This window comes from Peptococcaceae bacterium (assembly GCA_024655825.1).
GTDB lineage: Bacteria > Bacillota > Peptococcia > DRI-13 > PHAD01 > JANLFJ01.
In genome coordinates this window covers 1-57671 of record JANLFJ010000007.1, presented here as the reverse complement: position 1 = coordinate 57671, position 57671 = coordinate 1, and the positions used below count along the sequence as shown (strand labels likewise).

53 protein-coding genes (1 of these 53 running past the window's edge) are annotated in these 57671 nt (G+C 54.0%); 6 read left to right on the top strand and 47 right to left on the bottom strand.

The genetic code is table 11. From position 1 onward, the window contains the following. From wbaP to NUV48_04245, 12 genes are all read right to left on the bottom strand, one after another. Positions 1-299: the 5' end (the start) of an undecaprenyl-phosphate galactose phosphotransferase WbaP gene (gene wbaP, locus NUV48_04300; GenBank protein ID MCR4441359.1), read on the bottom strand. It extends 1096 nt beyond the left edge of the window; the window shows 299 of its 1395 coding nt (coding positions 1-299); the start codon lies at positions 297-299; its stop codon lies off the left edge, out of view. 154 nt (positions 300-453) lie between these two features. Next, on the bottom strand, positions 454-1104 hold the full coding sequence (locus NUV48_04295; protein MCR4441358.1) for a hypothetical protein: 651 nt from the start codon (positions 1102-1104) through the stop codon (positions 454-456). Next, positions 1101-1799, bottom strand: a complete 699-nt coding sequence (locus tag NUV48_04290) for a CpsD/CapB family tyrosine-protein kinase (protein MCR4441357.1) — start codon at positions 1797-1799, stop codon at positions 1101-1103. Before NUV48_04290 ends, NUV48_04295 begins: the two co-directional genes overlap by 4 nt. Next, positions 1768-3102 (bottom strand): Wzz/FepE/Etk N-terminal domain-containing protein, encoded by a 1335-nt coding sequence (locus tag NUV48_04285; GenBank protein MCR4441356.1) that lies wholly within the window; start codon positions 3100-3102, stop codon positions 1768-1770. Before NUV48_04285 ends, NUV48_04290 begins: the two co-directional genes overlap by 32 nt. Then, the gene (locus NUV48_04280) at positions 3099-5399 is read right to left on the bottom strand and encodes an O-antigen ligase family protein (protein MCR4441355.1); all 2301 of its coding nucleotides are present in this window, start codon (positions 5397-5399) and stop codon (positions 3099-3101) included. The genes NUV48_04285 and NUV48_04280 overlap by 4 nt, the downstream gene beginning before the upstream one ends. Continuing rightward, positions 5400-6521 carry a copper amine oxidase N-terminal domain-containing protein gene (locus tag NUV48_04275; protein MCR4441354.1) on the bottom strand — a complete coding sequence of 374 codons (1122 nt, stop codon included), beginning with the start codon at positions 6519-6521 and terminating at the stop codon, positions 5400-5402. A gap of 42 nt (positions 6522-6563) precedes the next feature. Next, a complete protein-coding gene (gene galU, locus NUV48_04270) occupies positions 6564-7481 on the bottom strand; it encodes a UTP--glucose-1-phosphate uridylyltransferase GalU (GenBank protein MCR4441353.1) in 918 nt (305 codons plus the stop codon). Between the two features lie 142 nt (positions 7482-7623). Further along, entirely contained in the window at positions 7624-7806 is a 183-nt protein-coding gene (locus NUV48_04265) for a hypothetical protein (GenBank protein ID MCR4441352.1), read from the bottom strand. Positions 7807-7983: 177 nt separating this feature from the next. Beyond that, the gene (locus NUV48_04260; GenBank protein MCR4441351.1) at positions 7984-8316 is read right to left on the bottom strand and encodes a DNA-binding protein; all 333 of its coding nucleotides are present in this window, start codon (positions 8314-8316) and stop codon (positions 7984-7986) included. Positions 8317-8602: 286 nt separating this feature from the next. After that, positions 8603-8998 (bottom strand): hypothetical protein, encoded by a 396-nt coding sequence (locus NUV48_04255; protein MCR4441350.1) that lies wholly within the window; start codon positions 8996-8998, stop codon positions 8603-8605. Positions 8999-9043: 45 nt separating this feature from the next. Beyond that, complete coding sequence (gene floA / locus NUV48_04250; protein ID MCR4441349.1) at positions 9044-10042, bottom strand: flotillin-like protein FloA; 999 nt, start codon at positions 10040-10042, stop codon at positions 9044-9046. Between the two features lie 104 nt (positions 10043-10146). After that, positions 10147-11460 (bottom strand): ATP-dependent Clp protease proteolytic subunit, encoded by a 1314-nt coding sequence (locus NUV48_04245; GenBank protein MCR4441348.1) that lies wholly within the window; start codon positions 11458-11460, stop codon positions 10147-10149. A 210-nt stretch (positions 11461-11670) separates the two neighbouring features. On the opposite strand from NUV48_04245, the gene NUV48_04240 reads away from it, so the two are divergent. Together NUV48_04240 and NUV48_04235 are read left to right on the top strand one after the other, a co-directional pair. Then, positions 11671-12255 (top strand): transglycosylase SLT domain-containing protein, encoded by a 585-nt coding sequence (locus tag NUV48_04240; protein MCR4441347.1) that lies wholly within the window; start codon positions 11671-11673, stop codon positions 12253-12255. 188 nt (positions 12256-12443) lie between these two features. Continuing rightward, positions 12444-14288: an LTA synthase family protein gene (locus NUV48_04235; protein MCR4441346.1), complete on the top strand. Its 1845-nt coding sequence runs from the start codon at positions 12444-12446 to the stop codon at positions 14286-14288. Between the two features lie 55 nt (positions 14289-14343). Here NUV48_04235 and NUV48_04230 read toward each other — a convergent pair whose 3' ends face one another. The 17 genes from NUV48_04230 to NUV48_04150 all read right to left on the bottom strand — a co-directional run bounded on the left by NUV48_04230 (position 14344) and on the right by NUV48_04150 (position 31406). Continuing rightward, positions 14344-14802 carry a GatB/YqeY domain-containing protein gene (locus NUV48_04230; protein MCR4441345.1) on the bottom strand — a complete coding sequence of 153 codons (459 nt, stop codon included), beginning with the start codon at positions 14800-14802 and terminating at the stop codon, positions 14344-14346. Positions 14803-14814: 12 nt separating this feature from the next. Further along, positions 14815-14991 carry a 30S ribosomal protein S21 gene (gene rpsU / locus NUV48_04225; GenBank protein MCR4441344.1) on the bottom strand — a complete coding sequence of 59 codons (177 nt, stop codon included), beginning with the start codon at positions 14989-14991 and terminating at the stop codon, positions 14815-14817. A 135-nt stretch (positions 14992-15126) separates the two neighbouring features. Next, positions 15127-15468, bottom strand: coding sequence for a histidine triad nucleotide-binding protein (locus NUV48_04220; GenBank protein ID MCR4441343.1), 342 nt, complete (start codon positions 15466-15468; stop codon positions 15127-15129). A gap of 40 nt (positions 15469-15508) precedes the next feature. After that, complete coding sequence (gene mtaB / locus NUV48_04215; GenBank protein MCR4441342.1) at positions 15509-16822, bottom strand: tRNA (N(6)-L-threonylcarbamoyladenosine(37)-C(2))-methylthiotransferase MtaB; 1314 nt, start codon at positions 16820-16822, stop codon at positions 15509-15511. Then, the gene (locus NUV48_04210) at positions 16819-17568 is read right to left on the bottom strand and encodes a 16S rRNA (uracil(1498)-N(3))-methyltransferase (GenBank protein MCR4441341.1); all 750 of its coding nucleotides are present in this window, start codon (positions 17566-17568) and stop codon (positions 16819-16821) included. Before NUV48_04210 ends, mtaB begins: the two co-directional genes overlap by 4 nt. 1 nt (position 17569) lies before the next feature. Next, positions 17570-18508 carry a 50S ribosomal protein L11 methyltransferase gene (gene prmA / locus NUV48_04205; protein ID MCR4441340.1) on the bottom strand — a complete coding sequence of 313 codons (939 nt, stop codon included), beginning with the start codon at positions 18506-18508 and terminating at the stop codon, positions 17570-17572. A gap of 12 nt (positions 18509-18520) precedes the next feature. After that, complete coding sequence (gene dnaJ, locus NUV48_04200) at positions 18521-19669, bottom strand: molecular chaperone DnaJ (protein MCR4441339.1); 1149 nt, start codon at positions 19667-19669, stop codon at positions 18521-18523. A 37-nt stretch (positions 19670-19706) separates the two neighbouring features. Then, positions 19707-21536, bottom strand: coding sequence for a molecular chaperone DnaK (gene dnaK, locus NUV48_04195; GenBank protein ID MCR4441338.1), 1830 nt, complete (start codon positions 21534-21536; stop codon positions 19707-19709). A gap of 30 nt (positions 21537-21566) precedes the next feature. Continuing rightward, positions 21567-22151: a nucleotide exchange factor GrpE gene (gene grpE / locus NUV48_04190; protein ID MCR4441337.1), complete on the bottom strand. Its 585-nt coding sequence runs from the start codon at positions 22149-22151 to the stop codon at positions 21567-21569. A gap of 48 nt (positions 22152-22199) precedes the next feature. Next, positions 22200-23765: a TCP-1/cpn60 chaperonin family protein gene (locus tag NUV48_04185; protein ID MCR4441336.1), complete on the bottom strand. Its 1566-nt coding sequence runs from the start codon at positions 23763-23765 to the stop codon at positions 22200-22202. 12 nt (positions 23766-23777) lie between these two features. Beyond that, on the bottom strand, positions 23778-24803 hold the full coding sequence (hrcA, locus tag NUV48_04180) for a heat-inducible transcriptional repressor HrcA (protein MCR4441335.1): 1026 nt from the start codon (positions 24801-24803) through the stop codon (positions 23778-23780). Between the two features lie 135 nt (positions 24804-24938). After that, positions 24939-26096, bottom strand: coding sequence for a radical SAM family heme chaperone HemW (hemW, locus tag NUV48_04175; protein MCR4441334.1), 1158 nt, complete (start codon positions 26094-26096; stop codon positions 24939-24941). A gap of 13 nt (positions 26097-26109) precedes the next feature. Then, positions 26110-27912: a translation elongation factor 4 gene (lepA, locus tag NUV48_04170; protein MCR4441333.1), complete on the bottom strand. Its 1803-nt coding sequence runs from the start codon at positions 27910-27912 to the stop codon at positions 26110-26112. 51 nt (positions 27913-27963) lie between these two features. Continuing rightward, positions 27964-29532 (bottom strand): murein biosynthesis integral membrane protein MurJ, encoded by a 1569-nt coding sequence (gene murJ, locus NUV48_04165; protein MCR4441332.1) that lies wholly within the window; start codon positions 29530-29532, stop codon positions 27964-27966. An 89-nt stretch (positions 29533-29621) separates the two neighbouring features. Further along, positions 29622-29876, bottom strand: a complete 255-nt coding sequence (locus NUV48_04160) for a hypothetical protein (protein ID MCR4441331.1) — start codon at positions 29874-29876, stop codon at positions 29622-29624. A 60-nt stretch (positions 29877-29936) separates the two neighbouring features. Continuing rightward, positions 29937-30887 (bottom strand): stage II sporulation protein P, encoded by a 951-nt coding sequence (locus NUV48_04155; GenBank protein MCR4441330.1) that lies wholly within the window; start codon positions 30885-30887, stop codon positions 29937-29939. Between the two features lie 186 nt (positions 30888-31073). Further along, complete coding sequence (locus NUV48_04150; GenBank protein ID MCR4441329.1) at positions 31074-31406, bottom strand: phage holin family protein; 333 nt, start codon at positions 31404-31406, stop codon at positions 31074-31076. 171 nt (positions 31407-31577) lie between these two features. On the opposite strand from NUV48_04150, the gene rpsT reads away from it, so the two are divergent. Next, on the top strand, positions 31578-31844 hold the full coding sequence (gene rpsT / locus NUV48_04145) for a 30S ribosomal protein S20 (GenBank protein MCR4441328.1): 267 nt from the start codon (positions 31578-31580) through the stop codon (positions 31842-31844). 64 nt (positions 31845-31908) lie between these two features. Here the strand turns inward: rpsT and NUV48_04140 are convergent, their stop codons facing one another. The 11 genes from NUV48_04140 to NUV48_04090 form a co-directional block, all read right to left on the bottom strand. Further along, positions 31909-32391 carry a hypothetical protein gene (locus NUV48_04140; protein MCR4441327.1) on the bottom strand — a complete coding sequence of 161 codons (483 nt, stop codon included), beginning with the start codon at positions 32389-32391 and terminating at the stop codon, positions 31909-31911. A 109-nt stretch (positions 32392-32500) separates the two neighbouring features. After that, positions 32501-32983, bottom strand: coding sequence for an NADH-quinone oxidoreductase subunit NuoE (gene nuoE / locus NUV48_04135; GenBank protein MCR4441326.1), 483 nt, complete (start codon positions 32981-32983; stop codon positions 32501-32503). Then, on the bottom strand, positions 32980-35673 hold the full coding sequence (gene fdhF / locus NUV48_04130; protein ID MCR4441325.1) for a formate dehydrogenase subunit alpha: 2694 nt from the start codon (positions 35671-35673) through the stop codon (positions 32980-32982). The genes nuoE and fdhF overlap by 4 nt, the downstream gene beginning before the upstream one ends. A gap of 5 nt (positions 35674-35678) precedes the next feature. Continuing rightward, positions 35679-37310 carry an NADH-quinone oxidoreductase subunit NuoF gene (gene nuoF / locus NUV48_04125; protein ID MCR4441324.1) on the bottom strand — a complete coding sequence of 544 codons (1632 nt, stop codon included), beginning with the start codon at positions 37308-37310 and terminating at the stop codon, positions 35679-35681. A gap of 164 nt (positions 37311-37474) precedes the next feature. Further along, positions 37475-38335, bottom strand: coding sequence for a lipoyl synthase (gene lipA / locus NUV48_04120; protein ID MCR4441323.1), 861 nt, complete (start codon positions 38333-38335; stop codon positions 37475-37477). After that, positions 38335-39024 carry a lipoyl(octanoyl) transferase LipB gene (gene lipB / locus NUV48_04115; GenBank protein ID MCR4441322.1) on the bottom strand — a complete coding sequence of 230 codons (690 nt, stop codon included), beginning with the start codon at positions 39022-39024 and terminating at the stop codon, positions 38335-38337. The genes lipA and lipB overlap by 1 nt, the downstream gene beginning before the upstream one ends. 69 nt (positions 39025-39093) lie before the next feature. Then, positions 39094-40122 carry a DNA polymerase III subunit delta gene (gene holA / locus NUV48_04110; protein MCR4441321.1) on the bottom strand — a complete coding sequence of 343 codons (1029 nt, stop codon included), beginning with the start codon at positions 40120-40122 and terminating at the stop codon, positions 39094-39096. Positions 40123-40250: 128 nt separating this feature from the next. Beyond that, positions 40251-42596 (bottom strand): DNA internalization-related competence protein ComEC/Rec2, encoded by a 2346-nt coding sequence (locus NUV48_04105; protein MCR4441320.1) that lies wholly within the window; start codon positions 42594-42596, stop codon positions 40251-40253. Further along, a complete protein-coding gene (locus tag NUV48_04100) occupies positions 42589-43200 on the bottom strand; it encodes a helix-hairpin-helix domain-containing protein (protein ID MCR4441319.1) in 612 nt (203 codons plus the stop codon). Before NUV48_04100 ends, NUV48_04105 begins: the two co-directional genes overlap by 8 nt. A gap of 97 nt (positions 43201-43297) precedes the next feature. Next, positions 43298-44605 carry a hexokinase gene (locus NUV48_04095; protein MCR4441318.1) on the bottom strand — a complete coding sequence of 436 codons (1308 nt, stop codon included), beginning with the start codon at positions 44603-44605 and terminating at the stop codon, positions 43298-43300. Positions 44606-44614: 9 nt separating this feature from the next. Then, positions 44615-46606: an NAD(+) synthase gene (locus NUV48_04090; protein MCR4441317.1), complete on the bottom strand. Its 1992-nt coding sequence runs from the start codon at positions 46604-46606 to the stop codon at positions 44615-44617. Positions 46607-46840: 234 nt separating this feature from the next. Here NUV48_04090 and NUV48_04085 point away from each other — a divergent pair, with 234 nt between their 5' ends. After that, positions 46841-48442 carry an FAD-binding protein gene (locus tag NUV48_04085; GenBank protein MCR4441316.1) on the top strand — a complete coding sequence of 534 codons (1602 nt, stop codon included), beginning with the start codon at positions 46841-46843 and terminating at the stop codon, positions 48440-48442. A 15-nt stretch (positions 48443-48457) separates the two neighbouring features. Here NUV48_04085 and NUV48_04080 read toward each other — a convergent pair whose 3' ends face one another. The 3 genes from NUV48_04080 to leuS are packed head-to-tail and all read right to left on the bottom strand — an operon-like array spanning position 48458 to position 53307. Beyond that, complete coding sequence (locus NUV48_04080) at positions 48458-49036, bottom strand: indolepyruvate oxidoreductase subunit beta (GenBank protein ID MCR4441315.1); 579 nt, start codon at positions 49034-49036, stop codon at positions 48458-48460. A 1-nt stretch (position 49037) separates the two neighbouring features. Continuing rightward, positions 49038-50798 (bottom strand): indolepyruvate ferredoxin oxidoreductase subunit alpha, encoded by a 1761-nt coding sequence (iorA, locus tag NUV48_04075; protein MCR4441314.1) that lies wholly within the window; start codon positions 50796-50798, stop codon positions 49038-49040. A 34-nt stretch (positions 50799-50832) separates the two neighbouring features. Then, complete coding sequence (gene leuS / locus NUV48_04070) at positions 50833-53307, bottom strand: leucine--tRNA ligase (GenBank protein MCR4441313.1); 2475 nt, start codon at positions 53305-53307, stop codon at positions 50833-50835. Between the two features lie 259 nt (positions 53308-53566). Here leuS and NUV48_04065 point away from each other — a divergent pair, with 259 nt between their 5' ends. After that, positions 53567-54325: a Uma2 family endonuclease gene (locus tag NUV48_04065; GenBank protein ID MCR4441312.1), complete on the top strand. Its 759-nt coding sequence runs from the start codon at positions 53567-53569 to the stop codon at positions 54323-54325. 150 nt (positions 54326-54475) lie between these two features. On the opposite strand, the gene NUV48_04060 is transcribed toward NUV48_04065, so the two are convergent. Continuing rightward, the gene (locus NUV48_04060) at positions 54476-54697 is read right to left on the bottom strand and encodes a hypothetical protein (GenBank protein ID MCR4441311.1); all 222 of its coding nucleotides are present in this window, start codon (positions 54695-54697) and stop codon (positions 54476-54478) included. A 299-nt stretch (positions 54698-54996) separates the two neighbouring features. On the opposite strand from NUV48_04060, the gene NUV48_04055 reads away from it, so the two are divergent. Further along, entirely contained in the window at positions 54997-55368 is a 372-nt protein-coding gene (locus tag NUV48_04055) for a helix-turn-helix domain-containing protein (protein MCR4441310.1), read from the top strand. A 108-nt stretch (positions 55369-55476) separates the two neighbouring features. Here NUV48_04055 and NUV48_04050 read toward each other — a convergent pair whose 3' ends face one another. The 3 genes from NUV48_04050 to NUV48_04040 all read right to left on the bottom strand — a co-directional run bounded on the left by NUV48_04050 (position 55477) and on the right by NUV48_04040 (position 57623). Then, entirely contained in the window at positions 55477-55617 is a 141-nt protein-coding gene (locus NUV48_04050) for a cyclic lactone autoinducer peptide (protein MCR4441309.1), read from the bottom strand. Positions 55618-55623: 6 nt separating this feature from the next. Beyond that, the gene (locus tag NUV48_04045) at positions 55624-56496 is read right to left on the bottom strand and encodes a hypothetical protein (protein ID MCR4441308.1); all 873 of its coding nucleotides are present in this window, start codon (positions 56494-56496) and stop codon (positions 55624-55626) included. Positions 56497-56927: 431 nt separating this feature from the next. Next, the gene (locus tag NUV48_04040; protein MCR4441307.1) at positions 56928-57623 is read right to left on the bottom strand and encodes a transposase; all 696 of its coding nucleotides are present in this window, start codon (positions 57621-57623) and stop codon (positions 56928-56930) included. Positions 57624-57671: the final 48 nt, after the last annotated feature.

Here is a 57671-nt window from a genome sequence, read left to right as displayed (position 1 = left end):
AGAATTATAAGTTTGGCTGCATTACCGCCGCCGTTGAAGATAAACAGGAATATCATTGTTAGAAACATCGCCAGAGTAACAGCTTTTACAATCAGTTTCACTTCATGCCAGTATGAACAGCGTTTATAGTACAATCCTTCATAGGCCATGACAACCATGCAGAGTAACGGTATCCACCACAAGTTCTGCATCAATGTTAATCCCGCTTTGCTTTCCACTCGTAAAAAATGGGGCAGTATATTAACGCAGATGGAATAAGCAGCCATTAATGCAGCATAAAGAACAAAAAGGTCATTCATCGCTATAACCAAAGTGCCAACTATAACAGAAAAACTGCTGTTAGTAAACTTACTCGTTCCTATTACCATTTGGGCTTCTAATACTCTATGTTCAAAGAATTCATTTTCCCGTTTGGTTAGAACAGACACATTAACACCTTCCTAACATATGCCTTCATAAAGGCTCATAACGATATGCCATTTTTAATACCTCATACCCGATTTCCGAATGGGCGTCGCTGCCCCACTGAACCACGTATCCTTTTTCCTTAAATGTTTTGGTAAATGCCGCGGCCCGGTTTCCATACTTGCCCACTAAACTACCGGCATTGAACTGAAAGTGAATCCCTTGTTTATAAAGCGCGGCCAGCTTATCCTCGTTCATCCAGCCGTACCTTTCCGGGTGAGCCAGCACCGGGACCAGCCCCTGTTCCTTTATCTCCGCCAGGACATGCTCCGCCCACAGCGGGCATTGCGACAGGGGCAACTCGACCAGCACATGGATTCCCCTGTCCATGACCGTCATGAGCCGGCCTTCCCTGAGAAGCACCGCTATATCGGGGCTGAGCATTATCTCCGAGCCGGGATGCACCTCGACAGGAATCCCGACATCTCGCAGGGCATCGTTCAGGGATTTCACTCCCATCAAAACGGTCTCGCGGCAGTTTTCATATACCCCCGCCTCAAAGTGCGGCGTGGCTACAATCTTCGTGAATCCCAGCTGCGCGGCGGCCCTGGCCATGCCCAAAGATTCATCCAGGCTCCGGGGGCCATCATCCACCCCCGGCAGGATATGGCAGTGCCAGTCGGTATCTCCCCAGATCACTTGCGCTCTCCGTAGTAATAATAGTAATACTGGTCGTCCTTGGACCTTTCCACGCTGTTGAGGACAACTCCCAGGATCCTCGCGCCGGCGCGAACCAGGTGCTCCTTGGCCTCTTTGGCCCGGTCTATCCTTGTCCTGCCGGCGACGGCCACCAGGATAACACCGTCCACCTTGCGCGAAAGAAGCACGGCGTCCGTAACCGCCAAAACCGGCGGCGCGTCGACAAGAACGCAATCAAACCTTTCCGCAAGCTTCTTTACAAGGCAGTTCATCCTTTCGGAATCCAGCAGCTCTGCCGGGTTGGGAGGAATGGGGCCGGCGGAAAGGAGGTACACGTCTTCGCTGTTTGTTTTTCTAACACACTCCTCCAGGTCAGCGTTTTCCACCAGAACATTGGTTAAACCGACAGCATTGAGCCGGGTAAAGATCTTGTGCTGGACCGGGAGCCTGAGGTCGGCATCTACCACTAGGACCCTTTTGCCTGTTTGAGCCAGAGTCACCGCCAGGTTGGCAAGCACGGTCGACTTCCCCTCGTCCGGCCCGGCGCTGGTGAAAGCGATGGACCTTATTGGCTTATCCATGCCTATAAACTGGAGGTTGGTCCGCAAGACCTTAAAGGCTTCCGCTTCCAAAGATTTGGGATAATGGTGGGCGATTAAAACATTATTTTGCGCTGGTTGCGCTTCCCTGTGCATAGGCCGTATCCTTTCCTGCGCGATTATTGTCTTTGCCGTTTTCCCTAAACCTGGGGATCATGCCCAGCACGGGCAGTTCCAGGTGCCTCTCCGCGTCTTCGCCGGTGTGGATTTTGTTGTCGAGCAGCTCCAAGACAAAGGCGAAAACCACGGACATCATGAGCCCAAGAACGCCGGCCAGCGCCAGGTTCAACTTTTTGTTGGGCTTAACGGGATCGACTTTAATTGTTGAGGGTGAAACAACTTGAATGTTCGTTTCTCCAAGATTAATGGACTTGGTTATCTGCGTCTGCGTTATCTTTTCGGACAGCAGCGCGTAAGTTTTTTCCAGCTCTTCGACTTTTCTTCGCACCAGTTCAGTCTCGTTTTTCTTTTCCGTTAATTCGACCTGGAGCCTGTCGAGCTGGGCCTGCAGCTCTTTCATCTTGCTGGAGAGGGCCTCCATCTGCGCCCGCTCCTCGGTCAAGGCAATGTTCTTGCCGGCCACCTGCTCTTTAAGCGAGACATAAAGCGGATTATTCTGGTTTTGCTCCTCAGGCGGGATCTCCTTCAGCCTCTTTTCCAGTTCCTTCAAGCCCGCCTGGATCTGCTGGTAAGCAACCTGGCTGCCCAGGTACAGGCTCCTGAATTTATTCAAATCATTGCCGGTGCTGGATCTCTCCTGCTCCAAAAAAGCTATGCTGCGCGGCCTCGCTTCCAGGTCCTTCAACTTTGCCCGTTCTGCTTCCAGGTCTTTTTTCACGACCGCAAACTGTTCCTGGAGGAAAGCGACGGACTTGGTCAACTGCTGCTGGGTGTTCCTGGAGATGGATTCCAGGAAGAGCTCGGTTAAAACGCTGCCGATGGCGACCGCCAGTTTCGGGTCGGTGTTCCGCACCTTGACTTCGATTAAATTCGTGTCCTTAATCGCCGTGACCCTGATGATGTTGCTTAAACTTTCCACGGTGTAGCCGTCCTTGGCCATATCCAGCCTGGCGATGACCTCGCTCAGGAGAACGGGGTCCTTTATTTGCTCCACATAGGTCTTGATGGTCATTTCCGGCAAGCGGGAAATCGCGCTGATCATGGATTCCAGATCATTGGACTCTGTCCGGACAGCCTTCTTTTCATCGCCCTGCACCACAAGAAGGGTGGTCTGGGCCTCGTAAACCGGGGGAAGTATGAAAAATGAAAGTACGGCCGCCGTCATCAAGGCGGAAAGGGTAAAAATGACGATAAACCATTTCCTCCTGTCCAGGACAGTTAACACCTGCCGGACATCTATTTCCTGTTGAACATGCCGGCTGTCCGTTTCTGCGTTCATGTTTTCCCTCCGTTTACGAGATTTAGCAGGCTGCGGTTTTTTTCAAAAAAAGGCCTGTTTTCCTGGTTGTTTTTAACGTACTGATTATAGAATTTGGCGCAGTTTGCAGGGTCCACGTCTTCGTAGGCAAGAGCCAGCAGTGAGCCGGCCTGGTTCTTGGTGTCTTTGTGGTGGAGCGCCTTGGAAAGCGCTTCCACCGCCGCTTCTTTGTCCGCCAAAAGGAGCGAAGCCTGCCCCGACAGGAGATAAACCTGCGCTGATGGCCTCATGTTGGGGCGTTTTTCAGACATGAGATAGTTCTCCTCTATTTTTGGGGTCAAGCTCACGCAGCGGCTGAAATACAACCTGGCGCCGGCGGAGTTCCCTCTTTCCAGGAAGGCCATGCCTTGCTCGAAATATGTTTTGGCCAGCGTTCCAAGGGTGTAAGGATCTTTCGGCAAAAGCCCCGCCAGGCGCTCTCTTTCTTTTAACAGGGCCTCTTCGTCGCCCACAAGACCGTAAGCCGCATCCAGCGACCACCTGGTTTTGATATTATAGGGGGCCAATTCCACAGCCCTGTTGGCGTAATAGTAAACCCGCTGTTTATACACATCCAGCGGCAGCGACTTGTAGCGGCGAGCATAAAGCTCGGCCAGCGCCGCAGCCAGGTCAGGGGACAGGGGCGAAAGACGATAGGCCTGTTCGAATTTATCGATGGCCCGTGGATAGTAACCGAGCCGTTTTTCTTCCGCTCCCGCTTTGCCGAGCAAAATCGCCCGGTATTCCCGGACCGGGAGGATAATTAATATCACCCCTACCAGCAAGCACCCGGCGATATAACCCGGCTTAGGCACGGCCAGGGTTTTTCTCCTGCGGCGGCCGTGCCCGTTGACCTCGCTCTTGACCACCGCCGCCAGCGACCAGAAGACCAGGGCCACGGCCGGCATGGAAAGTTCCATGTCTATCCCGCTGTGGACCAGGAGCGCCAGAAAGGCCAGGAGGACAGCCCAGGTGTAAGGCCAGCGCGAGTCCCCTTTTGGGCGCAGCAAAAATCTGATAATGCGCCACAGCAGCGAGAGCCACACGGCCAGGTAGGCAGCAAGCCCGACGGTCCCTGACTCCACCCAGGTCTGAAAATAGTGGTTGTGAACCTCGCTGGACCAGTACAGTCTGTCCTGGTACAGGTGGTAAAGGGCGTTCCACCCCCCCGCCCCTGTTCCCAGCACGGGATGATCCCCGACTATCTGCAGGGCAACCCGGTTATAGTCCATCCGGTCCATGTAGCTGCCGTCTTCCCCGCCTATTGTGCCGAACCTCTGGATCACCTCCGTGTCCAAAAGCTGGCTGGCGGGGGTTGGCAGGACCTGGGAAGCATAGGAAAAATAGAATAATATGCAGCAAAGAATCTCCAGGGTGAAGGCCCAAAGCAGCACTTTTTTATGTCTGCGCAGGAACCGCTTGCGCCGGGCGACGGCCGGCAAAACATGAATCGCCGCCAGCCCTGCAGCAATAAACGCTCCTCCCAGAACCAGCCATTCCAAGGCGTTCGTGTAATTCTGCCGGTATACCCCGCCGAGAAATCCCTTGCTGCTTATACATCCGATGAGGGTAATAACCATGATCTGGTAGAGGCTGGGCCAAAAAAAGCGCTTGCCGCTTCCCAGCAGGTATACAAGGAATACCAGGCCCAGGACAAGCCAGGTCCCGCGGGAAAGGCTTCCCAGCAGGGCGATAAAATCAAGGTAAATCCCTGTACCAACCAGTATTTTTGCATATGCGGCGCTGCTGGTCATTAGAAAGCCTAATCCCGTGATGATGCCCACTGCCGAGTAAATAGCCAGGGCATTGGGATACTGGAAGGTGGACATGATTCGTTTGCCGGCATAGGCCTCAGGAAAGCTTACCATCTCCATGGCCGCCAGGATGCCTATTACCGAAACAAGCACGGTGCTGAAGAAAATGAACCGGGTAAACTTTTCTCGCTCTTTCGCTTCCCTGGTAAGGCTGGACACCAGGAAAAAAATCAGTATATAATCTATTGCACGGTATACCCCCAAAACAGCCTCGTGGAGATGGACTGCGACAAAGAGGGTTAAAACATTGGCCAGCAAATAAGCAAGGACCGCGCAGTCGATGGAGCCGAATTTAAGCTCAACCCGCTTGTCGGAAAGGCGGGAGATTGCATACAACAGCCAGGCGACGCCCAAATAGACCTGCGCTAAAACCAGTTCTTCCGGGTAAAAGAGCCCTTTCAGCAAGGGCGCCGCAGCCAGTCCGGCCCCTGTCGCCCAATAAGCCAAGGCCTTAAGCCGAAACATTTATCTCACTACTTCCACCCTGTAAGTGGACGGGAACCATTTCACGCTGGCGCCGAACGACTCGGAGACATAGCGCAGGGGAACCATGGTCCGGCTGTTGATGATCTTGGCGGGAACGTCAAGCCCAGGTATGGTTTGATCGATCACCAGGCTGAGTTCTTTGCCGTCCAGCTTCATCTTTACGGTCCTGGTGGCCCCGATCCAGTCCACCTTAACGCCGAGGCTTTCTGCCACAAACCTCAAGGGGACCATCGTGCGGTTATTGACCAGGGTGGCCGGCGAATCAAGGGTTTTTGTATTGCCGTTCAGCACAGCGGTGGAATTGTTGAGGGTTAAGACGATCTTTACCAGCTTTGTGTTCTTCATCACGGTATAATAGCTGAACCTGTCGGTATAGAAGGTAAAAGTCTTCTTTACCGGGTCATAGGTGCCGCCGAGGGAGACCGCAACGATGTTGCCGGCGGCGTCTTTCTCCAAACGCACGCCGGTGAGCTGGTTGATCTCTTCCTGGGTAAGAGTGCCGAGACTGGAAAGGTCTACGGTCACCGCCACGGGTTCAGGAAAACCGTCTATGCCAACAGTTGCGGTTCCTGTCTTTACCTGGGCGCTGAGGTCGACCATGATCCCGCCAACGGAGAAGAGCCCGGTGCTCTGGCCCAGGGGAGCGCCGGCCAGGATGCTGTTTGCTTCGGCCGTGGACACCACCTCAACACCGATTTCGATTACGGCGTTTTCCTTTTGTACCACTCCTGTGATCTCCGGAGCCTGGAGAGCCTGCGGGGAAAACTGGACACTCACCCCCGGTTTTTCCAGGGTTAGCGGTTCTTTGGCCTGCGCCAGGGAATTTGCGACCGCAGGGCTGAATCGGGCAGCAGCGGCACCGCCCAAGGACAAAACAGCCTTGCCGGTTTGCCTTAATGCCTGGTCCAGGGCCCTGTCATCGTCGGTTTTCACGTTTTCCGTGATGGGGGTGGCCGGCGGCGTCTCTTGCGACGGCGGCGTGGAACCGCCGCCGTAAGGGCCGGCCAGGGCGGCATCAAAAGAACAAAGGGTAAAAGCAAGCATGATCAAGCACATCACCGAAGCCTTTCTCCAGTAACCTTTTTTTGCACGAACCGACATTAGAATCATCCTCCTTAATTTATTATCACATCCGCCGGGCAGTCATATTACTTTATGCAGGACAACCGTACCGGGACTGCGGAATCCAAGCTGCGAATACACGAGATCCACCAGGTATTTTTCAACTTCTTTTTTCAAGTCGTCCCTGCGCAGGGCAAATTCCACCGTGGCTTTGATTAAACCGACTTTATCGCCGACATCGTAACGAATGCCTTCAAACTCGTAGCCCAACACCTTTTGTGTTTTATTGAGTTCCCTGATCGCGTCGGTAAGCTGGATTTCCCCGCCGGAACCGGGAGGAAGGGTATCAAGGATCGGTATTATTTCGGGAGTGAGAATGTATCTTCCCATTATGGCCAGGTTTGAAGGTGCCGCCTCCGGGTAAGGCTTTTCCACCATATTGACGATACTGTGCAGGCCCTTTTTAATCTGGCCGCTGCTTTTAATGACGCCGTACTTGGATACGTCAAACCTGTCTACTTCACGGATCCCGATAACGGGAGTCCGGTATTCTTCAAAGACCTCCATCATCTGTTTCAAACACGGCTTCTCGGAAATGACCACGTCATCTCCCAGGAGCACGGCGAAAGGCTCGTCGCCGATAAACTTGCGGGCGCTCCACACCGCATGGCCCAGCCCTTTGGCCTCCTTTTGCCGCACGTAATACACCGAGGCCATATTGGAGATGTACTCGACCTGGTTGAGCAGCTCCCGCTTGCCCTTGGCGTTTAACGCCGCCTCCAGTTCATACGACCTGTCAAAGTGGTCCTCGATGGCCGTTTTGCCGCGCCCGGTAACAATAATGATGTCCTCTATGCCCGACTGGATGGCTTCCTCGACAATGTACTGGATGGTCGGCTTATCCACGATGGGCAGCATCTCTTTGGGCTGGGCCTTGGTGGCGGGCAAAAACCTTGTGCCGAGGCCAGCGGCCGGAATAACGGCTTTCCTTATCCGCAAATTACATCACCCCCGTTCCGAATTACATAAATTGATCCAAAATAAAAAGGCAATACAAGCAAAAAAGCTCATATTGCCTCTTGGGCTTTACTTTTCCAGTGTATTCCATTTTTAAACCATTTATTAATAAAATTTTAAAATGTTATCCCTGTTTAACCTCCACGCTGATAATACCGCATGTTTTTATAGTCAGCAGCCGTTTGCATTTATTGCACTTGATTTCTATCTCGTTCCCGTTTGCGGCGCAGAGCAGCTTATTGCACCTGCACCTGACCAGTTTCAGTTCCGGAATTTTCAGCGCTTCTTCTCGTTTACCGATATCCATAGCAACCTCGCACTAAATCATTTTTGTTGTTTACCGCTTGCCTACCCGGGTGGCTTGCACCTGCATAAATCAGATTCGCTATATGTTAAGGATTTCCTCTATTTATTTTCCATTATTTTCCGAGCAATTTCCCCAATACCCGTGACCGTTCAGACAGGCAACGGATATATTGTGACATTATCCCCAATTAGCTTGGCTGTTCTTCTTATTTTTGACCGTATTTTGTTCCGCACCTTTTTTATGTACGATACTGCGGATCCTGTTTTCAGACAGCTTGTATTTCAAAGCGAGTTCCGCGTAATTGGCCCCGTTGAATTCTCCCCTGATCCTGGCGTTCCTGACATGCAGAAGCTGCCTGTCCAGCTTGGGAATGTAAAGTTCCAGCCCTCCGTAGGTTTCGACAATCTTAAAGGTACTTTCGATCCCAATGAGCTCAATAAGCTGGGCAACGGTTTCATGCAGGCTAGATATATTCAATTCATTCAGAGCTTCCTGAATTTGATTATCCATATCTACCTCCATAACAAGATTTTACGTTTCAATCCGCAAAACCCGCTAGTAAACTGTTTTAGGAAAATTATTTGGTAGGATTAATTAATAGGGCTGCCATAAACTGGCAGCCCTATTCTCATCCCTGTCAATATTTTCTTAAAATTCCTGGCAGTGCCGCATTCATATGCCTTTCATCTGAATAAAATGGGTTGTGCCCTTGCTAATGGTGTTGGGTAAATATTATTTGACTTATAATCCCTTAAGGCATCTGAACTGAAAACAACCATGGTGTTACGCGCCCTCTCTAAAAACGATAGGGTTTGCGGAACCTGGGTTTCTGCAGGATCTCGCTCCAGATGACCGCCTTGCGCAGGTCGTCCCCGGACATGAACGCGAAGGAACCTCCCGCCGATTCGCCGTAAAAAGGCGAAGCCGGGCCGGCTTCTTCTCCCTTTTCTACTTTTTCTTCCTTAATTTCAGGTTCCGCCCCTTCCATATAAACAAGCTGGTCATAGGCGCTCTCGCCTTCGGGCAGCATCCTTTTTAGGGGAACCTGCTTTTCCTGCGGCCTTATCTTTCCGGCAGCCTCAACCGGCGCCGGCTTTTTCCGCACGGGTTCCCTGCTCATTCCCCTCCGGCGGTCGCCCATTGAACGAAAGACGATATAGAGGATAAAAAGGAGAATAACTACAAAATCCAAAGGGGCACACCCCCTCCATCAGTCATTTTTCGGCAGCCGGCGTGCTTATTTCTTACCTGTATCCGGGGCGCCGCCCTGGGGCTGCCCGGTCCTGGCAATCGATTCGCGCATGCCGGTATCGGCGATGATGTTCTGGAGTTGATAATAATCCATTACCCCCAGTTTCCCTTCACGCAGGGCCTGCGCCAATGCTTTCGGAACTTCGGCCTCCGCTTCCACCACTTTGGCGCGCATCTCCTGGACCGCGGCCTTCATTTCCTGCTCCCTCGCCACGGCCAGGGCGCGGCGCTCCTCGGCCTTGGCCTGGGCTATCCTTTTGTCCGCTTCCGCCTGGTCTGTCTGCAGCTGGGCTCCGATGTTGCGGCCAACATCGACATCGGCTATGTCGATGGAAAGTATTTCAAAAGCGGTGCCGGCATCGAGACCCTTGTTCAGGACCGTCCGCGAAATGGAATCAGGGTTTTCCAGCACTTCCTTATGTGATTCGGAACTGCCCACCGTGGTGACTATGCCTTCGCCGACCCGGGCGATAATTGTTTCTTCACCCGCGCCGCCGACCAGCCGGTCTATGTTGGCGCGAACCGTAACCCTGGCCCGCGCCCTCACTTCAATCCCGTTTTTGGCCATGGCCGCGATAACTGGGGTTTCAATAACACGCGGATTTACGCTCATCTGCACGGCCTCCAGGACGTTGCGCCCCGCCAGGTCAATCGCGGCGGCCCGTTCAAAAGGCAAGGGGATGTTGGCCCTCTCGGCGGCAATGAGCGCGTTGACCACCCTGTCCACGTTGCCCCCGGCCAGGTAATGGGCTTCCAGCTGGTTTACGGAGACCTTGATTCCCGCTTTTTCCGATTTAATCAGGCTGCTTACAATCAGCCCCGGCGGAACGCGCCGGAAACGCATGCCCACCAGGGTAAAAATCCCAATGCGAACGCCCGCGGCCAGCGCGGAAATCCATAACCCCACCGGTATGAAGCTGAACAGCACGGCCAATGCCACCAGGATGATGGCCAACATGATTATGAATGAAACAAGAGTTGCCATAATTCAATTTTCCCCCTTTTATTTTCATTTTTACCTCTTTACCTCAATATTTTACCCCCAAACATGCCTGCCTTGTTTTTTGGGGGGACAAAAACGCCGCTCGTTTACTGCTCCCGCACGGGCTGGACAATGACCCTGATCCCTTCCACGCGGACCACTTCTATCTTCTCTCCCCTGGCGATGTATTCCCCGTCAGCGACGACGTCCAGCCGGGTCCCGTCTTCCAGGACCACTGTTCCGGCGGGGCGCAGGATGGTGTGAGCAGTTCCTCTCGCTCCGATGTGCCTGCTCAAATCCTCAGCCTGCGGGATATACCCGTCTTCTTTTTTGTAGCTGGTTCCCAGGACCAGGCGATTCCAGAACTTTCGCCGGTTCAGTATCTTAAAACTCAGGAACAAGAGGATGATGGTCCCGACCAGCGCAAAAACCAGGGAGATTATGCCCGCTTCCCAGCTGGGCGCGGCCATAATAATGCTGACAGTTAAACAGGCAATCCCGCCAATGCCGGGTATCCCAAACCCGGGAACGACCGCTTCCACGCCCAGCAGGATAATGCCCAGCAGGAAAAGGAGCAGCGCTTCCCACCCGGTAAACCCTGCCAGGAGGTTGCCGGCGAAGTAGAGACCCAGGGAAATAAGACCGACGGTCCCGGCCACGCCCCAACCCACAGTGAATATTTCAATCACAATGCCGGCAATTCCTATGGTCAAAAGAAGCGGGGCCACAAAGGGATTGGTCAGCACCCTCGCCAACCGTTCCGGCAAAGAGGGCGCGCTTTCCTTAACCTGCGCCCCGGCCAAATCAAGCTTGGCCAAAAGTTCGCTCCTGTCTTTCACGATATAATCCGCATAACCGTACTTTTCAGCTTCCAGGTAGGTAAGCGTCAGCAGTTTGCCTTTTTCCACCAGCCCCGGTATTTCCTTGTCCCTGTCCACCATGGCGACCGCAATGTCGGGCCTGCGGCCGTTCGTCTCGGCTGTTGAGGCCATCTCTTTTGAGAAATACGAGATGTATTTCTCGTCGGCTTTTTCCGCCCCGATCCGCGGTTCGGCTGCGCCGATGGTACTCCCGGGTTCCATGGCTATCTTTTCACAGGCCAGGGTGATCAAGGCTCCCGCTGAAATAGCTCCTCCACGCACCAGCGCCGTGGTGGGGACTGGACTGCGGCGGATGGTGTCCCTTATTTTCAGGGCTGCGTCAACCATCCCGCCGGGCGTATCAACCTCCAGCAAGACCATTGTCGCTTTAAGCTCGCCTGCTTCCCGGTAACTTCTTTCCACGAACCTGGCCTGGCCGGGGTCTATTGTGCCTTGCACAGGCACAACGTAAACCAGTTGCGCCGGCGAGGCGTGCAGCCCGGCAGCCAAAAAAGCAAACAACAAAACTAATCCATAAAGAAGACGGCCCTTAATCTTCACAGGCTCACCCCCACCTGCCGGTGATAAAGCTTACCTACATATTCTATCACAAAACGCCGGGCTGTTTAAATCAGGCTGGGGAAAATTTAACATCCTGTTCGTTGTCAAGAGGAAATTTCTTCTTTATAATATAAACCGTTATGACAAAAACATTCCATATTTCGATAATCGTTTCGACAGGCCGATGTCAAAACAAACGGGGTGATTAGCTTGAAAACCGCGTCCCTGAAGCTGCCGCACCTGCTGTTTGTTTACACCGCCATCGTACTCGCCGCTCTTCTTTGCTTGTGCATGTTATACGTAGAAAAAGCGGCCCTTGAACAGGACCTCCTTAAACTGCAGAAAGAAAGCAGCGAATTAAGAAGCGAGATGGAAATCCTCTGCGCCAGGTATTACGGCACTTCGCCCGAAGTGATCGCCGCAGTGGATAAGGAAAGCAAAAAGTACGGAATCAACCCTGCCATAATGCTGGAACTAATAAAATGGGAAAGCGATTTTGACCCAAAGGCAGTCAGCCCGAGCGGAGCAATCGGTATTTGCCAGCTTATGCCTTCGACCGCCCGGGAAATAGCCGGCGAGCTCGGCGTCGATTACCGCGAAGAACTGCTTTACGACTGCGGGTACAATATCGCCTTGGCCGCTTACTACCTGGGAAAACTTCTGACAATTAACGATTACGACTACCACAAGGCCCTGACCGCTTACAACATGGGGCCGACCGGCCTTAAAGAACACATGGCCCGCACCGGTACCGCCGTAAGTCGTTTCTCTCTGCGCGTGAGCAGGCAGCAGTAAACACGGCTGTACAGGGCAAAAGCGGCATGGGAAACGCAAGCGCCGCAGCACCGACCCAGAGATTGTTCTTTTCTCTGGTTTTTTGTCTTTCTTTATTATTATTTAAAGCTGTTATCTCCAGCCTGGCAGGGAATGCCAGTATGTTGCGCGAACTAATGGTTATAGTACTAATAAAAAAGGAGTCACGCATGTTTTTGCCAGTCAAAGAAAAAGCATTATCCATTCTCCCAGTTATAAAACCATACTACTTGTGGGCGTATACCGCCTTTGCCCTGCTGGTGAAGTCCGTCGTCTTTGTGGGGATAATCACGGGAACGGACTACACGGAACTTGGGTTTTTCAGGGGATATTATTCCATCCCTTCGCTTTCCCTTTATCTTGCTTTCATTTTTTGGGTCCTCTCTTTCGCTTTTTTGCTTAAGCGCAGGGGTCATACTCTTTACCTGCTTTTCGTAAACCTCCTCGTCTCCGTCCTGATGATCTTCGACCTGTGGTACTGCCGCGGGGGAAACGGGTCTTTGATCAACATGCACCTTTTCAGGATGACGGCAAACCTGGAGAACCTCTGGGAGTGCATCTTCTCGCTGGTTTACCCTGTCGATTTCGTTTTTTTGCTCGACCTGCCGGCGCTTTTTTTGCTGTTCCCCGGCAAAATGTCCCGCTGGATCGCCAATACGAGAAAAGCGGCGCTTTTTGCCGCGGTCTTCCTGCTTTCCGCCTCGTTCATCCTCTACGTCCCGTTCAAGTTTTACGTGCTGAAGCAGCCTGACGAAAGGATCGAGCGCTTCATCAACTGCTGGGTTCCCGTCCAGACCGCGGCCAACCTCTCGCCGATCGGGTACCACCTTTTCGATGTCTACACCTACTGGAAAGACTGCCGCCCCATTGTGCTGAATGCGGAAGAAAAAGAGGAAATAAGAAAATGGTTCGACGCCAAGCATGAAAACCTGCCCGACAACAGGTACAAGGACCTGCTGGAAGGCAACAACCTTATTTTTATCCAGGTAGAGTCCCTGGAATCCTTTGTGATCAACAAAAAAATAGCTGGGCGGGAAATCACCCCCAACCTGAACGCGCTCCTAAAACACAGTCTCTATTTCTCCAATTTTTATGAACAGGTCTACAACGGCACCACCTCCGACGCCGAACTGATGGCCAATACCTCGGTTTATCCCGTTCGCAAGGGAAGCACTTTTTTCCGTTTCCCCAACAACACTTACAATTCACTCCCCAGGCTCCTGCAAAAAAAGGGTTACGCAACGCTGGCCGTCCACCCGGACAGGGGTGCATACTGGAACTGGATGGAGGCCTTATCATCATTCGGTTTCGAGAAGTGCCTGGATTCCACCGCTTTCGAGATAGACGAGGTGATCGGCCTGGGTCTGAGCGACGGTTCTCTTTTCCGGCAGGTTAACGATATGCTGCGAAGCCAGCGGCAGCCTTTTTACCTCTTTATGATCACGCTGACCAGCCATGCTCCTTTTTCACTGCCTCCTCATCACCGGACGCTTCAACTGGACGCTAAAATCGACAGGACAATCCTGGGCAATTACCTGCAGTGCATTCATTATACCGACCAGCAAATCGGTGAATTTTTGAAACGGCTGGAAAAAGACGGGCTCCTGGAAAAGACGACCGTCGTCATCTATGGAGACCACTGCGGGGTCAACAAGTTCTACCGGCCGGAGCTCGCCAAAATACAGGCCAAAGACAGGTGGTGGCAGGACAATAACAACCGTGTCCCCCTGATCATATACGACAAACGGCTGAACAGGAAAGAAATAACGACCGCCAGCGGCCAAATCGACATTATGCCCACCATCTGCTACCTCATGGGTGTGGAGGAAAGCCGTTTCGCCGGCACCGCCATGGGCCGCAACCTGTTAAAGACGCAAAAAAACTTCGCTGTCCTGGCTGACATGAAGGTTGTCGGCAAACCGCTCAGCGAACAGGAAAAGCAGGATGCCGTAAAGGGTTTGGCCATCGCCGACAAGATTATCCGCAGCAATTATTTCGCCTCAAGCGACCTTTGAACCCGCCAAAAGCCAAAACAGCCTGGTGTTTAACCAGGCTGTCGCTGTTTAACTCTCAACTTTCACCGCTCAATACTTTCTTCACTATTTCATTGACCACCCTGCCGTCGGCTTTACCTTTCGTCAAGGGAACAACCCTGCCCATAACCTTGCCCATATCCCTGGGCCCCTGGGCTCCTGTTTCTTCAACGGCTTGTTTAACAACGGCGACGATTTCTTCCGCGGTCAACTGTTGGGGGAGGTATTCCATCAGGATGTTGATTTCCTGTTTTAACGATTCGACTGTTTCGGGGCGGTTGGCCTTCTCATATTCGGGGATGGCGTCTCGGCGCAGCTTTACTTCGCGGGCCAGCACTTCCGTTATCTCTTCATCGCTGAGTTCACGGCCCCGCTCAATTTCCTGGTTTTTTACAGCCGCCCTGGCCATCCGGATCACGGAAAGCTTCAGCTTTCCCGCTTCCCTCGCTTTCATGGCCTCTTTCATATCCTCTGCCAGTCTGTCTTTCAGACTCATCACCGGGACCCCCTATTTATACTTGCGTTTTCTCGCTGCTTCGGACTTCTTCTTCCTTTTAACACTTGGTTTTTCGTAGTGTTCACGCTTTCTAACCTCGGAAAGAACTCCGGCTTTCTGGCAGGTGCGCTTGAAGCGGCGCAGCGCGCTGTCCAATGTTTCATTCTTCCCAACCCTGACTTCACTCATGCCTTTATCCCTCCCTCCACTACGACCGTCGTGCTGGATCTCGTGCTGGATTCTCTTTTGCTGCAATAAGCGGGATTGGAGCTAAAAATTGCACATTTTCTATTATACTGTAACACAAAGAGAGGGTCAAGAGAATTAACCCGGCGGCCAGTTCATGCTTCTCCCGCCCAGCAGATGAAAGTGAATGTGGTCAACTGTCTGTCCTCCCTGGGGACCGCAGTTGTTCACGACACGGTAACCGCCAGCCAGTTCCAGCTCTTTGGCCAAGTCACGGATAATCCCATGAATTCTGCCGATGAGCGAAAGCTCCGCGTCGCCTGCCGCGGAAAGGCTGGCAATGTGCGTTTTTGGCATCACCAGGACATGCACCGGAGCCACGGGGTTAATATCATGGATGGCGATAACCTGGTCATCTTCGTACACTTTCCTGGCAGGTATTTCCCCCTTGACGATTTTACAAAAAACACACTCCGGCACTATAACACCTCCTTTTTTTCGAGATAACCCGCGAGGATTTTTATGGTCCGCTCCCCCGGCACTTATCCCCATTCGCTCTTTCCAGCCTGACGGAAACAATATCACCCCGTTGGGTTTTTGCTGAGGCAAATTCGATGAGAAGGTAGTTTTCACTGTGCCCTTCCCAGCAACCTTCTCCTTTTTCCGTCTCCGCCAGCACACGAAGCGTGCGTCCCACGAAGCGCCCGGCATACCTGCGGGCTAATCTTTCCCCCAGCCGGATCATCTGCCGGCTCCGCTCCTCGCTGACCGAAGCGGGCACCTGCCCCTCAAACAGCGCTGCGGGCGTGCCGCGCCGCGGCGAAAATTTGAAGACGTGCAGGCGGCTGAAAGCCATTTCCTCGATAAAACCGGGGTAAACCTTGAAATGCTCGTCGGTTTCGCCGGGAAACCCTACCATGATATCTGTCGTGACGGCAATGTCCGGCAGGACCGTCCTTACCCGTTCGATGACTTTCCTGTATTCTCCAGTGCTGTACGGCCTGTTCATGGTTTTAAGTATCTCGTCATGGGCGCTCTGGAGGGGCAGGTGAAGATGAGGGCAGATGTTGGGAAAGGAAGCCATTATCTCCAGCAAGGCGCCGCTCACCTCTGTCGGCTCAAGGGAACTCAAGCGCCAGCGCACATCCCCGGAAAGCGCAAGCAGCTCCGGCAGCAGGTCTTCCAGGCTGGCGCCGGCATCCAGATCACGGCCGTAGGCTCCCAGGTGTATACCGGTGAGGACAATTTCCTTAAACCCGGCCGCGATCAGTCTCCTCGCCTCGCGCAGGACGCCGGGTTTTGGCCTGCTGCGGCCAGGTCCGCGCGCGTACGGGATGATGCAGTACGAACAATACTGTTCGCAGCCGTCCTGGATCTTGAGATACGCCCTGGTGCGGCCTATCACCCTGTCAATCTCCAGGTCTTCAAAATCCCTGGCTTCGCATAAATCGCGCACCTTTAAAACGGGCTGCCCGGCGTCTTCTCCCATTTCTTCAAGCCATTCCACGATGCGGTTTTTCTCCAAAGTGCCCACCACCAGGTTGACCCCGGGAATACGTTCAACCTCCTGGGGCGAAACCTGCGAATAGCAGCCGGCAACCACCACTTTCGCGCCCGGGTTGTTTTTCCTGCACCGGCGGATGACCTGGCGAGACTTGCGGTCGGCAAGGTGAGTGACGGTACATGTATTGATGACGTAAACATCGGCAGGGTCTGCAAAATCCACAATATTGTAACCCCGTTCTTTGAACAGGGCGCCCATGGCCTCGGTTTCACTCTGGTTCACTTTGCAGCCGAGCGTATAAAAGGCTACCCGCGGCCTTTTTCTTTTCACCCGATGTCCCCCCACTGGTACATAATCACCGCTGTTGCGACCAGTCCCGCCGTTTCGGTCCGCAGGATACGGGGCCCCAGGGTAACCGGTATTCCCCCGGCTTCCGCGGCCATGGCCACTTCCTCTTCTTCCAGCCCTCCCTCCGGGCCAATCAGGATATAAACGGGACATGATTGGCGAAAAGCATATTCTTTTCCCGTGAGAACGGCTTTTAAAGGGACACCGCCTTTTTCCCAGGGAACGAGCAGAATTTTATTCAGAGGCAGGCCGGCTAAGAAATCGGGGACCCTGGTACAGGGAAACACGTCTGGAAGACGGATTCGCCCGCACTGCTTGGCGGCCTCCACGACCACTTTTTGCCAGCGCTGCTCTTTTATCTTCTTTTTTTCGCCTTCCAGTTTGACGACGGTCCTTTGGGTGGCCAGGGGAATTATCCCCCTTACTCCCAGCTCCACGGCTTTTTGAATTATGAATTCCATTTTGTCTCCTTTGGCTATCCCCTGGGCCAGCCAAACATCAATTGGGCTCTCCCGGTTCACCCGCAAAGAGGAGTTGAGCCTGACCACTGCCTGCTCCTTGCTCAAAGAATCGATTACCCCCTGGTACTCTCTTCCCTGCCCGTCAAAAACAATAACAGGGTCGCCCACGCCCAGGCGCAGGACCCTGACCAGGTGCTGGAGTTCATCGCCCCTGATGAAAGCCTGTCCCCCCGATATTTCCTGTCTTGAAACAAAAAAACGGCGCACTTTAACACTCCTTCAATCTCCAGACCAGGGCGGTCCAGCCCTCCTGGCTTTTTTGCTCCAAGAGGCCGTAATTGTAACGCGCTGCAGCGTCCATAACCTCATCCTTCCGCTCGTCGGTTATTCCCGAAGCGATAAAAACGCCCCCCGGCCGGAGGCGGGTCCTGACCTGCGGCAAGAGCCTGACAATCACGTCGGCGATAATGTTGGCCACAACCAGGTCCGCTTTCGTTCTCAGCCCCGACAGCAGGTCGCACTTCTCAACCTTCACCACGTCCTCCATGCGGTTCTTTTTTACGTTTTCGGCCGCCGTGTCAACTGCCGTCTGGTCGCAGTCCAGGGCCACCACTTCACCCGCTCCCAGGCGGGCGGCGCATATGGCCAAAATGCCGGTTCCCGTACCCACATCAATTACCCGCATGGCCGGGTATGTGTATTTCTCAAGAAGACGCGCGCAGAGAATGGTGGTGATATGGCTTCCTGTGCCGAAGGCCATGCCGGGGTCAATATCCACGACTATTTCCTCGCCGGAGGGAGCGTATTCCTCCCATGTCGGGCGGACCACCAACCTGCTCCCCAGCTTGACAGGTTTAAAGAAGGCCTTCCATGAACTGGCCCAGTCCTCTTCCCTGACCGTGGCAATGTTGATCTCATACGGCTCTTTACCCAGGCGCCGGGCGATTTCAGCCAGGCTTTCCCTTAACTCTTCCAATTTTGCCGGTAGCCCGCCGTTCACCGGCAGATAGCCTGTGACAAGACTATAAGAGCGGTTTAAGCGCTCTTCCGGAAACTCGTAATCGTCCCAACAACCGCTTTCCGTCATTGCGCGGATAACCTCCGGCTCTTCTATCACCACGCCGCCGGCTCCCAGTCTAAAGAAAGCGTCCGCCACGGCCTCCACGGCCTCCGCTCCCGTCTTGACCCCGATTTCCTGCCATTCCATCGCCCGTTCCCCTTAACCCCTTATGCTGTCCCAGAGTTTCTCGAATATTCCCTTGTCCCGTTCCTTTTCCAAGGCGCGGTAATTATCTTCGCTGCTCAGCTTGCCAAACTGCAGCAAGGCCTTTTTCTGTTCTTCGCTCAACCTGCTGGGCGTTACCACAATGACCTTGACATGCTGGTCGCCGCGCCCGCCCCCGCGCAAACGGGGCACACCCTGGCCCCGCAGCCGGAATATCGTGTGCGTCTGGGTTCCTTCGGGAATTCTCAATTCCGCCTTTCCCTCCAGCGTCGGCACTTTGATTGTGTCGCCCAGCGCCGCCTGGACAAAGGTTATCGGGACTTCCACGTAAATATCGTCGCCCTGGCGGCTGAATATCTTGTGCGGTCTAACTTCAATATACACGTAAAGATCACCGTTGGGCCCGCCCCGCAGGCCGGGTTCACCTTCGCCGGACAGGCGGATCCTGGAACCCGAATCAACCCCGGCAGGGATCTTGATGTGCAGTTTGCGAACCCTCCGCACCTTCCCCTTTCCGCCGCATTCAGGGCAGGGCGCGGTGATGACCCTTCCTTCCCCGCCGCATTCAGGGCAGGTTTTAACGGTCTGAAAATGCCCAAAAGGCGTCCTCTGCGTTGTCCTGACCTGGCCCGTTCCGTTGCACCTGGCGCACCGTTCCGGGCTTGTTCCCGGCCTGGCCCCGCTCCCTTTGCAGTGGGGGCAGTTTTCTATTCGGGGCACTTCCACTTCCTTCTCCACGCCGAAAACAGCTTCCTTGAAATCAAGCTCCAGGTCAAGGCGCAGGTCTGCTCCCTGCTGCGGGCCCCTGGCCCGCTGCCCGGAAGTGCCGAAAAACATGTCAAAAATGTCGCCGAAGCCGCCGAAATCGCCGGCCCCGCCGAAACCGCCGAAGCCCCCGAAGCCGCCGAACCCGTTCGGATCGGTCCCCGCATGGCCGAACTGGTCATACCGCCTTCTCTTTTCAGGATCGCTTAACACCTCGTAAGCCTCGTTTACTTCTTTGAATTTCTCCTCCGCCGTTTTGTCGCCGGGATTTACGTCGGGGTGGTACTGGCGAGCCAGCTTGCGAAAAGCTTTTTTTATTTCCGCCTCCGAAGCGTTCCTCTCAACACCCAGGACCTCGTAATAGTCCCTTTTGGCCACATTCTCACCTCCACGGCAAGCCGGCTACAACTGCCGTCTACTTATCGTCTTTGACTTCATAATCCGCGTCGACTACGTTTTCCTTTTCCGCGCCGGAACCGCTGCCGCCCGCGCTTTCGGCGGCACCCGTCTGCCCGGCCTGCTGGTACATCTTAGAGGTGAGCTGGTACAGCGCGTTGGTAAGCGCCTCGCTCTTCTTCCTGATATTCTCTATATCGCCTCCCTGGAGAGCGGATTTAAGCTCCTCTTTGGCCTGGTTGATCTTTTCGGTATCTTCCTGGCTCGCTTTATCCCCCGCTTCGCGCAAGGTCTTTTCCGTCTGGTAAATCAGGTTGTCGGCGGCATTTTTGACTTCCGCCTCTTCCCTGCGCTTCTTGTCCTCGGCAGCGTACTTTTCCGACTCCTTGACCATGCGCTCGATCTCTTCTTTGGAAAGATTGGTGGAGGCGGTTATGGTTATCTTTTGTTCTTTGCCGGTGCCCAGGTCTTTGGCGGAAACGTTTACTATCCCATTGGCATCTATATCAAACTTCACCTCAATTTGCGGAACGCCCCGGGGCGCCGGGGGAATTCCCGTCAGCTGAAAACGACCCAGGGTCTTGTTATAGGCGGCCATTTCCCTTTCTCCCTGCAGAACATGTATTTCCACCGTGGTCTGGTTGTCAGCCGCCGTGGAAAAGATCTGGCTCTTGGAAGTGGGAATGGTGGTGTTCCTTTCAATAAGCCTGGTAAAGACCCCGCCGAGTGTTTCGATCCCCAGGGAAAGCGGAGTCACATCAAGGAGCAGAACATCCTTGACCTCACCGGCCAGCACCCCGGCCTGGATGGCGGCGCCTATAGCCACGCACTCGTCGGGGTTGATCCCCTTGAAGGGCTCTTTGCCCAAAAGGTTCCTGATCGCGTCCTGGACTGCGGGAATGCGGGTGGAACCTCCCACCAGGAGAACCTTGTTGATTTTTGAGGCGTCGATGCCGGCATCCTTCATGGCCTGCCTGGTCGGTCCCATCGTCATTTCCACGAGGTCTGCCGTCAGCTCGTTGAACTTCGCCCTAGTCAAGGTCAAATCAAGGTGAAGGGGTCCTTCCGCCGTAGCCGTGATGAAAGGCAGGTTAATGTTGGTCGTGACGACTGAGGAAAGCTCGTGTTTGGCTTTTTCAGCCGCTTCCTTCAACCGCTGCAGGGCCATCTTATCGCTCTTCAAATCGATGCCCGTTTGCTTCTTAAACTCCTCGTTCATCCAGTTGATTACCCGCTCGTCGAAGTCGTCCCCACCCAGGTGGTTGTTCCCGCTGGTGGCCTTGACTTCAAATACGCCGTCACCCAGTTCCAGGATGGAAACGTCAAAAGTACCGCCGCCCAGGTCAAAAACCAGCACTGTCTGGTCCTCTTCCTTGTCTATACCGTAAGCCAGGGCTGCAGCCGTCGGTTCGTTGATAATCCGGAGGACCTCAAGCCCCGCAATTTTGCCGGCGTCTTTCGTCGCCTGGCGCTGGGAGTCATTAAAATAGGCCGGTACAGTAATGACCGCCTGGGTTACTTTATCGCCAAGGTATGCTTCCGCATCGGTTTTCAGCTTTTGCAGGATCATGGCGGATATTTCTTGCGGGGTATACTGCTGGTCATCGATACGCACTTTATAGTCAGAACCCATTTTTCTTTTTATCGACTGGATGGTGCGCTCCGAGTTGGTAATGGCCTGGCGCTTGGCAACCTGCCCCACCAGTCTTTCTCCCGTTTTGGAAAAGGCCACCACCGAAGGAGTGGTCCTGCCCCCCTCGGAATTCGGAATAACTACGGGTTCTCCTCCTTCCATAACCGCCACGCAAGAGTTTGTTGTTCCCAAATCAATCCCGATTACTTTTGCCATTTGCGTTCCCTCCTGAGTATACTATTAAGCTTATCTTTTTGCTACTTTAACCATGGCCGGCCTCACTACCTTATCTTTAAACCGGTAGCCTTTGCGCAGCACTTCTGTCACCTTGTTGTCTTCCTGCCCTTCTTCCGCCGGCACCTGCATGATGGCTTCATGCAAAAGAGGATCGAAAGGCTGCCCCGCGGCGTCAATGGCTTCCAAGCCCTCACGTTCCAGTATCTCCATCATTTGCCGGTAGGTCATAACAACTCCGGAAAAGAGGTTTCTAACCTCTTCCGTCTGGCTGTTAAGGTTTTCCAGAGCTCTTTCCAGGTTATCGACAACCGGTAAGAGCTTTTCTATTATATGCAGTGAAGCGTATTGAAACCACTCCTCTTTTTCCCGCTGCACTCTTTTCCTGTAATTGTCAAAGTCGGCGTGAAGCCTCAAGATTCTATCCCTGGCTTCATTCAATTCAACCTCTTTGGGGTCGGGTTCAGGCACCTCCCCTTCCTTTTCTTCCAGTCCCGCCTGAGCGGCTGTTTCTTCCGCGGGCGCATCCTCCGGCCGGCCCGCATTGTCTTCTTCTGGCCCTGCGGCCGCCGCTTCCAGTTCCTTAATATCTTCCATATTATTACACCACCCGGTAAATATATATATATTATATAGTAACTATCGTTACAGCTCTCTGTCGCTTTCTTCCTTCTCTTTGACCGGCTTCTTTTTGATGATCGTATCGATGCGCAGGATGGCCTCGGCCACCTCTCCCGCCGCTTTCAGCGCGTATTTTTTCACCAGGGCGGGATCATAGACCCCCATCTCCATCATGTCCCTGATTTCCCCGCTTTCCGGGTCAACCCCCAGGGAGTCCTTACCGCTCTCCAGCTGGGCGGTCATAACGTCTCCCAGTTTCTCCAGCGGGTTAAAACCGGCGTTTAGCACGATCTGGGAAAAAGGTTTCTTCAAGGCCGCAATGACGCATTCGACCCCAAAAGCCGCCATTCCCCGCGTTTCCTTGCGCGCCTCCTCCACTTCCCTGGCCACGGCAAGCTCAACCGCCCCGCCCCCGGCCAGGACACCTCCCCTTACAGCCGCCTGCACGGCGGAAGCGGCGTCTTTGGCTATTCGCTCCCGCTCGCCCACCACTTCCTCGGTGGAAGCCCCCACCAGGATGGTGGCCTGGTTCTTGCCTTTACCGCCCAGCAGGCGGACATGTTTCAGTTTCTCGTCAAAGTATGCTTCCCTGGCTTCTCCCAGGCATTTCGCCAGTTCTTCGCCCTCTTTTTTCAGGGCTGTTCTCTTTAGGAGCTTAGCCCCGCAGTGTTCGGCAGCCTGCCGCAGTTCTTTGTTGGCGACACGCTGAAGAACGAGAACGCCGGCATCCGTAAGGATTTCTTCGGCAATATCGTGCACGCCCCTGTCCACAAGAACCAGGTTGACGCCCAGCGTCGCCAGCTTCTTGACATTTTGTCTGAATTCTTCCTGCAGCTGGAGGTAGCGTTTGACGCCTGCTTCCGTACCGAGGGCCTCATCATCGAGTTCTTCCGGTTCCAGAGCGTCGTCGATAACCAGGACCCTGGCCAGCTCCAACCTTTTCGGCATTTCCACATTGAGCGGTTCCTTATCCAGGATAACGCCGGTAATAACCTGGTTCTCAGCGCCTGGCACGGCCCGGACCATCTCCGACAGTTTAAAGGCCGGGTCCAGCAGCTTTTCCTTTCCAATAAGCGAAGCCGCCTGGACCACCAGCGAAGCAATATCCTCATACCCGCGCCCGGCCACCAGGGCCACGTCTTTCAAGACAGGGACCTCCAGTTCCTGAATTTTTACCGTCTTTTCATCCAGGACAGCCAGGGCTTTTTTGATCCCTGCGCGAATGCCCTCAATAACCTTTACCACAGGGACCCCTTTCAGGACACGGTCCACCCCTTCGCTGATAAGCGCGCCGGCCATAATGGCAGCCGTGGTTGTCCCGTCGCCGATTTCTTCCTGCTGGGCTTTGGCCGTCTTAATCAACATCCTGGCCGCCGGGTGGCTTACCTCCATCAGGTCGAGAATGGTAACCCCGTCGTTGGTGATCACCACGTCGCCGTACTGGTCAACAAGCATGGTATCGAGCCCTTTTGGTCCGATAGTGCCTTCCACGGCCTGGGAGACGGCTCGAATGGCACTGGCGTTGGTCATCAATGCCGCCAGCCGCTCATCAACCTCGGAGTTCTGCGTCACCTGCTGCTTAACGCTCATAAATACCCTCCATCAAAACTTATTTGGTCCTTCTGTAAGAGCCGTGGTTAAAAACTCCACGATGCTGATGGCTTTTGAATACTCCATCCTGGTTGGTCCCAACAAACCCAGGGTACCGATCAGCTTTCCGTTGAGGTGATATGTGGCCGTAATAAGGCTGCAGTCCTTCATCCCCTGGTGGCGGTTTTCTGTTCCGATTCTGACTGAAATTCCCGTCTCCCGTTCTGGGATCAAGACCTCTTTCAGCACATCCTGTTCTTCGAGCAGCTCGAAAAGGGCTTTCACCTTCTCGATCTGCTTGAATTCCGGCTGGTTAAGTATATTGATCGTACCGCCCAGGTAAACTTTTTGTTCATTATCCTGGGATAGGGATTCCTCAATCAGTTCCATCACATGCCGGAGAAACTTTTTCTGGTTATCAAGCTGGTGATAGATTGACTGCAGTACGCTGGGCCGCCACTGCTCCACGGAAAGACCGCGCAGGTGGTTATTGAGCAGCGCTGATAAAGCCGTAAACTCCTCTTCGCGCATGGAATCGGGAACATCGACCAGCCGGTGCTCCACATGACCATTATCCAGGACAATCACGAGCACCGCTTTTCCGGCGTCAACAGGCAGCAGTTGAATATACTTAAGAGTATTCTTCCCATAAAAGGGCGCAAGTACCAGCGCAGTATAATTGGTAAGCTGTGATAAAAGCTTGCCCGCTATTTGCATCAGGGTCTCCGTTTCTTTAATACAGCTCATCAGGGCGCCCCGTATCTTTTCCTTTGCCTCTTGCGCCACCGGCTCCTTTTTCATCAAGCAGTCCACGTAATAACGGTAGCCGGACTGGGAAGGGATTCTACCCGCCGATGTGTGGGGCTGTTCAATCAAACCCATTTCCTCCAGGTCCGCCATTTCATTGCGAACAGTAGCGGGGCTTACTCCCAGGTCGTACTTGCGGGCAATGGTGCGAGAGCCGACAGGATCAGCGGTAGCAATGTAATCCAGGATGATCGCATGCAACACCTTCTGTTTTCTGTCATCCATTTTCATGCCTACGCCCCCTTGTTAGCACTCTCCCTCTTTGAGTGCTAATGTGTTCATATTTAAAATACCACTAGTGTATTTTTTTGTCAACGAGGTCCTTGTCCGGTCTGTTTCCGACACCACCCGCGCGGTTTTAAGCTATCACGGCAAGAATTCCATAAACACCTCATTGGCCAGTAAAAGGCCCTTTCTCGTAAGGCGGACGTGAGTCCCTGTATCCGCCAGGAGCTCCAGCTTTTTAAGACGCTCAATCTCAGGCCCGTAACATTCTTCGATTTCCAGACCGTAGCGCGAATAAAACCCGCGCTTTTCCACACCCTCAAGGAGCCTCAAACCCAAAAACATCGCTTCGGCTATAACGAGTTCCTTCCCGGGCCGTTCTTCCTCCAGCACCGGCTTTTTACCCTCCCGCACAGCCGCCGTGTAAAGGCCAAGATCGCTGTGGTTCGTGTAGCGGGTCCCGTTGAGATACCCGCTGGCGCCCGCTCCCAGGCCAAGGTATCCTTCATTTCGCCAGTACTGCGCATTATGCCTGCTCTCTTTCCCCCGTCGGGCAAAGTTGCTTATCTCGTAATGCAAGTAACCCTTCCCGGTCAGGAAATCGATTGTCTCTTCATACATCCGCGAGGCTTCATCCTGGTCGAACTCGACCAAAAGGCCCTGAACCAGCATCTCATGAAAAGGCGTGCCTTTTTCAATCTTTAACTGGTAGACGGACAGGTGTTCAGGGTCCAAAGACACGGCGGCGAGCAAATTCGCGCGCCATGTCCGGAGGTCCTGACCCGGCAGCCCGTACATCAAATCGATGTTGATATTTTCAAACCCGCATTCCCGGGCAAGGAAAAAGGTCCTGTATATATCCTCCGGCTTATGGACACGCCCCAGAACGCTGAGCTCAAGATAATCAAAACTCTGTGCGCCCAAAGACAGGCGGTTGCACCCTCCGGCCTTGAGAGCCCGCAGTTTTTCGCCTTCAAGGGTCTCCGGGTTTCCTTCCACGGTAACTTCCGCTCCCTGTTCCAGGGGAAAGTGTTCCTGCAGGCTGGTCAGCAGGTGATACAGCTGCCCACCTGACAAACAGGTGGGCGTGCCGCCGCCGATATATAAGGTCTTGGCCCTCTCCCGGCCCAGGTCAAGCTCGCGCCTGTATATCCCGGCTTCTGCCAGCAGGGCCGCAAGGTACGAATCAAAGGCCTGGCTTCCCGTTTGACCCTCGCTGTCTAACCCGTAAGAAACAAAATCGCAGTAACGGCACCTGGTAAGGCAAAAGGGGATATGGACGTAAATACCTGAAAACACAAACCGGTCACCCCTATTTTTCATCAAGGCTCAAAACCGCCATAAAGGCTTCCTGGGGAATCTCCACGCTGCCCACCATCTTCATCCGTTTTTTGCCTTCCTTTTGTTTTTCCAGCAGCTTGCGCTTGCGCGTGACGTCACCGCCGTAACACTTGTCCAGCACGTTTTTCCTCAAGGCCTTGATTGTTTCCCGGGCAATAATCTTGTTGCCGATGGCGGCCTGCACAGGGATTTCAAACATCTGCCGGGGTATCAGTTTCCGCAGTTTTTCCACCAGGACCCTGGCCCGGTAATAGGCCTTTTCCCTGTGCACGATGAGCGAAAGCGCGTCAACCGTTTCCCCGTTGACCAGGACATCAAGTTTGACCAGGTCGGCTTCACGGTATCCGCTCAACTCGTAGTCCAAAGAGGCGTAACCCCGGCTGCGGGACTTGAGCTGGTCAAAAAAGTCGTAAATGATCTCGCTTAACGGCAGTTCATATTTTATCATCACACGGCTGGCGGAAAGGTAATCCATGGTCAAAAAGGAACCTCTCCTTTCCTGGGCCAACTCCATAACCGCCCCCACGTACTCTCCCGGCACCATGATCGTCGCCTGCACGTAGGGTTCGGCCAGGGATTCAATCTGCTGAACGGGAGGGAGTTTGGTCGGGTTGTCGATTTCCATAGACTCCCCGTTCGTCCTGGTTATACGATAAACTACACTCGGTGCCGTGGTTAGGAGTTCGAGCGCGTATTCCCGTTCCAGGCGTTCCTTGATAATCTCCATGTGGAGCAGGCCCAAAAAACCGCAGCGAAAACCGAATCCCAGGGCTACCGAGGTTTCCGGCTCATATACAAGCGAGGCATCGTTCAGCTTCAGTTTTTCCAGGGCATCGCGCAGGTTCTCGTAGTCGCCCGTATCAACCGGATAAAGGCCGCAGTATACCATGGGGGTTACCTTGCGGTATCCCGGCAGCGGCTCTTTCGCCGGCCTGTCCGCCGAAGTGACGGTATCGCCGACCCGGGTGTCCTTGACATTTTTGATGCTGGCGGCAAGGTAACCGACCATCCCCGGAGAAAGCTCCTCGACAGGCTGCATGGAAGGGGTAAAGACGCCGACTTCGGTAACCTCGAAGGTCTTCCCCGTCGACATCATCATGATGTTCACTCCCTTTTTAACCGTCCCGTCCATGACCCTGATATACGAGATGGCCCCTTTGTACGGGTCAAAATGGGAGTCGAAGATCAGGGCTTTCAACGGCGCTTCCGGGTCGCCCTTGGGCGACGGCACTTTTTCTATGACCGCATCGAGTATTTCCGCTATGCCTGTACCTTCCTTGGCCGAAGCAAGGATGGCTTCACTGCAGTCCAGGCCGATGACCTCCTCCAGTTCACGCTTGACCCGTTCCGGTTCGGCACTGGGCAGGTCGATCTTGTTGATGACGGGAATAATCTCCAGGTCATGCTCCAGGGCAAGATAAACGTTAGCCAAGGTCTGGGCTTCAATCCCCTGGGTGGCGTCGACCACCAGGATGGCGCCTTCACATGCCGCCAGGCTGCGCGAGACTTCATAGGTAAAATCAACATGGCCGGGGGTATCGATAAGGTTTAAGAGATACTCCTGGCCATCTTTTCCCTTATACAGCATGCGCACGGCCTGCAGTTTGATGGTGATCCCGCGCTCCCTCTCCAAGTCCATCTGGTCCAGCACCTGGGAAGTCATTTGTCGCGCGGAAAGCGCGCCGGTATATTCCAGCAGCCTGTCGGCCAGGGTTGATTTGCCGTGATCAATATGCGCGATAATGCAAAAGTTGCGGATGGATTTTTGGGTCATGCGGTCCTCCAAGGGCTAAACTGTTGGTTATGAACCTATCTTAACTTAATCTTATCCTTTTGTCATCCGGCGAAACTTCCTTAAAAGCAGCGATTTGGCCAGCTCGCTTTCTTCCATTTTAAACAGCAGCGCCAGGAAAACAAAGACTGCGGTTCCGGTGGCAACGCCCGCTCCCACCTGGACCAACTGCCCCGTTTTGGCTGCGGTGTCGACAAGGCGCGCCGCATACAGGCTCGTCCCATAAGCCGCCAGGCCCATCAACACTGAAATGCCCAGCGTCTGCAGGAAGGAAAAAAACATCCTGCGCCCGTCAATGGAACCAATTCTTTTTCTGAGGATCAGCAGAAGCCCGATCATATTGACGATGCCGGCCAGCGAGTATGCAAAGGCCAGCCCGCCGTGCCCGAGAGGTTTAATCAGCGAAAAGTTCAGAACAATATTGATAACGATCGTAAAAATACCCACGGCAACGGGTGTCCTCGTGTCCTGCAGGGCGTAGAAAACCCGGTTTAACAGCTGGATGGAAGAATAGGCGAAAAGACCGACGCAGTAAAAAAGCATGGCGTAGGCCGTGGCCGCGGTATCTTCCGGAGTAAAGCGCCCCTGTTGGAAAAGCAGGCGGATGATGGGGACCCTCAAGGCAATAAGCCCGACAGCCGAGGGCAGCGTAATAAAAATAATGGTGCGCACGCCCAAAGACATCGTTTTTTTAAACTCTTCCTTTTCCCGGCGGGCTGCCTGCCCGGTAAGGGTAGGGAACACGGCCACGGCGATGGCGATGGCGAAAACGCCGATCGGCAGCTGCATTATGCGCTGCGCCGCCCGGAGCGCTGAAATCATCCCCGCGGGCAGGGTGGAGCCGAGGTTCTGGTTGACAAAAAGATTGAAATGGGTAACCGAGAGGCCGATCAGAACGGGAAGGATCAGGGCGGCAATCTTCTGAACCCCGGGGTGTTTAAGGTCGATGACCGGCCGGTAGCGCAGCCCTGTTTTACAAAGGGCAGGCAGCTGCACGGCAAAGTTCAGGGCCGCGCCGGCCACAACCCCCACCGCGAAACCAGTGATTCCAAGATAGGGAGAAAGGAGAAGCCCAACCACGATGATGCCCAGGTTATAGAGGACCGCCCCCACTGCCGGGGCCAAAAAATGGTGGTAGGAATTAAGGACCCCCATGGAAATACCGTTAAGAGCCATAAAAAAGGTCTGGATGAACATGATCCTGGTCATTTTCACGGTAAGGGCCATGTTCTCCGGGGTGAAGCCGGGAACCAGCATGCGAATGAGCGCAGGGGTAAAAGCAACGCCAAGCACGATGCCGCCCAGCATAAGAAAAATAATAATATTAAAAATCGTGCTGGCAACCTGCCACCCGTCGGATTCGCGCTTTGTAGCAATATAGCTGGAGAAAACGGGAATAAAGGCTGAACTGAGCGCTCCTCCCACCAGCAGGTAATACAAAAAATCGGGAATGGAAAAAGCGGCATTATAAGCGTCTGTCAAATTGTTTTGGCCGAAACGAGCATAAATGACCATGTCCCGCACATACCCTATTATCCGGGAAAGCACCATGGCTACCATCAATATTCCCGCTGCTTTGGCAACTTTAGCGCCGTTGGACATAGATTCACGCCTTTGGCTTGGGCCAGCCGTTTTCCAGCCGGTTTAATTGGTTTTGCTTAAATAATTCTATCCAATAGCGAAATGCTTGTCTACTGGTTTTCCATTTCCTGCTCTCGTTTCAATTGTTTCAACCCGGCGGGAAGAAAGCCCTCCAGCTTTATTGACAAGTGGGCGCCCAGCAGGTTCATATCTATGATCCCCCTGCTCGCCTGAACGGAAAACGGCGCGCTCACCGGGTGCAGGGTCATCCTGACCATATTGACAAACACCGCGTAAAAGCCGCAGACAATCAGGGCCAGGGATAATAAAAGGGCCAGGAACATTCTTATACCGTTTCTTTTCATGATTCCGTTCTTCACCCTTTATTAAACTGCCCGTATTCACTTAAAAATAAACGGCGCCGCTTACTTCCCCTTTAGGGTCGCGGCAATCACATCCGCCAGCAGGGCAGCGGAATTGACTGCGTCTTCGCGGGTGTTCAAATCGCTCCCAACCTCGAATAGCAGCGCCCTGGAGTGCAAGTCCTGGTTGTAGCGCCTATCCTTGCGCACGCGGATGCATTTTATGAGACCGGGATACAGTTCGTTGGCTTTCGCTTCCAGTTTCTGGGCGAAAGCCATGTTCTCCTGCCATTTCGGGTGCTCTGTTCCCACCACGATCATTACTTTAGCACACGGCTTCCCGCCGATCCTGGCCAGCGTGTCCGCCCGCGACTCCAGGCCGGCATCCCGGTGAACATCAATCACCAGCTGGATTTTTGAATATTTTTTTAACAACTGCTGCGCTGTTCGCCGGGAATTAATATACGACTTGGTCCAGTCCGGATAATCATGTATTACCTCACAGTAAACCGTCTTGATTGCGTGCTTGCTCTCGATCGCCCTGGACAGAATTTGCGAAACAGCGGCTACCCCGCCGTTTTTTCCTTCCAGGCGCGAAACGCCGTCAGTCGGTTTATATGACTCAGCATTGTGCGTGTTATAAATAAGGATCATCGGTTCGCCGTTTAACTGAACAGGAGGGAATTGTTCCTGTGGTACGGGAATCCAATCGTCAAGCCCTTCGTCCTGTCCCGGCAGGTAGAAATCTTCTTCGCCGCCCTCTTCCTCAACCACATGGGCTCCCGCTGCCGCCGGCCCTATGGTTAACTGGATAAGGGGCAAGTTCATTTCGCTTCCCAGGATAGCATCCGGCTGGCGGGAATCAACCCCCGTCACAGCATGTATCAGTTGAGACAAGATGGTTTCAAGGCCGGGCTGGTCCGTTTCCGAAACCCAACCGCCCGGCAAGACCTGGCTGATGACCGTGCTGTAATCATCATCGCGCAGCACGGCCAGGCTGATGCTTTTTAGCATGTGCCGGGATGAACCACATATAATGGAAATAAAAAAGAATAAAAAAAATAGCGGGAGAATAAAAATTAAGGGCCTTACCTCCCTTTTTATTACCCTGAAACGCGCTTTTTTCGGCGAAAAGAACATACTCCCCCGTCCTTTCCTTAATAATAAAATATATGAACGGGGGAGCAATAATATAACACTTTACCTTAATTCAGTAGGGACAATGGCGTCAACCAGCCCGATAACCAGCGAAGCCAGCAGAGCGCCGATAACGTTTACCCTGATGCTTCCGGGTACGATATACTGGGCCAGGTAGATTACAACTGCCGCCGAAATAAAGCCTATCACGCCCCGTGCCTGGGGTGTCGCTTTTTTGCCAAGCAGTTGTTCAGCCAGCCACCCAAGTACGGCAATAACAACGGCAGCAATAAGTGCGCCTGTGAAACCAGCCACGGAAAGACCAGGCACCAGCCAGCTTACAATAAGCAGCACAAGAGCTGAGACAATAAAACGTATGACCGCCCGGATAATCATCTCTTCACCTCCTTTTCCCTTAGCTTTAGCTTAAACTATTCTTGATAATATTATTCCATCTCCATTCATCTCCAAGAATTCCTTGCCTTTTGAGCATAAGATGTGGTAATATTTAATTCGTGAATTTTGGCAAAAACTTAACTGCTTGTTCCCAAAGGAGGTGAGTTAACCATGGCAAACATCAAATCAGCCCTTAAAAGAGCCGAAATAGCCCGCATTCGCACTACCAGGAATGCTGCATATAAATCGATGATGAAGACTGCCATCCGCCGTTTCGAGACATCTCTTAAGGACGCAAAAATTGAAACAGCCAGAGAAACCCTCCTGAAGGCCATCAGCATTATCGATAAACTTGCCAGTAAAGGAATAATCCATAAAAACACGGCAGCCCGCAAAAAGTCGCGCTTGATGCGCAAGCTTAACAAGGCTGCCGGTTAAGAAAGAGTTTGCCAAAGCGGGGCCAATTAAAAAACCGGACAGGCGTCCGGTTTTTTAATTGGCCTCAATATTCCGCCCACATGGCTAAGAACGCGCCGGCGGAAGAAACATCAAACGGGTTAATCAGCGGCTGGAACAAACAGACCACCGACAGGGAAAAAAGGATCAAGCCCATGCTTAAATTAATATCGGAAGGCTTTTCCATTTCTTCATTAAAAAACACGACGTAAGAAATATATAACAGCGTGGCGACACCGAGCAGGGTAAGGCAAACAGGACAAAAGAATTCATGCATGATAAAACCGTATAAAGCCACCGCCCAGTTAAAGGATATTCCCGCTGTCATGAGCAATGCCTTCAAATACCCGGACATCCGGAGAGAGGAAACGGTAGCCGAAAAAGAATAAAAGAGAGCTCCCCACAGCAGCCAAGGCCTGCCGAAGGTGACAAAATGCGCCCAGTGCCGTCCAGCGTACCATACCGTATCAAAAAACCACAAGAAAATCGCTATAACCGACAAAATCAAATTGCCAGCCGTCGCATACATGGATGTCATCTCCCTGTGAGACGTTACAAATACATTTCTGTGGTATTATAACAGATATGCGCGGAATATGGTAACAATTTTTACTAATTTGTAAAAATGACTGTAATTATTAATCCCTGTAGCTCTCCAGAACCTCTTTGACCTTGCCGGGCGTCAGGCGGCCATACGTTTTCTCGCCGATCACGGCGGCCGGGGCAAGCCCGCATGCCCCCAGGCAGGCTACGCTTTCCAGGCTGAATTTGCCGTCCGGCGTTGTCTCGCCAGGCCTGATGCCCAGTTCGGCGGCAAAGGCCTCCAGCACTTTTCCGCCGCTGCGCACGTGGCAGGCCGTGCCCTGGCAAACCCTGATCATGTGTTCTCCCCGCGGCTCCAGGTAAAACTGGGCATAAAAGCTGGCCACCCCGAAAACCGCGCTGGCAGGCAACCCCAGGGCCCTGGCCACAATTGCCATGTGCTGGCGCGAAATATATCCGTAATAACTCTGTATTTCCTGGAGAACAGGTATTAATACCCCTTCCTGGTCCTTGTATTTTTGCAGGATTCGTTCAAGCCTGCCAGGTATTTCCCGGCCTGCGGGCTGCAGTTCCTTCATCCTATTCTTCCCCCTTTTACCGGTTCCGCGCTGACCGCGCATACCTTGAGTTCCGGTATGCCGGACAGTGCGTCGGATGCCGTGCTGGTCAGGATGTTGGCTGCCGCCTCCCGGTAATGGAAAGGAACGAAAATCACCTTTTCCGGCACCCTGTCCGTAACCAGGGCCTTTATTCTTATCTCGCCGCGGCGGCTGGCCAATCTAATGTAGTCCCCGTCCTCGACGGCCAGTTTAGCCGCCGCAGCCGGGTTTATTTCGGCATAAGCTTCCGGGCGGGCGGTCTCCAAGCCGCAGGAACGGCGCGACATGGTCCCGGTGTGGTAGTGGTAAAGGTGTCGGCCGGTAACAAAAATAAAGGGATAACGCTCATCGGGAATCTCGGCCGGCGGGCGGTATTCCACCGGCCTAAAACGACCCAACCCCCGGGTAAACCTGTCTTTATGCAAATAACTGGTCCCCGGGTGTTCCCGGTCCGGGCAGGGCCACTGCAGCCCGTTCTCCCCCAGCCGGTCATAGGCAATCCCACCGTATTGAGGAGTAACCGCGGCTATTTCCGCCATTATTTCCCCGGCAGACCTGTAGTCCATGGGAAAACCGAGGAGAGTGCTCAGGCGGCTGATAATCTCCCAGTCGGGAAGGCTTTCTCCCGCCGGGTCAACGGCGCGGTGAAACAACTGGACCCTCCTTTCCGTGTTGGTAAAAGTCCCCTCTTTTTCGGCAACAGCCGCTGCCGGGAACACGACATCGGCCAGCCTGGCAGTCTCGCTCAAAAAAATGTCCTGAACCACCAGGAACTCAAGATTGCGCAGTCCCTTTTCCACGTGGTTGAGGTCGGGATTGCTCATCATAGGGTTTTCTCCCATGACATAGAGCGCTTTCAGCCTTCCTGCAGCCGCGGAATCAATCATCTCCGTCACTGTAAGCCCGGAGAGCGCGGGAAGTTTAACCCCCCAGGCCTTTTCCAGCGCGGCTCTTGCTTCCTCGCTGTCCACTCTCCGGTATCCCGGATAATAACCGGGCAGAGCGCCCATATCGCACGAACCCTGGACGTTGTTCTGGCCGCGCAGGGGATAGACGCCGGCATTCTCCCTGCCGACGTTGCCGCAGACCATGGCCAGGTTGGCGATGTTTTGCACATTGTCCGTTCCGGTGGTATGCTGGGTTATGCCCATCGCGTAAAGAATCGCGGCGCTGGGCGCAGCAGCGTAAAGCGCGGCGGCTCGTTCCACATCTGCGGCGGCCACCCCGGTGATTCTCTCCACGTAGGCGGGGCTGTACTTTTCCAGGACGGACCAAAGACCGGCAAAACCCTCGGTCCTCTTTTCGATGAATTCCCGGTCGTAAAGACCGTCGCGAATAATCACATGGAGCAGCCCGTTGAGAAGGGCCACATCGGAGCCGGGCAGGTGCTGCAGGAACAGATCGGCTTTTTCGGCCAGTTCCGTCCGGCGGGGATCGGCCACGATCAGCCTGGCGCCTTTGTTTTGCGCCCTGAGAAGGCGGAAAGCGATGACCGGGTGCGTCTCGGGGGTGTTTGATCCGATGACGAAAAAGAGGTCCGCCCTGTCAAGCCCGGCCAGCGAACTGGTGGCGGCGCCGCTGCCAAACGATTCGAAAAGCCCCACGATAGTGGAAGCGTGGCACAGGCGGGCTGAATTGTCCACATTGTTTGTTCCCACCGCCGCCCGCATCATTTTTTGCAGGAGGTAGTTCTCCTCGTTGCTGCACTTGGCGGAACTTATCGCGCCGACTGCGTCCGGCCCGTATTTCTCTTTTATTTCCAGCAGTTTATGCGCCGTAAATCGCAGTGCTTCCTCCCAGGTTGATGCTGACAGTTCCCCGTTCTTCCTGAGCAGCGGCCTGGTCAGCCTGTCCGGGTGTTGAAGGTAATCCCAGCCAAAACGGCCTTTCACGCAGAGCAGCCCGTCGTCGGCCGGCCCGCCGGCGGGCGAAACCCCGACAATCTTTCCCTTATTCACGTGGAGGTTTACCGCGCAGCCAACACCGCAGTATGCGCATACGGAGCGCACTTTCCTGATCTCGTAGCTGCGGCCTTTGCCTTTCTCCGGCTTGGGCTGAAGCGCTCCCACGGGGCACAGGGTAACGCAGTTGCCGCAAAAAACGCAGTTGGATTCCTCCTGTCCCTGGTCAAGCCCGGAAACGATTTTTGTCTCAAACCCGCGGTACCCGAAGTCGAAGACGCGGCTGCCGACCCTCTCGGCGCATACCTGGATGCACCGGCCGCAGAGGATGCACTTGCCGTGGTCCCTTTCCAAAAACGGGTTGTTTTTGTCCGTTTCGTATTCGCGCCTTGCTCCGCTAAAACTTGTGCCCTTTACGCCGTAGCGGTATGCGTAATCCTGCAGCCTGCAGTCGCCATTTTTTTCACAGGTCAGGCAGTCAGCGGGGTGGTTGGCCAGCATCAAGTCCAGGATAGTGCGCCGGGCCCTAACCACCCTTTCCGATTCCGTCAGGACCTTCATCTGGTCAGCGGCAGGCGTGCTGCATGATGCCGGCAGGTTCCGGAAGCCTTCCACTTCCACCACGCACATCCGGCAGGATCCATTCGGAGAAAGAAGAGGATGGTGGCACAGCCGCGGTATTTCAATACCCAGCTTCTCCGCAGCCTCCAGGATGGTGGTCCCTTCTTCCACTTCCACGTTCAGGCCATTTATAGTAAGTCCAATCATTTTTTTCACCTGAAACCGGCCTCCCTTTTACCCGCTTCGTCGCCCCGCTTTTCCGGGCCTGGCAGGCGGCAAGCGCCGGCCAGGCACTCGCCCCGGAGATGGGCCTCGTACTCCTCCCGGAAGTAGCGCAGCGTGCTCAGAATCGGGTTGGGCGCCGTCTGCCCCAGCCCGCAGAGCGAAGCGTCCTTAAGCGTGCGCCCCAGCTCCTCCAGCCTGTCCAGGTCACCGGGGCTCCCCTCTCCAGCGATAATCCTGTCGAGTATCTCCAGCAGCCGCTGTGTCCCTTCCCGGCAGGGCGTGCATTTTCCGCACGACTCCCGGCGCATAAAGCGGGTAAAAAAGCGCGCAAACTCCACCATGCAGGTTGAATCATCAAAAACGACAAGCCCCCCCGAACCCATCATTGAACCGGCCAGGGCCAGGGAATCGTAATCCACGGGCGTATCGAAAAGCGCCTCCGGCAGGCAACCCCCGGACGGCCCGCCGATCTGGACGCCCTTGCATTTCTTTCCTTCCGGGACCCCGCCGCCGATGTCTTCCACAATTTCCCGGATCGTCGTTCCCATGGGCACTTCCACCAGGCCGGTGTTTCTAACCTTGCCGGTCAGGGCGAAAATTTTCGTGCCCCTGCTTTTTTCCGTGCCCGTTTCCTTAAACCAGCCGGGCCCTCGACCAATAACCAAGGGAACGTTGGCCCAGGTTTCCACGTTGTTGATATTTGTCGGCCTCCCCCAGAGACCTTTTTCCGCCGGGAAAGGCGGCCGCGGGCGGGGCATTCCCCGTTTTCCTTCGAGGGAATTCAACAGCGCCGTCTCTTCGCCGCAGACAAAAGCCCCGGCTCCTTCCTTTATTCTCAGATCGAAATTGAAGCCTGTTCCCAGGATGTTTTCTCCCAGCAGGCCGTGCTTTTTAGCCTGGTTTATGGCTAGACGCAGGCGCTTGATGGCCAGCGGGTACTCCGCGCGGACGTATATGTATCCCTCGCTGGCGCCGAGGGCGTAAGCGCCGATCATCATCCCTTCCAGGACGGAATGGGGGTCTCCTTCCAGCAGCGCCCGGTCCATAAACGCTCCCGGGTCGCCCTCGTCGGCATTGCAGACGACGTATTTTTTCTCGCCCCGGGCGCTGGCGGTAAGTTCCCATTTGAGGCCAGTCGGAAAACCGGCCCCGCCTCGTCCCCTCAACCCGGACTGCTTAACGGCCGCGACGACTTCCTCTTTTGACATGCCGGCAAGGACCTTTAACAAGGCCCCGTAACCTCCGGCCCCCAGGTAGTCCTCAATCCTTTCGGGATTGATATACCCGCACCTTTCCAGTACATGGCGGCGCTGCTTCTTGTAAAAAGCAAGTTCCGGGTAAGGATTCCCCTCTTCCGGAACGGTACCTAAAACCCAGTCAGCGACGGGACTGCCGCCCGCCACGTGTTCGTCGACGATCCGCGGGACCATCGACGGGGTTACTTTCCCGTAACTTAATCTCGCTTCTCCAGGAAGCTTCACGTCAAGAAGCACTTCTTCCTCGTCCAGGCCGATGCAGCCCACCGGCTTGATTTCCGCAGCGACGGACTTTTCGCGGAGATAAGCGGCGGCTGCCGCCCGGACCTCCTCCGCTCCCGCGGCCAGTCCGCAGGTCCCCATGCCGATGAATATAAGGGGCCGCTCCTGTTTTTCCCTGCTGTCCATCAACTGCCGGCGTAACTTGCTGAATTCTTCCAGGGTAATCACCTGCCTCGAATACTCGAATAATATCATTAGAGCATACCAGCATATCTTTGTTGTACCATGCCAGCTAATAAACCGCCTCAGGCCAGCGATTCCCGGTAGGCCTCCCCCGCATGGTACGAACTCCTGACAAGCGGAGCTGAAGCCACGAAGGAAAAGCCCATCTTCAGACCTATTTCCTTGTATTCCTGAAAAACCCCAGGGTGAACATAATCGACCACCGGGTGGTGACGCTCCGAGGGAGCGAGGTACTGCCCAATCGTCAGCAGGTCGCAGCGCGCATCCCTCAGGTCGCGCATAACCCCGATCACCTCATCCCTTTCTTCACCGAGCCCCAGCATGATCCCCGATTTCGTCCTGATGCTGGCCGCCATCTCTTTGACCCTCCTCAACAGTTCCAGAGACTGGCGGTAATCGGCACGCGGGCGGACTTCCGGGTACAGCCGGGGTACCGTTTCCAGGTTGTGGTTGATGATCTGAGGCCCGGCTTCCACCACCACGGACAGGGCATCCCTGCTCCCCTTGAAGTCGGGAACAAGCACCTCAATAACTATTTCTTCGCCCGTTTTTTTGATTTCTCTTATTACCTCGGCAAAATGGCCCGCACCTCCGTCAGCCAGGTCGTCCCTGGTCACGGAAGTGATCACCGCATGTTTCAAACCGAGTTCTTTCACGGCCTGGGCGACACGCGAGGGTTCTCCCGGGTCGGGCGGCGCAGGCTCTCCTTTTGTTACGTTGCAGAAGGTGCAGTTTCGCGTGCAGGTATTGCCTAAGATCATGAAAGTGGCGGTCTTCTTCCCGAAGCACTCCATGATGTTCGGGCAGTTTGCCTCCTGGCAGACAGTGTGCAGGGAAAGCCGGTCCAGCATCCTTTTCACTTCCAACAGTCCTTCCGTCCCCTGCATCCTGATTCTAAGCCACTCCGGCTTCTTCTGGACCATCACGGTTCCCTCCCCGCCATCAAGTATATTTCTTGTCTGCCGACCATTTCCGGCTGCAAGTTAAACTGGCCGCAGAAATATCGAATCACTTCTTCGTTCACCCGGGCCATGTCCTGGGGAGCACCGAGTATTTTTTGGAGGGAAGTCACTCCCCGGTCGGTGATGCCGCAGGGGTTAATCCAGAGAAAGTGCTCCAGCGCCGTGTTGACGTTAAAGGCAAAGCCGTGCATGGTCACCCAGCGTTTGACGGCGCAGCCGATAGCCGTTATTTTTTCGCTTCCGACCCAGACCCCCGGGTACTTGCTGTCTCTTCCGGCTTTTATCGCGTATTCTCCTTCCAGCAGCCGGATAAACGTCTCCTCGATTTTCCAGAAAAATTCCTTCACATCCCTGCGGTGACCGGTAAGATCCAGGATGGGATAGCCAACAATCTGGCCGGGACCGTGGTAGGTCACGTCTCCGCCCCTGTTCACCCTGTATATGTTGACCCCGTTTTCACGCAAGAAATCCTCGCCGGCGATTATATTGTCTGTACTGCCCCTCACCCCTAGGGTCAGCGTGGGCGGGTGTTCCAAAAGAAGCAGGGTGTCCTCGATTTCCCCGTCCTGCCTTAGTTTCAAAATCCTTTCCTGAAGAGAAAGGGCTTCCCCGTAGTCCGTCAGACCCAGCAAGGCTACGAGCAATTTCATCTTACCTACCACCTCGAAATGCGTAGATATTATAAACTCTTTGGCCGCATAAGGAGTAGACTAACAATACTATTTGATCCCCACCAGTTCCAAAACCAGGTTCTCCAGTACCTGGCGCGGTGGCGAACCCGTTTTCATCAAGACATCGCCTTCCAGGATATGCCGCATGGCGTTTTCCAGTTCGGGGAAAGAAAAGTTCCCCGACTGCCGCAGCAGCTTGCCGGCAACAAAAGGAGGGGTGGAAAGCGCCGCCGCAGCCTGTTTTTCGTTCAAACCCTTTTGTCCCATTTCCTTGGCCTGGAGAAGCAGCCTGAAATGGCGGGCAATCATAAACAGAATTCTAACGGGCGGCTCGCCGGCCTCCATGAGCCTTCTAAGCTCCAGCAGGGCGGATTCGCCTTTTTTTTGTCCTATGCTGTCCACCAGCACAAAAATACTGGCTTCGCCCGTTTTGGTCAGAAGCTGTTTGGCCATATCAAGGGTGATCCTTTTCTCCTCGCCTGCATACAGGGCCATTTTCTCCAGCTCCGCCTTCAAAAAGCGCAGCTCCGAACCGCCGTTAAAAAGTATGTATTCCAGGGCCGGGGGTTCGATGACCTTGCCCAGACCCCTCGCTTCCTCTTTCAGCCAGCCGCTTAAGTCCGCTCCTTTCAAAGCGTTTATTTCCACCAGTGCTCCGGCCTTTTCCAGGACCTTGACAATCTTTTTCCGCTTATCCACCGGGCCTTTAACCCATAAAACGAGGCAGGTGGAAACAAGAGGGTCCGCCAGGTATTTGAGCAGCGCTTCTTCCTGCCGGGTATGTGTATCTTCTTCTCCTTCCTTCTTTTTCGGCGCTAAAAAAGCGGGGTTTTTCACCAGGACCAGGCGTTTGTCGGCAAAGACCGGCAAAGTGTTGGCGCTGGCCACAACCTGTCCCGGGGTCGCCTTTTCCCCGTCAAGCTCGTCGAAATTAAATGCTCCGGTCTCATGACCAAGCAAGCTCTCTTTCAGGCGTCTAACCAGCTGCTCCTGCAGGTATTCTTCCTCGCCGCAGATAAGATAGACCGGGGCAACGACACCCCGCTCGATGCTGTTTATAAGTTTCTGGTACTGCATACTGCCTCCTGCGGTCGCCTTGTTCTTTCAGTGGTGCTTTTCATATTATACCATAGATACCGTGAACAACCGGCTTCTTTTTTACATTTATCGCCCACTCCCAATCATCGATTCCGCAGCGAAAGGTCTCAGGATTTCCCCGGGACAACCGCCCTGACGCGAAGCGTCCTGCCGTCGCTTTCCGTGATCACGGCGCCCCTCTCCCTGGTGACAAAACAGGGAACGCCCCGCTTTCGGAAGTATTCGACCACCTCCTGGTGAGGGTGTGTTTTCAGTCCTGCCGAAACAACCACAACTTTCGGGGCCACTTCCCGGTAAAAAGCAGGGCTATACGACGTGGCGCTCCCGTGGTGCGGCAGCTTAAGCACGTCTGACGCGAGGCGGGACGGGTGGGCCAGGATTTTTTCTATCGCCGCGTTTTCTATGTCTCCTGTCAGCAGCCATTCCGTTTCTTGGAAAACCACTTTCAACACCAGGGAGTGATCGTTGCCGGTGGTTTTATCCCCTTTCGCCGGGTGCAGCGTTTCCAGGACAACGCCGTCGCCAAAGTCTATCCTTTCGCCCGCCGCCAGCTGGCCAAGCGGGATTTTCCTTTCCCGGCAGAGCCTGGCTATTTCTTCTTCCACCCGGTCGTTTTCGTTGCGGGGAGGCATCAAAAATGTTCCGACGCGCAGGCAGGAAATCAATTCCATCAGCCCTTCGCTGTGGTCCAGGTCGCTGTGAGACATAACCGCCAGGTCGATTTTCCCTATTCCCCGGCGGCGCAGGTACGGCCGCACGGTTTTTTTGCCCACCTGGTAGGCGGAGTCCGGCGTGCCCCCGCCATCCACCAGCACGGTGCGGCCGGACGGCGTTCTGATAAAGATGCAGTCACCCTGTCCCACATCAAGGAACACCACTTCCATTCTTCGCGCCCCCGGCCAGCAGCAAGACAGCAGGCCGGCCAGCAGCAGCGCGCATGAAAAAAACTTCCACCAAGCCGGCAGCCACCGCCAGAGAGGCGCCAGGTATAACCAGTAGGGCAGGAGCAGAAGAACCAGGCAGCATATGACAACCGTGCCAAGCGAGGGAGTGGGAAGTAGCAAGGCGGCCCACTCCCAGGAGGCAGCCTTCAGGACGAGCTCGCTTAAAAAGTAAACGATGCCTCCCGCCGTAAGAAAGAGGGGTTCAGCCAGCGGCGGCGCAAGCCAGGTTAAAAGGCAGCCGGCCAGACCCAACACGGTGGCCAAGCCGCTCACGGATACGGCGATAATATTCAGCAGGGGAGCGACGAGAGAAAGAAGGTTGAAATAATAAGCCACCAGCGGCGCGGCGGCCAGCTGGGCGGCCAGGGTGGAGGCAAGCGCCTTGCCTAGCCCGCGCTTTTCCAAAAACGGCGCAAGGTGCACGATCCCGGCCGTAACGGCGAAGGACAGTTGAAAGCCGGCCTGGAACAGTTCACCGGGACACAGCAAGAGTATCACCAGCGCGGCCACTCCTATGCTTGTATAAACGTCCCGCTTCCTACCCGCAAACAGGGCCAGCATCCCCAGGAAAGCCATGAGCGAAGCCCGTACAATGGAAGCGCTCCAGCCAACCAGGAAATAGTAGCCCACGAGAACCGGCGTTCCCAGAAGCATCCTCCCCAGGGGTCCCGTTCCCAGAAAGGAAAGAAAAAATGAGGCCACACCCAGGACGAAAGCGACGTTGAACCCGGAGACGGCAAAAAGATGGACGACCCCGGCCCGCTGGTACCCTTCCCAGTCGTCCCCGGAAACGGCGCTGACATCCCCGAAAAGCAGGCCGAGCAGCAAACCCCTTTCCCGCTCCGGCAGGATCCGGGCCAAACAGGCGGATATTTTTTGCCGCCCCCGGGCGGCAACAGCCCTCAAACCGCCGCCCTCCTCCGCCAGCTTGATACCGGCATGCCGGCAGTCGACCTGGTAAAATATCTCCTGGTTGGCCAGGTAATCGCGGTAATCAAATTCCCCTGGGTTGCGGGGACCCCGCGGGAGCGACCACTCGCCGTTGAAATGGACGCTCGCTCCCGGAAGGCATAGTTCCCCGTCAGCTTTTTGGGCTTTAAGCATCAGCTTTTTGATCCCGGTGATTTCTCCACCGGTATATGACAATTCTTCGACCCCGACGACCAGAACCGTACTGTTTTCATTGGAACGAGGGTAGGTGACGATAGTGCCCTTGCCCTGAACAGTTTGACCAGCCAGCCCGTCATAGAGGCCTTCCGCACTGCGGCTCAACTGGAACCAAAATGCCCCTCCCAGCACTGCGCAGGCCAAAACGGCGGCAGTCAGAACCCTGCCTTTTTTAAAAAGGCACGCGCCGTTGAAAGCGGCGGCGGCTGCGGCGACAGCCAGCCATACCGGCGCCTCTAAACGGCAGCAGCGGCCGAGCGCGATCCCGAAGCCGAAACACACGGCGAACAGGAACAGTTGGCGGTTGACCATTTTTATCTTTTTATCCTGTTCTTCAGTCAACCGTAATCATGTTCCTTGCTTTCTCAAGCAGGGAAGGCCCTATTCCCGAAACCCCGGTTATTTCATCAACCTTTTTGAACGGCCCGTTTTTTTCCCGGTACTCGATAATCCTCTGGGCCAGGGCGGGACCGATGCCGGGCAGTCTTTCCAGTTCCTCTTTACCTGCCGTGTTGATGTTGATGAGCCCGGTACTCTTGACTCCCAGGCGGTAAGAAGGCGCAGCGGAGGAAGAGGGTTTTTCCCCCTTGGAAGGAACATAAACCTGCTTCCCGTCCACCAGCGGGGCAGCCAGGTTGATCTGGGCAAGGTCGGCCTCAGCCAGCGGCACAGCCAGCTGCACGGCATCATATACACGCGCCCCTTCCTGCAGGGAATAGAGCCCCGGCTTTTCTACGGCACCAACCACATGGACGGCCAGCACACGCGGCTCCTCTTTCTCCTGGCCTGTTTCCTTCTTTCCGCCTTCTTCCTCTATGGTTACTTCCGTTTCAATCTTCAGCGCGTGCAGCCGTGTTTCGTAATACCTGATCCCCCCGAAAAAAACAAATACGCCCAAAAAGACAGCAATCACGACCTGCGCTTTTCGCGGCAGTTTATCCAGCATATCTCACCCCGACAAATGTTTCTCATTACTACCATCTTTCGCCATTTTATGTCATTTTCCTGCTTGAAAAAAATGAAAATGCCGGCCTTTTTTCTTTTCAGGCCATCGCCGCCGCAACAGCCGCCCCCGCTCCCGAAGCGTCCTTGACCAACCGCAGCTCCACCTTTTCATGTTTGTCCCCTAAAAGGTCCTTCAACGTTTCCCCCAGGGTGGAAGCATACCCCGGCATTTTTTCATACAGAGTCCCGTCCACGGCTATGACGTGGCTACCGGATAGTATGGGGTCCATATGCTCAAGAACTGCCAGGTAAGTCGCTGCAGCCAGGCGGGCGGAGCGGTTTCTCAGCAGCCTGGCCGTTTCCCTTACGACCTGGCGGTCCGCCGGAACGCTTGTTGCCGGCGCAAGCCTGCTTTCAAGCAGTTCCCCGGTCAGGACAAGCCCGTCTGTTTCGTCCCCGAGTATTTTGCTGACATCTTCCGTCGAAAACGGCGCTTCATTCCGGCACTTTTTCAGGTCATGCCCTGGAAAAACAATGCCTTTTTCATTGAGATCCAATATCAAAATCCACATCAACCGCCCAAGGTACTTCCCGGCGACCATTTTCTCCAGGATCTGTTCCCCCGGAATCTCCGAAGCCGCATCGAGCACCCTGTCCGCCGGAGCCAGGGGAACCCTGCCGAAATTTCCCGCTTCAATGTTGATTATCACCGGCCGGCCGAACCTGGTAGTATTACTTTCCAGGTAACAGGTATTGTGCCCCGTGCCCAGAATTGACCCCAGGTCGCACCTTTTATTCCGGTAAGCAGCCGCCAGCAGCGTCCCCACGGTGTCGTTAATGACGGCGACAGGCTTTACATTATTGACCCCCTGCCTTTTCAGGGCGTCTTTCAATAAAAGCTGGACATCTTTTCCCGCGGTCTCCCGTGTTTCAAACTCCTTTGTCCACTTGATCAGCTCAGCGTGGTTAATTCCCCCGGAATGAAAAGGGAACGAGAAGGTGTGGCCAAGGCGGTAATCCCTGCCGTCCCCCGCAAAAGCCTTGATACCGGCGGCGATGTGGTCGAAAAGGCATTCACCGCTGGCGCAAGAAGAGGTGAAATCAATCCCCCTTTTTTCATCTTTCAGGGAAAAAGAAACGCGCCTTTCGATTTCATAAATCCCGCCGCCCAGCAGGCTGACCGTCATCAGCCTGACGTTGGTGCCTCCGAAGTCAAGAGCCAAAAAAGTTCCCTTTTCCTCTCCCGTCGGTATTCCCAGGTACGACGGGAGCATTTTGAGGGAACCAGGTTTGCCGGCAAGCCCCGCCTCCATTTCCGCTTTGAAATCGCCGGCCACGGCGCGCAGAGCAAAAGGCGGAATTTCCATTTCTTTTTTTAACTGCTCCAGGCCTTTCAGGTTTTTCATGCCAACCCGCTACTCTTCTTTTGCTTTTTCGTATATATTTTCGCCTTCGGCTTGCTCTTCCAGGCCGAGGACCCAAAGGGAACCGTCCGCGTCGCTGGGCATCCGCCAGTCTCCCCTCGGCGACAGGTTGACCGAACCGACCTTAGGCCCGTCGGGAAGACAGGACCTTTTGAACTGGCTGCGAAAGAACCTCTGGTAAAAAACCTTCAGCCATTTCTTGATCTCACCTGGCGTATAAGTCCCTTCATAAGCTTTTTCGGCCAGGAAGAGAATTTTTTGGGGCGGCATGCCGTACCTTAATGTATAAAAAAGAAAGAAATCGTGAAGCTCGTAAGGCCCGATCAGGTTTTCCGTTTCCTGCCGGATGTCTCCTTTTTCGTCGGGCGGCAGCAGTTCAGGGCTGATTGGCGTATCAAGGACCCTGTACAAGACGGCCCTGGTCTCACCGGTCAAAACATTGTCGGCAACCCATTTTACCAGGAACCTGACCAGGGTTTTCGGAACGCCCCCGTTGACCGAATACATGGACATATGGTCGCCGTTGTACGTCGCCCAGCCCAGCGCCAGTTCGGATAAATCTCCCGTACCCACGACCAGCCCTCCCACCTTGTTGGCCAGGTCCATGAGGACCTGCATCCTTTCCCTGGCCTGGGTGTTCTCATAAGTCACGTCATAAATTCCGGGGTCATGGCCGATGTCTTCAAAATGCTGGAAGCAGGCCTTTCTGATGTCGATTTCCCTGATGGACACACCGAGCGCTTTCATGAGGGCAAGAGCGTTCTCGCGGGTTTTGTCCGTAGTCCCAAAGCCGGGCATTGTTACGGCCAGAACACTGCGCGGGGAAATCCCCAGCAGATCCGTAGTCCTTGCGGCTACCAGCAGGGCCAGGGTCGAATCAAGCCCCCCGGATACCCCCACGACGGCAAATTTCGACCCGGTGTGTTCCATCCGCCTGGCCAGGCCGGCCACCTGGATGTTGAAAATCTCACTGCACCTCTCGTCTATAGTTGAAGGTTCGCCGGGGGCAAAGGGGTTTTTGTCTATTTTCCTCTCAACGCCCTTGTTAAGAGGCTCTAAGACCTTGTCCAGGGCAAAATCAACCGTCCTGTATTTAATCGGGCCGGCGGCAAAACTCCGGTTGTCCGCAAAGCTTTTTATCACCCGCCGGTCATGCTCCAGGACATCCAGGTCAAGGTCCGCGAACCAGGCACGGCTCTCCCTGGCAAACCTCCGGGCGGCGACCAGGACCCTGCCGTTCTCGCAAATGAGGCAGTCGCCGCTGAATACCATATCCGTCGTAGACTCAAAAACCCCGGCGTTTGCGTAGAGATAAGCGCACACGCACCTGGCGCTCTGCTGCGATACCAGCTGTTTCCTGTATTCTGCCTTGGCCACCAGTTCATTGCTCGCAGAAAGGTTGGCGATCACCTGCGCCCCGTAAAGGGAGAGAAAAGAACTGGGCGGTATCGGGGTCCACAGGTCCTCGCATATTTCAACACCAAGCGTAAAACCGGGCTTTTGCGATCTGAAAACCAGGTTGCCGAAAGGGACCCTCGTGCCGAGAAGCTCAATCTCCCCCGTCTCCCGGCTTATTTCATAACCTGGAGAAAACCACCTTTTTTCGTAATACTCCCTGTAGCTGGGCGGGTGCATCTTAGGAACCACTCCCAGGATACGGCCTTTTAATAAGACGGCCGCGCAGTTGTAAAGCCGGCTGTCGATGGCCAGCGGAAGACCCACAACAGACAGTATGCAGCAGTCCCTGGTTTTTTCAAGCAGTTCCCTTAAGGCCAGGAGTGCCCCGTCCAGGAGGATTCGCTGGTTGAAAAGGTCGCCGCAGGTGTACCCGGTTATGGAAAGCTCGGGAAAGACGACCAGGGCGGCGTCCCTCTTTTCCGCCTCCTTCATCAGTTCCATAATTCTGAGGATATTGTAGGACGGGTTGGCCACCCTTAGTTCAGGCGAGGCTACCGCAGCCCTGACGAAACCGAAACTTGTCATACAAAAGCCCCATTTCCGGCCCTAGCCCATTCGGGACAAGGCCGCGATTTTTTCCTTTTTCTTAATTCTATTTTATCTTAATTTATATTTTACTCAAAAAACGTCGTTTTTCCTACCCCGCAGCCGAAAAGCCCGGCTGAATCCGTGATGTAAATTCGTCTTTTTTACCTGTATAATTATTATCATAATATAAAAATGGTTGAATGCTCACCACAACAACGAGGAGGTACAGCAATGAAAACTTTTACCACCGGCGTGCTGGTAATTGGCGGCGGGGCGGCGGGACTCGCGGCCGCTGTTACTGCCCGCCGCCTCGGCAAACAGGTACTGGCAGTCTCCAAGTATGGGCCTGGTGCAGCCACCTGCACCACGGTCAGCAATGCCGGTTTTAGCAAACCGGGGGGGACCTTTACCAAGGAAAAGTACCGCAAAGCCACCCTGCAAAGCGGCCTTGGCCTGAACGAAAGCGAACTGGTTAATTACCTGACAGAACATGCCGAAGAAGACCTCGGCGAGCTGGTCATGATGGGAGTTCCTTTGGAAGAAAGGCCCGACGGCTGTTTTTGCAAGGCAAAAAGCCCTTTTTCCCGCGGTGCTTCAATCGTTTTACCCCTGCGAGCCTACGCAAAAAAAATAGGTGTTGACTTTATTCACCCTTACCTGATCTGGGAGCTTGTTGTAAGGGAAAACCGTGTCCTGGGCGCCTGGGGTTACCACCAGAAAACAGAAGAACCCGCTCTGTTCCTGGCCCAGTCGGTGATACTCGCCGCCGGCGGCGCGGCGGCCATCTATCATAACAACGACAACCCGTCTTCCATAACAGGCGACGGCTATGCAATGGCCGCCCGTACCGGACTGGAACTGATCGACATGGAATTCGTCCAGTTTTATCCCCTTTGCGCCGTCATTAATGATTCTAACCACAAGGTGGTTGTCCTGCCGCCCGTATCGGCGGAGGTCGCTGCCCTCAAAAACAACGAAGAAGAGAACCTCATCCACAAATACGGCATCTCCCGGCCTGCAGCAATAAAATCCAGGGATTTAACCTCCCGGGCCATTATCATGGAAAAAAACGCACACCTCGATTTTTCATCCGTTACGGAAGAAGACTGGCAAAAAGGAGCGGCGGTTTTTGATAAGGAGGGCACTTGGCAGCTGAAAGAATGGTTGGAAAAACGCTGTTTTCCAAGAACAAGAAAAATCCCGCTGACCCCAGCAGCTCATTTCTGCATAGGCGGGATAAAATCCGATTTCCAGGGCAAAACCGCCCTGCAGGGACTTTTTGCCGCCGGTGAAGTGACAGGCGGTCTGCACGGGGCCAACAGGCTGGGGGGCAACGCTCTTTCCGAAGCCTTTGTGTTCGGCAAACAGGCGGGATTAACTGCCGCATACAGCGGCGGCTGCAGTTTTCCCGCTTTGATGCAAGACAACTTGGTAAAAGAGATTAACAAGAAAGCCGGCCTTCTTCTGGAGGAGACCTCCAACCCCGCTGCGGCGGACCCCGCCGCTGTCAGGCGCCAATTGGCTCTCCTCATGTGTGAAAAGGTGGGAGTAATAAGGAACGGCCCGGATTTAACCCGTGCCCTGGAGGAGATCATAAAACTCAAAGAACTGCCTTTAAGCCGGTTACAGGCGGGAATAGCCAGGGCCCTCGAGGTAAAAAACATGCTCCTGGTCGGCGAAATGATTTGCCGGGCCGCCCTCTTTCGCCAGGAAAGCCGGGGTTGCCACTACCGGCTTGATTTTCCTGAACGCGACGATACCTGCTGGAAATACCACAGCTGTATAACAAAAAAAGACAGCAGTTTCGAAATGCAAAAACTGGCCGTAAGGTAGTTGGGTCACTTTTGTTTATGCGTTCATCCCGGCCTCGAAGGCCCTTGCATTCAGGTCCCTGAGCCCGGCGGGGACGTTTTCCCTGACCATCTTCAGCCAGTCCGGGCCGTCCTTGCCGTCCAGGCCGAGGGCTCTAACCAGCACCCCCAGCAAGACTATGTTCTGGGCCTTTATGCTGCCCAGGTCCGCGGCAATCTTGGCGGCGTTCAGAACAATAATTCTCTCCACCGCTTTCTCCAGCTGTTCGACGATGCCCTCCGGGTAGTTCTCTGCGCCGGTCAACACGGGCAGGGAGTATATTTCGTAATCGTTGACAATGAGCGTGCCGCCTTTCTTGAGCCAGGGAAGCCACCGCAGGGCTTCCACTTTTTCAAAGGCCACCAGTACATCAGCCTCCCCTTTGCCGATGCTGGGGGAATACACCTTTTCACCGTATCTGACCTGGGTGGTAACGCTCCCCCCGCGCTGGGCCATGCCGTGAATCTCCGACATCTTCACGTCGTGGCCCAGTTTTATCAACCCGCCGGCAAGCACCTTCGAGGTCAGGATAGTACCCTGCCCTCCTACCCCCACCAGCAAAACGCTTCTGGTCATGTCAGTCACCCACCTTTTTTACAGCGTCAAATCTGCATACCTGCAGGCAAAGGGTACAGCCGTTGCACATCGACCCGTCGATGACAACCTGGCCTTCTTTAAAGACCAGGGCCGGACAGCCTATTTTCAGGCAAGCCTTGCATTTCTTGCATTTTTCGGTATCAATCTCGCATCGCCGTCCCCGGCGTTCCTTCTGCACCTCTTTGAGCAGGGCGCACGGCTCCCGGCTGATAATGACAAAAGGTTCGGTCGCCTCACAGGCTTCCCTGACCGCTTTTTCCGTTTGGACCAGGTCATACGGGGTAATGACCCTGATGTTTTCTTCCTTGATGCCCACGGCTTTAACTATCTTTTCTATTTCAATGACGGGGACATCCTCGCCCATCAGCGTTTTCCCTGTTCCCGGGTTCTCCTGGTGACCGGTCATGGCGGTGGTCCTGTTGTCGAGGATGCAGATGGCCACACTGCTCTTGTTGTACACGGCGTCGATCAGCCCGGTGATCCCCGAGTGGAAAAACGTGGAATCCCCGATGCAGCCGATCACTTTACTTTTTCGGCCCGCCTTTTTGAAGGCTTTTTCCATTCCTACGGCCGCGGAAATGCCTGCTCCCATGCAGATGACGGTATCGGTCACCGACAGGGGCGGCATCGCGCCCAGGGTGTAGCAGCCGATATCCCCGGCCACCACCACATCCCTGCGCTTGCTCAAGGCATAGTATAGTCCGCGGTGCGGGCACCCCGCGCACAGGACCGGCGGCCGGGAAGGCGCTTCCGCTTCCACGCTGTACCCGTTTTCGCCCGCCGCCGGCAGGAGGGCTTTCCTGATCACCTCGGGGCTCAGCTCGCCGCAGGCGGGAAGAACTTCCTTGCCCAGGCACTCAACGCCCAGCGACCTGACGTGCGTTTCCAGGTAGGGGTCGTTTTCCTCGATGACGTACACTTTTCCGACCTCGCCGGCAAATTTCCTTATCAACCTGTCGGGCAGGGGGTAGGTCAGCCCAAGCTTCAGGTAGGAGGCGCCTTCCCCGAAAACCTCGCGGGCATGCTGGTAAGAAATGCCGCTGGTGATGATCCCGATCCTTTTGTCTCCCCACTCGATCCTGTTGCAGGGGCAGGTATCGGCATACTCCCGCAGCCTGCCAAGCCTTTCTTCCAATATCGCGCGCCTGGCCCGGGCGTTGGCGGGCGCCATAACGTATTTGGCGGCGTCCTTTTTATATTCCTTAACGCCGGCCTCAACTCTCTCCCCCAGCTCGACCAGCCCCTTGCTGTGGCAAACCCTCGTTGTCATCCTCAAAAGCACGGGAGTATCGAACCTCTCGCTCAATTCAAAGGCAAGCTTAAGGTAATCCTTGCATTCTTGGCTGTCGGAGGGTTCAAGCATGGGCACCTTGGCAAAAGGAGCGTAGTTGCGGTTGTCCTGCTCGTTCTGCGAACTGTGACAGCCGGGGTCATCGGCCGTAACGATCACCAGCCCCCCGTTAACGCCCGTGTAAGCTGCGGTAAACATGGGGTCGGCCGCCACGTTTAATCCCACGTGCTTCATGGCGGCCAGGGCCCTAGCCCCGGCAATGGAAGCCCCGCAGGCTATTTCCAGGGCGACTTTTTCGTTCGTGGACCATTCGGAATAAATCTCCTTGTATGCGGCGGTGCTTTCCAGTATTTCCGTGCTCGGCGTGCCCGGATAGGCGGCGGCCACACTGCAGCCCGCTTCATAGGCTCCCCTGGCCACCGCCTCGTTGCCGCTCATGATCGTTTTCATTTGCCTTCCTCCCGTCAGCTTAACAAAGCCTGTCTTATTTCACCACTATGTTTACCAGCTTGCCCGGCACGGTTACCACCCTGACCAGAGACTTGCCCTCCACGGCCGCCCTGGCCCTGTCCATCGCCAGGACCGCCTGCTCCAGTTCCTTGGGGGTAAGCCGGGCCGGCACGGTCAGCCTGTCGCGAACCTTGCCGTTAACCTGTAGAACGACCTCTATTTCTTCGGCGAGAAGGGCGTCCTTGCTGTAAGCCGGCCAGGGCTGGAGATGAACGCTCTCCTTGTATCCCGCCAGTTCCCACAATTCTTCGCTCAAATGCGGGGTAAAGGGAGCCAGCAAGACGATGAGGGTGTCAATGGCCTCCCTGAGCAGGCCCATGTGCTGGTCCTCCCTTTCCCGGTAATGGTAAAGGCCGTTTACCAGCTCCATGACGGCGCTGATCGCCGTATTAAAATTGAACCTCTGTTCTATGTCGTCCGTTACCTTTTTTATGGTCCCGTGCAGCAGGCGGCGCAGTTCCCTGTCGGCGGGCGTAAGCTCTTTTTCCGTCCGCAGGTCGTCTTTCCCCCGGTCGTTCAAGTAGCTGTATACCAGGCGCCAGACGCGATTAATGAAACGGTAACAGCCCTCGACCCCCTGGTCGCTCCACTCCAGGTCGCGTTCCGGCGGCGAGGCAAAAAGAATAAACAGCCGGGCCGTGTCCGCGCCGTATTTTTGGATAATCTCCTCCGGGCTGACCACGTTGCCCCTGGACTTGGACATTTTGGAACCGTCTTTCAGCACCATGCCCTGGGTCAGGAGGTTCTGGAACGGCTCTCTCACGCTCACCAGGCCAAAGTCGTTGAGCGCCTTAACAAAGAAACGGGCATACATGAGGTGGAGGATGGCGTGTTCCACCCCGCCGATATACTGGTCGACATTCATCCAGTAATCGACCTTTTCCTTGCTGAAGGCCTCCTGGCCGTTTTGGGGATCGCAGAAGCGCAAGAAATACCAGGACGAGCAGACAAAGGTGTCCATGGTGTCCGTCTCCCGCCGGGCCGGTCCCTGGCAGTTCGGGCAGGTCGTGTTGAGAAACTCGGGAATATGGTTGAGGGGCGACTCCCCGGTCGGCCTGAATTCGACGTCCAGGGGCAGCATGACCGGAAGGTCTTCTTCCGGAACGGGAACCGTCCCGCACTTGTCGCAGTATATTATGGGAATAGGCGCTCCCCAGTACCGCTGGCGCGAAATGAGCCAATCCCTGAGGCGGTAGTTTATTTTCACCCTGCCTTCGCCGGCGCTTTCCAGGCAGCGCGCGACTTCTTTTTTCCCTTCCTCGTTGGGGAGACCGTCGAACTTGCCGGAATTGACCATGACCCCCTCGCCGGTGTAGGCGTCTTCCATCTCTTCCAGTTCCAGCCGCCGGTCAAACGGCTGGATGACAATGCGGATGGGCAGGCCGTATTTCTTGGCGAAGGCGAAATCCCTTTCATCGTGGGCCGGCACGCCCATCACGGCGCCTGTCCCGTACTCGTACAATACGTAGTTGGCGACCCAGACCGGGATTTTTTCCCGGTTGACGGGATTTATGACGTATGACCCGGTGAAAATCCCTTCCTTTTCCGTTTCCGTTGATGTCCGGGCTATTTCCGTCATCTGCTGGACTTTTTTGACAAAATCCCGGACAGCCTGTTCATATTCTGTGCCGGCGATGAGAGCCTCCACCAGCGGGTGTTCGGGAGCCAGGACAAGGTACGTGGCCCCGAAGACAGTATCCTGCCTGGTGGTAAAAACAGGTATCTTCTCTCCCGTCTTTTCGACGGTAAAATGAATCTCCGCCCCTTCGCTGCGGCCTATCCAGTTTTCCTGCATGGTCTTCACTTTTTCCGGCCATCCGGGCAGCTTCTCCAGGTAATCCAGGAGTTCCTGGGCATAGTCGGTGATGCGGAAGAACCACTGCTCCAGGGCCTTTTTCTCCACCATCGTCTCGCAGCGTTCGCAGGCCCCGTCGATGACCTGTTCATTCGCCAGCACCGTCGCGCAGCTTGGGCACCAGTTGACATGCGCCTTTTTCTTGTATGCCAGGCCGTTTTTATAAAACTGGAGGAACAGCCACTCGGTCCATTTATAATAATCGGGCAGGCAGCTGGCCACTTCCCGGTCCCAGTCATAACTTATTCCCATCGACTTAAGCTGCCGCCTCATGTTGTCGATGTTGTCCAGCGTCCACTTGGCCGGGGCCACCCCGTGCTTGATGGCGGCGTTCTCCGCCGGCAGGCCGAAGGCGTCCCAGCCCATCGGGTGCAGCACGTTATATCCCTGCATCGTCTTGAAACGGGCCACCACGTCGCCTATGGAATAGTTGCGAACATGGCCCATGTGCAGGTTGCCCGATGGGTAAGGAAACATCTCCAGGCAGTAGTATTTCTTTTTGCCGGGGTCCTCCGTGACCTTGTACAGCCTGTCCTCCGCCCACTTTCCCTGCCATTTCTTTTCTATTTTCTTGAAGTCGTACTTCTCCTGCACCGTTAATTCACCTTCCTGACTCTTGGTCTGAATTTAAAAATCCTCCCATCCCCAAAGGACGAGAGGTCTGCTCGCGGTACCACCCTTATTGAATTATATAAAAAAAGAATTGCCAAGTCAATTAAAGGAAAACGCTCAAGAGCCATACAAGATAACTTTCTGAGGCTTCATGCTTATCTGCAATAGCCATGGTTGATTTCGGTTGATTTTGGTTGCTTTTGGTTTATATTCTGCATATAATTGACATGGAGGTGTTATTATGGCTGGAGATAAGGAACTGATAACCGCCCAGGTTTTGGCCGAAGCCTTGGATCTTTCCGTGGAAACAATCTGGAGATACACAAGAGAGAATAAAATACCCTACATCGAATTGGGCAGCAAGCAATATCGTTATAAACTTGCTGATGTAATCAGCGCGCTGACTGGTTCAGTTAAGGAAAAAACAGCCGTATACAAAAGCGAACCCCCTAAGAGGTTCACTTACCAGGACTATCTGGAACTGCCGGAGGAACCAGGCTATCGTTTCGAGATTCTCGAAGGCATGTTGATCAGAGAGCCCTCCCCTAATGTTATGCACCAACGAGTCTCCCGCAGGCTCCAACGGATCTTGGAAGATTATTTTTGGGAGCATGATCCCGAAGGAGAAATCTTCGGCGCGCCGTTGGATGTGACCTTCCATGATATTACCGTAGTTCAGCCAGACTTGTTCTACGTGTCGGGGGAACAAAAACGGATAGTGAAAGATACCCGGATTGATGGTCCGCCCGCGCTGGTGGTTGAAGTCCTCTCTACTTCCAGCAGCCGCAAGGATCGGCTTCAAAAACTGCGGATTTACCAACGGGTTCAAGTGCAACACTATTGGCTGGTCAATCCCGATGAAAAAACCCTCGAATGTTTTTCCCTCAGGGATGGCGCATACACCCTGGTTGCAGCCGGGATGGATGAAGACGTGGTAGAACATCCGGATTTTAAAGGTTTATCCATTGCCTTAAAAGCTTTGTGGGTAGGAAGCAGCTGAGTTATACGCGTCTGGCTACCGTAAGTTCTCCCGCTTTAATATCGATTAAGAGAGCGTTAAACATCCTTAGAAAACCAAATTCAGCAGCAGGACAAGATTCCATAGCCATATTCACAATCAGACGCTTTGCCAAGCCCTGCCAGGTATAGTTTACGGTTTATATTTTTTAATCGCGATGTAAATTCCAACCCACCACAGGGCCACGATTGCCAGTTCGTAGACCAGAACAGGAATGTTCAACCCGCAAGAAACCAAAAACCCCTGCAGAAGCACTTTTATCAAATAGTATAAAACATACAGCAGCACCATTATGGCCGAAATCGCCAGCACATCGGACACCCAACTTCTTTTCACATTTTTCGTGTTTTCCATTTTCCATGCACTCCTTCTTTTATTAATTCTTTCTTTGCGATCGCTCCTGCGTTTCGCAATGTTATGATTTTATTATATTACGTTATGCGTGTCGAATCGTGCCGAATTATGTCGCCTATTATTAGTAATTTTGTTATATGCTTCCATCTAAGCATATTTTACTATCCGATTTGAGTATTGTCAACCTGTTTCGTTGACATTTTACATAAATATTTATCCTTTATGGATACTGCATAATATTTCGAATATTGACATATAGTGAGGTGCTTCTGTATAATGCTGTATAGAGTGTAAAGCCGATGGGAAGTGAACACATGGGTTCGGGAACCACACTGGGAGAACGATTAAAATCGCTGGTAAAAGAAAAAGGCATGGAACAGCAAGAAGTGGCGGCAGTGCTGGGCATCAAGCCGCCGACCTTCAGCGGCTACGTCATCAATAAAAGAGAGCCTCCTTTTGAGAAACTCAAGCAGTTCGCCGATTTCTTCAGCGTCTCCATAGACTTCCTTTTGGGGCACTCCGAGATAAAAGACCCGTATTTGAGGCACTTGCCCGGCGACCTCGACGCCTTTGTGCGCGACCCCGCCAACGTGGTCTATTTGGAGCTGGCTCGGGAAATCAAAGCGAAAACGGAAGCGCTTGCGGGCGCGCGGCAGGCCAGGGAGAGGTAAATCCTCTCCCTTTCGCTTTTCGCCAGCCGGCTGGAGTCCCCCGGCGCAAAAAAAGAGTGGGGGCTCGCCCCCCACGTCAATTGGTACGAACAGAGCGTCATTTTAGGGCTATCTCAGGCATTTGGGTGTTCTTGGCTGGTAAAATCCCCATATGCTTGCCGCCTTTGCTCCTCCATAGACGGCAGCTAACATGACCAGGCTGCAGACCACAGGGGCTATCCGTTTCACCAGGTTGTCCAGTCTCTTCAACGTTGCTCACCTCCTCTTTGGACCTTGTTGCTCTTCACTGTACAGCTCGTCGGCAACCTCCTCCAGGTTCACGGCCAGGCCGTTCAAGGCCCAGACCAGGTGGTCGCGGTTCCCGCCTTCCGGGTACGCCTTTATTTCCGCTACGATTTTGCGGAGGCTTGCCGAGGCAGCCTTTTTTTTAGCGGTCTCGCTGTTTTTCAGATAGTAAATGCACCAGACCAAGGCCGACAGGTTGACGACGGGGAAAAGGCAAACGCCGAGGACCGCGGCCAGGCGCAGGCCTGCGGGAAGAGCAACCAGCGCTTTTTCATAGCATACAACATTGTACATAATCAAATAAAAATATAGATTAATTAAAAGGGCCGCAATAGTGAGTGCCACCAGCACCTTGCTCTCAAAAATTATTTTGATTATTCGCGCTTTAAGTAGGGAACGCTTGTGGGCGAGGAGAAAGACGAGCAGGGAATACTCCAGGAACCTTGACGGCAATGAAAAAATAAAATTCAAGAATAGGTTCTCGTTGATAGTGAGCAGGCTTTCTCCCGTACCGTACAGCAAAAAGGGCACGTATAATAACTCGCATAGACCTGCCGATAATATACTTAGAATTAAAAAGAAAAAGGCCTTCCCTATCCACTTCAATGCTCCGGCGTTGTTGAGAACGTCCCCCATCGCCACAATCCCGAAAAAAAGCGCCAAAAAAGTGCCTAATGTAACTATATCCGGGCTTGCCCCCGTGTACCTCAATATGTTGGAGACTGCCGCCGAGGCCACCGCTGGGATTAAGACCCTCGAATAGTCCCAGGGCTGGAAAAGTTTCCTGCAGTCCTCGTCCTCCCACTGGTCGAACTCGCCCATCATGATATATGTAAAGAGCACTAAGTATAACTCCTCCGGAATGGAAACGAAAAGTGTATTTATTATAATTATTTGAATCGTCTCAATATGGAGCGCACCTAACAACACCTTTTACCGCCTTCCTTGGATTCGTCATTATTCGACACAATTTGACAATTTTTCTATTTATTCCTACCATTACGCCTATATTGTACTACAATTGCTGAAATTACTCAATATATTATTTTTATGAGCTTTTTGCGATGTAAGCTATTTTTATGATTTTCTAATCGCAAATCAAGCATATTCAATAGAAAAATTGAATTGCTTCCCTTAATTTAGGACTAATTTTTAAGTTGATTCAATAATTTCCTCTATTTACCATGAAAATAAAGACACCTATCCTGTTATCCACAGTTTAGGGTTGTGGATATTTCTATCGGAAAAGTTATCCACATGTGGATAATATTTTTTTAGGCTGCGGCCACCAGACTTCGCATTTTATCTCTTTGTTTTTCTTTAATTCGTCCTACAGCCATGGCCAGCATGACACACAGCGCCAATCCACACCTTAGTTTCATCTTATTCATACCGCGGATGGTGTGCAGTTCAAAACCAAAGGAGACGTCTAACCGGCTGTTCACTCGTTCCACACTGGTACGTTTGTCATATTCTTTTTCCCACTTGTAGCTTGCGCGATCAATCGGGGTAAAGATTCTTCGGTCTTCCGAAAGCGGAATTCGCAGGCCTTGTGCCACCGGACATGTGTCTTGACCCTGGCAGGTGATTCCGTACTGCTTGGCCGGACATATTTTCTTCAAGGTGTTTCGGTCTTTTTCAAATCCCCCATTGGCCATTTCTCGTTGAGTACCTGTTTCCGGACAGTAGCAATATACGTTGCCTTTGTAGTTATATACTACATTGGTTCTTCCGCTAAGCAGGCGCGTTTCTTCCCCGTCTCTCCACATGTTGCGTATGTCGATCACCGGTTTGATTTGATATTGATCCCAGCACTTCTCGATCAGTTTTGTATCATCATAGCCTTTGTCGCCCCCTATTGTTTCCGCTTTCTCTAAAATTTCCGGCTGCTTTTCTTCCATCTGTTCAAGTAAGGCATGCCCTTCTATGATGTCGGAAGCTGAAGCTTTGGTAACTTTATAGGCTAGCATGACTTTACGAAATAAATTTTTTTAGACCATTTTCACGTAATTTTAAGC

Coding starts and splice junctions, on each gene's coding strand:
- NUV48_04080 (MCR4441315.1), bottom strand. CDS start 49,036: ATGACCAGAAGCGTTTTGCTGGTGGGGGTAGGAGGGCAGGGTACTATC.
- fdhF (MCR4441325.1), bottom strand. CDS start 35,673: ATGATTGGACTTACTATAAATGGCCTGAACGTGGAAGTGGAAGAAGGG.
- NUV48_04150 (MCR4441329.1), bottom strand. CDS start 31,406: ATGATTATCCGGGCGGTCATACGTTTTATTGTCTCAGCTCTTGTGCTG.
- NUV48_04275 (MCR4441354.1), bottom strand. CDS start 6,521: ATGTCGGTTCGTGCAAAAAAAGGTTACTGGAGAAAGGCTTCGGTGATG.
- iorA (MCR4441314.1), bottom strand. CDS start 50,798: ATGAAAACGATCATGAGCGGCAACGAGGCGGTGGCCAGGGGAGCCTAT.
- NUV48_04090 (MCR4441317.1), bottom strand. CDS start 46,606: ATGACAAGTTTCGGTTTCGTCAGGGCTGCGGTAGCCTCGCCTGAACTA.
- NUV48_04040 (MCR4441307.1), bottom strand. CDS start 57,623: ATGCTAGCCTATAAAGTTACCAAAGCTTCAGCTTCCGACATCATAGAA.
- lepA (MCR4441333.1), bottom strand. CDS start 27,912: ATGACCCAAAAATCCATCCGCAACTTTTGCATTATCGCGCATATTGAT.
- prmA (MCR4441340.1), bottom strand. CDS start 18,508: ATGGAATGGCAGGAAATCGGGGTCAAGACGGGAGCGGAGGCCGTGGAG.
- NUV48_04060 (MCR4441311.1), bottom strand. CDS start 54,697: ATGGAAAACACGAAAAATGTGAAAAGAAGTTGGGTGTCCGATGTGCTG.
- NUV48_04230 (MCR4441345.1), bottom strand. CDS start 14,802: ATGAGTCTGAAAGACAGACTGGCAGAGGATATGAAAGAGGCCATGAAA.
- NUV48_04280 (MCR4441355.1), bottom strand. CDS start 5,399: ATGTTTCGGCTTAAGGCCTTGGCTTATTGGGCGACAGGGGCCGGACTG.
- NUV48_04140 (MCR4441327.1), bottom strand. CDS start 32,391: ATGTATGCGACGGCTGGCAATTTGATTTTGTCGGTTATAGCGATTTTC.
- NUV48_04185 (MCR4441336.1), bottom strand. CDS start 23,765: ATGAGCGTTAAGCAGCAGGTGACGCAGAACTCCGAGGTTGATGAGCGG.
- holA (MCR4441321.1), bottom strand. CDS start 40,122: ATGCAGTACCAGAAACTTATAAACAGCATCGAGCGGGGTGTCGTTGCC.
- NUV48_04285 (MCR4441356.1), bottom strand. CDS start 3,102: ATGAACGCAGAAACGGACAGCCGGCATGTTCAACAGGAAATAGATGTC.
- rpsT (MCR4441328.1), top strand. CDS start 31,578: ATGGCAAACATCAAATCAGCCCTTAAAAGAGCCGAAATAGCCCGCATT.
- NUV48_04290 (MCR4441357.1), bottom strand. CDS start 1,799: ATGCACAGGGAAGCGCAACCAGCGCAAAATAATGTTTTAATCGCCCAC.
- lipB (MCR4441322.1), bottom strand. CDS start 39,024: ATGAAATTGCTCGTAGCCTTGCTGGGTCTGACGGACTACGGGGAAGCC.
- nuoE (MCR4441326.1), bottom strand. CDS start 32,983: ATGAAGGAACTGCAGCCCGCAGGCCGGGAAATACCTGGCAGGCTTGAA.
- NUV48_04100 (MCR4441319.1), bottom strand. CDS start 43,200: ATGCTGGATAAACTGCCGCGAAAAGCGCAGGTCGTGATTGCTGTCTTT.
- floA (MCR4441349.1), bottom strand. CDS start 10,042: ATGGCAACTCTTGTTTCATTCATAATCATGTTGGCCATCATCCTGGTG.
- NUV48_04160 (MCR4441331.1), bottom strand. CDS start 29,876: ATGAAAAGAAACGGTATAAGAATGTTCCTGGCCCTTTTATTATCCCTG.
- NUV48_04095 (MCR4441318.1), bottom strand. CDS start 44,605: ATGAAAAACCTGAAAGGCCTGGAGCAGTTAAAAAAAGAAATGGAAATT.
- NUV48_04260 (MCR4441351.1), bottom strand. CDS start 8,316: ATGGATAATCAAATTCAGGAAGCTCTGAATGAATTGAATATATCTAGC.
- NUV48_04265 (MCR4441352.1), bottom strand. CDS start 7,806: ATGGATATCGGTAAACGAGAAGAAGCGCTGAAAATTCCGGAACTGAAA.
- NUV48_04155 (MCR4441330.1), bottom strand. CDS start 30,887: ATGCTAAAAAGCATCAGCCTGGCCGTGCTGCGCGATGATGATTACAGC.
- lipA (MCR4441323.1), bottom strand. CDS start 38,335: ATGGTCCAGAAGAAGCCGGAGTGGCTTAGAATCAGGATGCAGGGGACG.
- NUV48_04085 (MCR4441316.1), top strand. CDS start 46,841: ATGAAAACTTTTACCACCGGCGTGCTGGTAATTGGCGGCGGGGCGGCG.
- dnaK (MCR4441338.1), bottom strand. CDS start 21,536: ATGGCAAAAGTAATCGGGATTGATTTGGGAACAACAAACTCTTGCGTG.
- NUV48_04235 (MCR4441346.1), top strand. CDS start 12,444: ATGTTTTTGCCAGTCAAAGAAAAAGCATTATCCATTCTCCCAGTTATA.
- NUV48_04055 (MCR4441310.1), top strand. CDS start 54,997: ATGGGAAGTGAACACATGGGTTCGGGAACCACACTGGGAGAACGATTA.
- grpE (MCR4441337.1), bottom strand. CDS start 22,151: ATGGAAGATATTAAGGAACTGGAAGCGGCGGCCGCAGGGCCAGAAGAA.
- murJ (MCR4441332.1), bottom strand. CDS start 29,532: ATGTCCAACGGCGCTAAAGTTGCCAAAGCAGCGGGAATATTGATGGTA.
- NUV48_04065 (MCR4441312.1), top strand. CDS start 53,567: ATGGCTGGAGATAAGGAACTGATAACCGCCCAGGTTTTGGCCGAAGCC.
- nuoF (MCR4441324.1), bottom strand. CDS start 37,310: ATGGGGACCTGCGGACTGGCCGCGGGAGCGGAGGAGGTCCGGGCGGCA.
- rpsU (MCR4441344.1), bottom strand. CDS start 14,991: ATGAGTGAAGTCAGGGTTGGGAAGAATGAAACATTGGACAGCGCGCTG.
- hrcA (MCR4441335.1), bottom strand. CDS start 24,803: ATGAAAATGGATGACAGAAAACAGAAGGTGTTGCATGCGATCATCCTG.